Source organism: Streptomyces sp. NPDC104106 (assembly GCF_055584345.1).
In genome coordinates this window covers 168961-225965 of record NZ_JBVJMF010000006.1, presented here as the reverse complement: position 1 = coordinate 225965, position 57005 = coordinate 168961, and the positions used below count along the sequence as shown (strand labels likewise).

The following is a 57005-nucleotide window of genomic DNA, read 5'->3' as shown; positions in this document are numbered from 1 at the left end:
CATGCGTGAGGAGGACATCGGCGATGTACTGGTCGCCTACGACCGCGATCTGTTCGGTGTGCTCACCGACCGCGACCTGGTGGTGCGGATGCTCGCCGAGGGCCTGGATCCGCACGCCACCACCGTCGGCTCGGTGTGCAGCCGGCCACCGGTGGTGACCCTGACACCCGATGACACCACGGACCACGCGGTCGAGCTGATGCGCCGCCACGGCCTGCGCCGGCTCCCCGTGGTGGACCACGGCGGGTGCCCGGTCGGATTCGTCAGCCTCGGCGACCTGGCCGCCGCGGAGGATCCGCACTCGGCGCTCGCGCAGATCAGCACGGCGCGGCCCAACCGCTGAACCGCCGCGCGTGCGGCGAGCCCGGGGGTACCTCGGGTCAGGCGGCCAGACGGTGGCCGATCCCCCGGGCCGTGGCGATGGTCAGCTCGCTGCCGGCCGCGCGCAGCTTGCGCCGCAGCCGGGTCAGGTACTGGTCCAGTGTGTTGTCGCTGACCTGCGCGCCCTCCGGCCAGCCGGCGCGCAGCAGCTCCCGGCGCCGCACGAGGTCCCCGCCCGCGGCCGTGAGCGCCGCCAGCAGCCGGAACTCGGTCGGGGTGAGGTCGACGCGGCTGCCGCGCACGGTCGCGCTGTGCCGTACGGCGTCCAGCACCAGGCCGCCCGAGGCGGCGGGCGGGGCGGAGGGCGCGGCCCGCGGCACGGCCCGGCGCAGGGCGGCGCGCAGCCGGGCGGCCAGCTCGGCCAGGTGGCAGGGCTTGGGGAGATAGTCGTCGCAGCCGGCCGAGAAGGCCGACAGGCGGTCGGAGAGCCCGCGCCGGGCGGTCAGGAAGAGGATCGGATCGAGGAACCCGTTGGCACGCATCGCCTGGCAGACGTCGCGGCCGTCGGCGTCGGGCAGGCCGATGTCCAGCACCACCGCGGACACGTCCGCCGTCGCCAGCCGCAGGGCGGTGGCGCCGTCGCCGGCCGCGACCGTGTCGAAGTCCTCCGCGTGCAGACCCTGGCGCAGCAGGTCACGCAGGGTGTGATCGTCCTCGACGATGAGGATCCTGGGGCGCATGACTCTCCACCGGCCCGTCGGCCGGATCGCTCGGGTGGGGGGTGTCGCCCGGCCCGGGGGCACGGGGGACGCGGCGCGCGGGCAGCCGGCGGGCCAGGACGCCGGTGAACAGGGCGAGCCAGCCCGCGGCGAACAGCCAGCCGCCGACGACATCGGTGAACCAGTGCACGCCCAGGTAGATCCGGGACAGCCCGACGCCGGCCCCCCAGACGGCGACCAGGACGCACAGCGCGGTCCGGCCGCGCGGTGCTCGCAGGGCGAGGGCCAGGACCAGCAGCCCGGCCGTCAGCGCGCTGGTGGTGGTGTGGCCCGAGGGGAACGACCAGCCGGAGGCGTGCGTCTGCCAGTCGTACTGCGGCGGCCGTGCGCGGGCGATCAGGTCCATGACGCCGTAGCGCACCGCCTGGCCCGCGCCGAGGCAGCCCACGGCGAGCAGCGCGCCCGCCAGCCGCTGCCGCGCGGTACGTCCGGCGATCAGCCCGGCCAGCACCGCGAGGGCGTACGGCACGGCACCCGTGCCCGTGGCCGTCAGGCCGCGGGCGAGTGCCACCGCGACCGGCGGGCGGTGGGCGACGGACCACGACAGCAGGCCCTGGTCCGGGTACAGGGGGCCGCCCTGCTCGCTGACCACCACCGCGGCCAGCGCCACGAACGCCATCCAGGCGGCCAGGGCGGCGGTGCCCGCCCGCTCCGTGATCCGGCGGCGGTTCATGACACCAGAAGGGGGCGCAGCCAGGTGCCCGACAGCCGTTCGGCGAGGGCCGCCGGCCACCGGCGCAGGACCGTCATCGCGGCGAAGCCGACCAGGGAGCCGAACGCCGCCCCCGCGAGCACGTCGTGCGGATAGTGCACCCCGACCCACACCCGGGAGGCGGCCATCGCCAGCGCGCACACGGACGCGAGGACGCCGAGGCGCCGCGAGACGAAGAACAGGGCGACCGCGGCGGCGCAGGCGATCGTCGTGTGGTTGCTCGGGAACGACCAGTCGCCCCGCGCGGGACAGGCCTCCAGTGTGCGCACCGCCAGATGCCGGCACGGCCGGTCCTCCGCGACCAGCGGCTTGACCAGACTGGTCACGGCGAACGCGGCCACCACCGCCACCGGCACGGTCAGCGCCGTCAGCGCCGCGGTCGCGTCCGTCCGGCGGGACCGCCACCAGCCGACGAGCATGAGCAGTGCGAACACCGCGAGCCCGTACGCCGACCACACCGCGATCGTGCCGTCCAGCCAGCCGGGGGAGCGGTGGGCGAGGTCCACCACGTCCCTGTAGAGGGGGCCGTCGACCGACGCGGCCGTCAGGGCGAGGTTCATCCGCGGGCCCCCTCCCGGGCGGCCCTGCGCGAGCGCAGCAGTTCGGCGGCGAGCGGGAGCAGCGAGACGACGACGATCAGCGCGATCACCGGCAGCAGGTACTTGTCGATGCTCGGGATCGAGGAGCCCAGCGCGTATCCGGCCAGGGTGAGGCCGAGGCTCCACACGAGGCCGCCGATCGTCTGCCAGAGGGTGAAGGTGCGCGCCGGCACGCCGAGCGCGCCCGCCATCGGGTTCAGCACGGTGCGTACCACCGGGACGAAGCGGGCCAGCACGATCGCCTTGGCGTGGCCGTAGCGCTCCAGCAGTTCCTCGGCGCGTCGCGCGCCCTCGCGCAGCTTCGCCGACCGGGTGCGGGCCAGCAGGGCGCCGCCCGCCCTGCGGCCGATGAGGAATCCGCACTGCGAGCCGGCCAGCGCCCCGACGGCCGCGGCGGCGAGCAGCGGGCCGAGCGAGAGGTGCAGTCCGCGGTCGGAGGTGCCCGTGCAGAGCAGGCCGGCGGTGAACAGCAGCGAGTCTCCCGGCAGGAAGAACCCGATCAGCAGGCCGGTCTCGGCGAAGAGCACCACGCCGACGCCGAGCACGCCGAAGGCGGCGAGCAGCGAGTGGGCGTCGAGCACGTTGACCGCGAGCTGCGATGCCAGGTGTGGGGGAGTGGCCATCGCCGTACGCCCTTCCTTCGGATCTGCGCGACGACGTCGCGCCAAGGTCTGACTACATATTTGTAGACGCTGGACTGGGTGGTAGACGAACCGGGGCGGCCGATCGTTCCCGGCCTTTACTTTCCCATTGCTCTTTCGTGACCGACTGAATACACGGGGGTGGTCATGATGGTCCGCGAAGGTTAGGCATGCCTTCACTAAGTAAGTCTGGGAGGGCCGCAGGTCATGTGGGACGACGCGTTTCCGAGTTTCCTGATCGGACTCAGGGAGGGACTCGAAGCCGGACTCATCGTCTCCATCCTGATCGCCACCCTGGTGCGCGCTGACGCGCGCTCGCGCCTGCCCCAGGTGTGGACCGGCGTCCTGGCCGCCGTCGCCGTGGCCATGAGCTTCGGCGCGGTGCTCACCTTCACCGCCGCCTCGATGCCGCAGACCGCCCAGGAGGCGTTCGGCGGTACCCTCAGCGTGATCGCCGTCGCGTTCGTCACCGCCATGGTGTTCTGGATGCGCCGCTCGGCCCGCAGCCTGTCCGGCGAGCTGAAGGAGAAGATGACCGCCGCGCTCGGCATGGGCGCGGGCGTGCTGATCCTCACCTCCTTCCTCGCCGTCGGCCGGGAGGGCCTGGAGACCGCGCTCTTCCTGTGGACCACCGCCCAGGCGGCCGGGGAGTCCGCGGGCCCGCTGACCGGCGCCGGCATCGGCCTGGTCCTCGCCACGGTCCTCTGCTGGGGTTTGTACCGCCGGGTCCTGAAGATCAACCTGACGAAGTTCTTCACCGCCACCGGCGCCGTGCTGATCGTCATCGCGGCCGGCGTCCTCGGCTACGGCCTGCGCGACCTGCAGGAGGGCGGCGTACTGCCCGGCAAGACCGCCTACGCGGTCGACCTCGCGAGCAGCGTCGACGCCGGCTCCTGGTACAGCACCCTCGTCCAGGGCGTCTTCAACCTCACCCCGACCATGACCTGGCTGCAGGTCGTCGCCTACGTCGCCTACCTGGCCGTCGTCATGACCCTGTTCGTGCGCGGCGTGCGCGCCACGGCCCCGAAGCCGGCGAAGGCGAAGGAGAGCACCGAGCCGCAGCCGAAGGACGAGCGCCCCGCACGGCGCCGTCCGGCCTGGGTGGTGCCGGCCGCCGTCGTCGCCGTACCCGCCGTCGTCGCCGGCCTCGTCGTCACCTTCTCCCGGCCCAAGCCCGCCGGCGACCAGACCGTCGCCGTCTCCGAGACCGAGTGCGGCAAGGGCTTCACCGCGCCCAAGCCGGGCCGGCAGACGTTCCAGATGCACAACACCGGCGGCAAGACCTCCGAGGTGTACCTCGTCGACCCGGCCACCAACGCGGTCTACGGCGAGATCGAGGGCCTCGCCCCGGGCACCACCCGCGACCTCGTCGCCACCGTCGCCGGCGGCACCTACGCCTGGCGCTGCGTGCCCACCGGCGGCAAGGCCGTCACCTCCAAGTCGGTCACCGTCACCGGCGGCGGCGCGGCCAAGCCGGTCGTCCCCGTCTCCGAGCAGGACCTCGCCACGCCCCTGAAGCAGTACAAGGCGTACGTCGGCCAGGGCCTCGCCACCCTGGCCGGCCAGAGCCGGACCCTCGCCGACGACATCAAGGGCGGCCATCTGGACAAGGCCCGTAGCGACTGGCTCACCGCGCACCTGACCTACTCCTCGCTCGGCGCCGCCTATGGCACCTTCGAGGACTTCGACAAGAAGATCAACGGCCGGGCCGACGGACTCGCCGACGGCGTGAACGACAAGGGCTTCACCGGCTTCCACCGCATCGAGTACGGCCTGTGGCACGGCCGGTCCGCAGGGGAGCTGACCGGTCCCGCCCAGCAGCTCGTCGCCGACGTGGCCGGCCTGCAGAAGGCGTTCCCGAGCCAGGACTTCGACCCCGGTGACCTGCCGCTGCGCGCCCACGAGATCCTGGAGAACACCCTCCAGTTCGAGCTGACCGGCGACACCGACGAGGGCAGCGGCACCAACCTCGCGACCGCCGACGCCAACCTCGCCGGCACCCGCGAGCTGCTCACCGTCCTCAGGCCGCTGCTCACCAGCCGCGCCCCGCGGCTGCTGCCCACGGTCGACGCGGACATCGCGCGCGTGCAGAAGCTGCTGGACGCCGCCCACTCCGGCGACCGCTGGACGGCCGTCGACAAGCTCGCCGAGACCGACCGGCAGCGGCTGAACGGCGCCACCGGCCAGCTGCTGGAGGACCTCGCCCCGATCCCGGACCTGCTCGAGATCCGGAAGTCCGCCTGATGACCGACCGAGCCTGCCCCCTGCCGTCCGCGTACCCGCACCCCGAAGGGAACCCCGCGATGCCCACCGCCGACCAGCCGACCTGCCCCGTCGGTCCCGCCCGCCGCTCCTTCGTGCGCAGCGCGCTGGGCGCCGGGGCAGCCGGAGCGGTGCTGGCCGGCGGCGGCTTCGCCCTCGGTCAGAGCGGCGGCACCGCCGAGGCGCAGTCCGCGAACGCCGACGGCACGGCGAAGGTCCCCTTCCACGGCGCCCACCAGGCCGGCATCATCACGCCGGCGCCGGCCGCCGCCACGTTCGTCTCGCTCAATGTCATAGCCGACGACCGCAAAGGTCTCGCCGACCTGCTGAAGACCATCACCGAGCGGGCCCGCTTCCTCACCGCCGGCGGCGCCCCGGCCGACCTCGGCGTCGGCGCGCCGCCCTCGGACAATGGCATCCTCGGCCCGGAGGTCCCCTCCGACGCCCTCACGGTCACCGTCGGCGTCGGCGCCTCCCTCTTCGACGACCGCTACGGCCTCGCCAAGGCCAAGCCCGCCCGGCTCACCCCGATGCGCACGTTCCCCAACGACAACCTGAACGCGGCCGAGTGCCACGGCGACCTGTCGCTGCAGATCTGCGCCCAGAGCCAGGACACCGTGCTGCACGCGCTGCGCGACATCGCCCGGCACACCCGCGGCGCCATGCAGATCAAGTGGCGCGTCGACGGCTTCCAGAACGCCCCGCGCCCCACCGGCGCCCAGCGCAACCTGCTCGGCTTCAAGGACGGCATCGCCAACCCGGACGTCACCTCCGCGCGCGAGACGGACAAGCTGATCTGGGTCGGCGACGGCCAGGGCGAGCCGGCCTGGGCCACGGGCGGCAGCTACCAGGTCATCCGGATCATCCGCATGCTGGTGGAGTTCTGGGACCGGGTCTCGCTGACCGAGCAGGAGAAGATGTTCGGCCGCCGCAAGGACACCGGCGCCCCGCTCGACGGCGCCAAGGAGACCGACATCCCCCAGTACGCCAAGGACCCCAAGGGCAACGCGATCCCGCTGGACGCCCACATCCGGCTCGCCAACCCGCGCACCGCCCAGAGCGACAGCTCCCGCATCCTGCGCCGCGGCTACAACTACGACCGGGGCGTCGACAACGTCGGCAACCTCGACATGGGCCTGGTGTTCTGCTGCTACAACCAGGACGTCAAGCGCCAGTTCGAGGCCGTGCAGACCCGCCTGATCGACGAGCCGCTCGTCGACTACATCTCCCCGACCGGCGGCGGCTACTTCTTCGCGCTGCCCGGCGTCAAGGACAGCGCGGACTGGCTGGGCCGAGGCATGCTCTCCGCCTGAGCATTCCCGCACCGGCTCACCGTTTCCCCAGCTCACGGGCGCTTCCAGAGCAGGCCTTTCCCTTTTCTTTTCCTTTTCCATGGGAAAGGCCTGCCGCGGCCTTTACTGCACATCACTTGCAGGTAGGAGATGATGGCACCCGGCTGCGCGGTGCAGCCCTACCCGTACGAGCGAAGGACAGATCCTCCCGATGACGGCCGCCCCCGGTTCCGCACCGTCCCTCCCCGCCCAGGCCGACGGCAGGCCGTCGCTCTGGCACCGCGTCCGCGGCTCCATGACGCGCCAGGAGTGGACCAGAGTCGGCGGGATGGCGGGCTTCGTGCTCGCGCTGCACGTCATCGGCTGGGGCACCCTCGTCGGCATCATCGCGCCGCAGCACTTCAGCGTGGGCAAGGAGTCCTTCGGTATCGGCATCGGCGTGACCGCCTACACCCTCGGCATGCGGCACGCCTTCGACGCCGACCACATCGCGGCGATCGACAACACCACCCGCAAGCTCATGGGCGAGGGGCAGCGCCCGCTGTCGGTCGGGTTCTGGTTCTCCCTCGGCCACTCCAGCGTCGTCTTCGGCCTCTCCCTGCTGCTCTCGCTCGGCCTGAAGGCCCTGGCCGGCCCGGTCCGCGACGACAACTCGCACCTGCACCAGGTCACCGGCCTGATCGGCACCACGGTCTCCGGCGCCTTCCTCTACCTGATCGCCGGCATCAACCTCGTCATCCTGGCTGGCATCTGGAAGGTGTTCCGCAGGATGCGCTCCGGCCACTACGACGAGGCCGCCCTGGAGACGCAGCTCAACAACCGCGGCTTCATGAACCGCCTGCTCGGCCGGGTCACCGGCACGATCCGCAAGCCCTGGCAGATGTACCCGCTGGGCCTGCTGTTCGGCCTCGGCTTCGACACCGCCACCGAGATCGCCCTGCTCGTCCTCGCCGGCTCCGGAGCCGCCTCGGGCCTGCCCTGGTACGCCATCCTGACGCTGCCCGTGCTGTTCGCGGCAGGCATGTCCCTGTTGGACACCATCGACGGCTCGTTCATGAACTTCGCCTACGAGTGGGCCTTCTCCAAGCCGGTCCGCAAGGTCTACTACAACCTCACCATCACCGGCCTGTCCGTCGCCGTCGCCCTGATCATCGGCACCGTCGAACTCCTCGGCCTCCTCGCCGACAAGATGGGTCTGCACGGCGCCTTCTGGGACTGGATCTCCGGCCTCGACCTCAACACGGTCGGCTTCGTCATCGTCGGCCTGTTCTTCGCGACCTGGGTCGTCGCCCTGCTCGTGTGGAAGGCGGGCCGCATCGAGGAGAAGTGGACGGCCGGACTCGCGCAGCAGTCGGCGGACTGAGCGGACACACCCTCGCAGGGGCGCGGGGCCGCATGGGGCATGCGGCCCCGCCGCACGTCACGCACGGCCCCGCGCGCACCTTCCCGCGGGTCGCCCCCCGTCGACAGGAGTCCCCGGATCCCGGACGCCCTTACGGCAGCAGCCTCTCGACGGCCGCCGGGCCCTCCTTCTCCATCTTGCGGCGCGCCCAGTCGAGATTCTTCTCGTTGACGTCCCTGCCCGCCGCCATCACGTAGTCCTCCGGGGTGACGTCCCGGGAAGGAGCGGAGTGGAGCAGGGCGTCCGGGGTGCAGTGGTCGTCGGACGACCGGGACTCGTCGGGTGTGGTTGTCGACATGATGCCTCCTCCTCGGTCCGGATGACCGCATCCGTGCCGGTGCCGCCGAACGGGGCACACTCTCACCATTGCCCGCAGCGCCTTCCCACGCCACTGGAGAGCACACACTCCTAAGCTGGAAAACACCTCGCACCGCAACCCGGGAGGCCGCCGATGGCCGAGACCCCGTTCGCCGAGGAGATCCGTCCCGCTCCCCGCTACCTGCCCATCGCCGAGCACGGACTCATCGGCGACCTGCGCACGGTCGCCCTGGTCGGCAGCAACGGCACCGTCGACTGGTACTGCTGCCCCTCCTTCGACGCGCCCAGCGTCTTCGCGGCCGTCCTCGACGCCGAGCGCGGCGGCTGCTTCGAACTCGCCGCCGCCGTCCCCGCCCGCACCAAGCAGTTCTACTTCCCCGACACCAACGTCCTGATCACCCGCTTCTTCACCGAGGACGGCGTCGGCGAGGTGCAGGACTTCATGCCGGTGACCTCGCCCGCCGCCGGCGCCGCCGCCACCGGCGAGGCGGGCCGGCACCGGCTGATCCGGCGCGTGGTCTGCGTCCGCGGCACCGTCCCGTTCCGTGCGCTGATCGCGCCCCGCTTCGACTACGGCGCCGCCCCGCACACCCTGCGCACGGCCGGCGGCACCGTCCTGTTCGAGTCCGCCCGGCTCTCCCTGGCACTGACCGCCACGGTCGACGTGGAGTGCGACGACCGGGACGCCCGCGCCGACTTCAAGCTCACCGAGGGCGAGAGCGCCGTGTTCGCCCTCGACCAGGTCGGCGACGCCATCGCCCCCCGCGGCTGCGCCCGCGCCGAGGCCGAGCACGAGTTCAACGCCACGGTCGCCTACTGGCGGCGCTGGCTGCACCAGTCCCGCTACCGGGGCCGCTGGCGCGAGATGGTGCACCGCTCCGCCCTCACCCTGAAACTGCTCACCTACGCCCCCACCGGCGCCATCGTCGCCGCCCCCACCACCAGCCTGCCCGAGCAGCTCGGCGGCGAGCGCAACTGGGACTACCGCTACGTCTGGGTGCGCGACGCCGCCTTCGCCGTCTACGCACTGCTCAGGCTCGGCTTCAGCGGCGAGGCCGAGGCCTTCATGCGCTTCCTGACCACACACGTCAGCCCCTGCGACAGCGGCGACGGCGCCCCGCCGCTGCAGATCATGTACGGCATCGACGGCCGCACCGAGCTGCCCGAGCGCGAGCTGACGCACCTGGCGGGACACCAGGGCTCCGCCCCGGTACGGGTCGGCAACGCCGCCGCCGACCAGCTCCAGCTGGACATCTACGGCGCCCTGATCGACTCGATCTACCTCTACGACAAATGGGCCCAGCCGATCTCCAGCGACCAGTGGGACGACGTGTGCCGGCTGGTCGACTGGGTCTGCGCGCACTGGGACCAGCCCGACGAGGGCGTGTGGGAGACCCGCGGCGGCCGCAAGAACTTCACCTACTCCCGGCTCATGTGCTGGGTGGCGATCGAGCGGGCCATCCGCCTCGCCAACCGGCGCGGACTGCCCGCCGACCTGCCCCGCTGGCGGCAGGCCCGCGACGCCGTCTACCGGCGGATCATGGACCGCGGCTGGTCGGCGCGGCGCGACGCCTTCGTGCAGTACGAGGGCGGCGACGTCCTCGACGCGTCGCTGCTGATGATGCCGCTCGCCAAGTTCGTCGCCCCGACCGACCCCAAGTGGCTGTCCACCCTGGACGCCCTCGGCGAGGACCTGGTCTCCGACTCCCTCGTCTACCGCTACGACCCGCAGGCCAGCCCCGACGGGCTGCGCGGCGACGAGGGCACCTTCTCCATCTGCTCCTTCTGGTACGTCGAGGCCCTGGTCCGGGCCGGCCGGCTCGACGAGGCCCGGCTGGCGTTCGAGAAGATGCTCACCTACGCCAACCATCTCGGCCTGTACGCCGAGGAGATCGGCCGCACCGGCGAGCAGCAGGGCAACTTCCCTCAGGCGTTCACCCACCTCGCCCTGATCAGCGCCGCGTTCAACCTCGACCGCGCGCTGGGCTGACCCGCCCGGGCGGTGTGCCCGCAGGCCGCACGGGTACCCGGAGGGCTCCGCAAGGAGAACGACGCAGGGTCCACAGAAGGAGGAGACCCCGTATGACCAGCAGCACCAGCGAGACCGGTGGCGTCACTGGTACGCGCGACAAGAACTACGACCTGATCTGGTACGTCGAAGCGTGCCTGGACAACGCCCTCCGCCTGGAGACGTACATCCAGGACGCCGAACGTGACCACGACAACGAGCTACTGGACCTGTTCCACAAGGCCCAGGCCGACAGCCGCAAGGGCGCGGAAATGGGGAAGCAGCTCCTGCGCGAGCGGCTGACCGCCTGACCGCCTCGCTGGCTCAGGCGAACCGGGAACTCGGGCCGGGGCCGGCGGGCCGCGCACGCGCCGCCCGCCGCCCCCGGCCGGTCGCTCAGCCGCTCACGGCAGCGGCTGTTCCGCCCAGATGACCTTGCCGTGCGGGGTGTAGCGGGTGCCCCACCGGTCGGCGAGCTGCGCGACCAGGAACAGGCCCCGGCCGCCCTCGTCGGTGCTCGCCGCGTACCGCAGATGCGGGGAGGTCGTGCTGCGGTCGGAGACCTCGCAGATCAGCGAGCGGTCGCGCAGCAGCCGTACCCCGATCGGGCCGCGCCCGTAGCGGATGGCGTTGGTGACCAGCTCGCTCAGGATCAGCTCCGTGGTGAAGTCCAGCTCCGCGAGCCCCCACTCGGCCAGCTGCCGGGTCACCGAGCCGCGCACCTGGGACACCGCCGCCGGATCAGACGGCACCTGCCACTCGGCGACCCGGTCGGCGCCCAGCGCCCGGGTACGGGCGACGATCAGGGCGACGTCGTCGCTCGGCCGGGCCGGCAGCCGGTCCAGCACGGTACGGCAGGTCTCCTCCGGCGAGGCGCCCGGCGCCCGCCGCAGGGCGTCGCTCAGCAGCTCCAGCCCCTCGTCGATGTCCCGGTCGCGGTCCTCCACCAGCCCGTCCGTGTACAGCACCAGCCGGCTGCCCTCGGCCAGCTCCAGCTCCGCCGTCTCGAACGGCAGCCCGCCCACGCCCAGCGGCGGACCGGCCGGCACGTCCGCGAACTCCACACGCCCGTCGGGGTGCACCAGCGCGGGCGGCGGGTGGCCGGCCCGGGCCACGGTGCAGCACCGCGCGACCGGGTCGTAGACCGCGTACAGGCAGGTGGCGCCGGTGATCGCCGACGCGCTGTCGGCCGATACCTCGTCCTGGTCGATCCGGCCCACCAACTCGTCCAGCAGACCGAGGAGTTCGTCGGGCGGCAGATCGAGCGAGGAGAAGTTGTGCACCGCCGTACGCAGCCGGCCCATGGTGGCCGCCGCGTGCAGCCCGTGCCCCACCACGTCGCCCACCACCAGCGCCACCCGGGCCCCGGACAGCGGCAGCACGTCGAACCAGTCCCCGCCCACCCCGGCCTGCGCCGGCAGATAGCGGTAGGCGATCTCCAGCGCGCCCTGCTCGGGCAGCGTGCGCGGCAGCAGACTGCGCTGCAGGGCCACCGCCATGCTGTGCTCGCGGGTGTACCGGCGGGCGTTGTCGATGGACACCGCCGCCCGCGCGACCAGTTCCTCGGCGAGCGCCAGCTCCTCCGCGTCGAACGGCTGCGGCTTCTCCGCGCGCCAGAAGCTCGCCACGCCCAGCACCAGGCTCCCCGCCCGCAGGGGCACGGTGATCAGCGAGTGGATGCCGTACTCCAGCACCTGGTCGGTGCGCTCCAGGTCCTGCGCCCGCCAGCCGGGCGCGTCCCGCAGCCTGGGCACCACGACCGACTGCCCGGTGGTCAGACTGCGTGCCTGCGGCGAGGTGGCCACGAACCGGATGCGCTCGCCGACCGGGTACAGCGGGGCGTCCTTGCGCACCCCGGCGGCGGCCGTGCGGCGCAACGCCGTACCCGGCCGCGGCTCCTCGCCGTGCAGCACCGGGTCGAAGAGGTCCACCGTCGCGAAGTCCGCGAACCGGGGCACCGCCAGCTCGGCCAGCTCCTCCGCGGTACGGGTCACGTCAAGGCTGGTGCCGATGCCCACTCCGGCGTCGTACAGCATGTTCAGCCGCTCGCGCGCCACCTCCGCCCGGCCGGACACCGCCCGCAGCTCGGTCGAGTCGCGCAGCGTGGTCACGCTGCCGGCCGGGCCGCCGCGCAGATCCGTGGGGCGCTGGTTGATCGCCAGCAGCCGGTCCTTGACCAGGTGCACCTCGTCCGTCGCCACCCGCCCGGAGGCCAGCAGCGCCGCCGTGTCGTCGTCCAGGCCCAGCTCCAGCACGCTGCGCCGCTCGGCGTCCTCGGGCAGGTCCAGCAGCCGGTGCGCCTCGTCGTTGGCGAGCAGCAGCCGGGCGTCGTCGCCGACGATCAGCACGCCCTCGCGCACCGCGTGCAGTACCGCGTCATGGTGCTCGTACATCCGGGTCATCTCGTACGGTCCCAGACCGTGCGTCTGGCGCAGCAGCCGTCTGCCGACCAGGGCCGTGCCGCCGAGCGCGAGCGCGAGCGCCGCCGCTGCCGCCCAGAGCAGCAGGGGCAGTTGCTGATCGGCGGTCCCGCCCACGTGCGCCGTGGTGATCCCGGCCGACACCAGGCCCACCACCTTGCCGGCGGAGTCCTTCACCGGCACCACGACCTGCACCAGCGGCCCTATCGTGCCGCTGACATGCTCGGTGACCGTGCCCCCGGCCACCGCCGGCGCGATGGCGCCGACGAACTTCTTGCCGATGCGGTCGGGCCTGGGGTGCGTGTAGCGGACACCGTCGGTGTTCATGACGACGACGAAGTCCACACCGGTCGCCTTGCGCGCGGCCTCGGCCCGCGGCTGGAGGATCTTCGTCGGATCCGGGGTACGCAGCGCGGCCGCGGTGCCCGGCGCGTGGGCGAACGTCTCCGCGACCGCGAGCGAGCGGTTGCGGGCCTCGGTGTCGCTGTCGCGCCGCACCTGGAGCACCTGCGCCACCACGGCCGCGACGACCAGCAGCAGCACGATCACGACCTGCAGGAGGAACACCTGCCCGGCGACGCTGCGCCCCGTCACCGCCGCGCGCAGCATGCCCGGCCGGCCGGCCTCGGTGCCCGGCGCCGGGCCCTTCCGTGCGTGCGAGGACCCGGACCCGAGGGGCGGCCGGGTCGGATTCCGGCCGGGCAGTCGCACCATGTGCCCATGTCTACACTGCCCGGCGCGCTCAGGCGAGACCATGACCGCCGATGACGGCCGCCGTTCGGGGCCACGGCCCGCGGTCACGGGGGAGCCGAACGGCGGGCGGCGAGCAGCAGCGCCACGTCATCGGGGCGGTCGGTGGCGTGCCGGGCGGTGGCGGTCAGCCGGTCGGCGACCCCCGCCAGCGACCGGCCGCCGCGCCGCCCCGCGGCGGCCCCGGCCCTGCCGAGCGCCAGCCGCAGCGCCGTGATGCCGTCGTCGATGTCGGCACCGGGCCGCTCCACCAGCCCGTCCGTGTACAGGGCGAGGATCGCGTCCGGCTCCAGCAGCAGCGAGGCCACCGGGTACCGGGCGTGCGGATCCACCCCGAGGACGACCCCGCCGGGCAGGTCCAGCACCCGGGTCCCGCCGTCGGGGGAGCGCAGCAGCGGCGGCGGATGCCCCGCCCGGGCGACCACGGCCCGGCCGGTGGCCGGGTCCAGGCGCAGGTAGCAGCAGCTGGCGAACTGGCCGGGGTCGAGGTCGATCAGCAGCCGGTTCGTGCCGCTCATCACCTCGTCCGGCGGCCGGTCGCCCAGCGCGAACGCGCGCACGGCACTGCGCAGCTGACCCATCGTGGCCGCCGCCTGCACCCCGTGCCCCTGCACGTCGCCGATCACGAGCGCGATCCCGGCCCCGGCCTCGACCACGTCGTACCAGTCGCCGCCCACGTCCATGCCCTGGGTGCCCGGCAGGTAGCGGCCCGCGGTCTCCACCCGCGGGTGCGCCGACAGCCGGTGCGGCAGCAGGGCCTGCTGCAGGCCGCGGGCGAGGGCCGCCTCGTTCTCGTAGCGCTGTGCCCGCTCCATGGCGTGCGCGATCAGTCCGGCGAGCGCGGTGAGCACCGCCCGCTCCTCGGTGCTGATCCGGCGCGAGCGGTCGAAGCCCAGGATGCACGAGCCGACCGGCCGGCCGGAGGCGATCAGCGGCAGGAAGGCGCGGGCGCCCTCGTCGGCGTCCAGCGGCATGCCCGGATACGCGGACGCCATGTGGTGCATCGACTCGAAGAACAGCGGACGGCCCGTGGTCAGGCACTCCACGCCGGGCACGTGCGCGTCCAGCCCGATCCCCTCGAACGGCGCGAGGAACCCCTGCGGGAAGCCGCTCTCCCAGGCCAGGTACAGATGCCGGTCCTGGAGCAGGTAGAGGGCGAGGCGCCGGCCGCCGAACGCGGGCAGCAGCTCCCGCATCACCACCGCCGACACCTGCCGGGCGGTCACCGCGTCCGTCAGCGCGATGGCCAGCGCGATCGGCCGGTACAGCGGCTCCATCGCCTGCTCCGGCGGGCCCTTCGCCAGCTGCGCCTCGGGCACCGGACCGGCCGGTGTGTCCATGCGGCTGGCCGGTACCAGCGTGCAGGTCAGCAGATCCGCGCCGGGATGCACCGACACGGCGAGCCAGTCGCCGTCGGCGCCCTCCTCGCCGGGACCGGGCGGGCGCCGCGCGTGGAAGTGCACCGGATCCGCGGCGAGCAGCGCGCCGCGCAGATGATCGTCGTACGGCGGTCCCGTCAGCCACGGCATCGCCTCCCACAGCCGCTGCCCGAGCAGCCACCCGCGCTCCCGCCCGGTCAGCCGCGCCGCCGCGTCGTTGACGTACACGATCTGCCCCAGCCGGTCGAGGCAGAACACCCCCTGCGGCAGCAGGTCCGCCGCGCCGTCCGCGGTGGCCGCGGGGCCGGGGTCGAACACGATCCCGCCGACCCGCCCGGCCGCTGCGTCCTCCGCGGCCGGCCACAGGTCCAGCAGCCGGGGCGCGCCGTCCCGCGACCGCAGGCTCATCGGCGCGCCGGGCGGCTTCCCGGCGGCAGTCTGGCGCAGCGCGGTCAGGATCCGGTCCGCGTCGACCGGGGCGACGGCGTCCGCGAGCGCCTGGTCCGTCCCCGCGAACTCGCCCGGACGCAGCCCGAGCAGGGCGTGCAACCGGTCGTCGGCGCGCACCGCGCAGGTGGCCGGGTCCCAGCTGAACCGCCCGACGGCGGCCTGCGTGGCGCGGCTCGCGGGCGGTCGTACGCACAGCGGCTCGGCGTCCCAGACGATCACGCCCGGGTCCCCGGCGGCGAGTCCCAGCAACTCGGCGCCCAGCCCCTCCGCGAGCCGGGCGAGCACCTCCTGGTCCGGAGGCTCGTCAGCGCCGTCCGCCACCGCCGGGCGCAGCACCGTGAGGACGCCGAGCGGCTCACTCCCGCCCGGCACCGGCACGTGCACCGACCCGAAGGGGAAGGGCAGACCCGCGGCGAACTGCGGATACCTGCGCACCGTCTCGGCGGCGTTCGCCAGCACCACCCGCACGCCGAGGCGGTAGGCGTCGGCCACGGGGAAGGGCCGGCCGACGTGCAGCCGCCACCAGGGGCGGAACAGCGGCCCGGGCAGCCCGGTGAGCACCGCGAGCCGCAGCAGGCCCGGCGTGCCGGAGCGCAGGTAGACACCCGCCACCCGGCCGCCCCCCGCGCCGAGCGCGCCGGTCGAGGCGTCGGCCAGCAGTGCGGCCAGCCTGATCCGCGTACCGGCGGCCTGCCCGCCGCCGCTCCCCGCCATCGGTTCTACCTTCGTCCTGTGCGTCTTCTGAGTGGCTGACACAGCAAGAATGCGCCCGCGGGAGCGGGGAACGCACCTGGGCGCGGGCCTCAGCCGTCGGCGGACGGCCGGGCGGTCCCGGGGTGCGCACCGCCGTCGCCGACGCCGGCCACGCCGACCGGGCGCAGCTCCAGCCGCCCGTCCGTGCGGCCGGCCCGCATGGCGAACGGGAAGGTGTCCGCGGCCAGGCACATCGCCACGTCCTCGGGGTGCACGCCCGTCCAGCCGCGCCGTACGCCGTCCGCGAGCCGCGCGGCGGCGTCGGAGTGCCGGGCCCGGTCGAGATACGGACCCGGCTCGGTGCCGCCCGCGCGGACGCGGTCGGCGATGTACTCGGCGCAGGGGAGGTCCTCCTCGGCCCGCCCGCCGTCCCCGGTGACGACGAAGGTCACCGTGCGGGGCCGGGCCCGCCGCAGCAGCTCGGCGGTCGCGCCGGCCACCACGAAGCTCGCGCACAGCAGCAGCCCGGCGTCCGCCACGGCCAGCGCCCCGGCCGTCCCCGCGGTGGTCTTCTGCACGACGGTACGACCGCGCACGTCCAGTGCGCGCAGCCGGGCGGGGGAGTTGGCCAGGTCGAAGCCCGGCACCGGCGCTCCGTCCTGGAACGCCAGCCAGCCGGGGTGGCGGGCCTTCAGTTCCAGGGCCTCCTCCTGGGTGGCGGCGAACACGATCCGCTCGGCGCCGCGCCGAAACGCCCAGGCGGCCACGGTGAACGCGCGCATGACATCGACGACCACGGCCACGTCCGGAGCGGTCGGCGTACGGGGTATGCCGGTGAACTCGCTCTGCATCGCCCCATGATGGGCCACCCGTGCGGTGGGCGGGGCTGTTCCCGCCGGGCCGGCGGGAGCGAGCGCTCAGGGCCCCTCCGGACCCCGGAGCGGGGGCCGGGCGGCGCGCAGGCTGCGCAGCGCGAGGAGCAGGACGGCGATGTCGTCCAGGCAGACCGGACCGGGCAGCAGGTCGGTGGGGAGCAGCAGGTAGGCGATCGCGCCCCAGAACACCCGGCGCGGGCCCGTGGGCAGCCCGGCCCGGCGCAGTGTGTTCCGGGTCCGCACCAGCCGCACCAGCAGGCCGACGGCGACGGCGAACAGGGCCGCCGCGACGCCGGCGCCGAGCGCGAGCAGGGTCGTCGGGGCGTCCACGCTACGAGAGGGCTACGGCCCGGTGGCGGCGGGGTCAGGCCGTGCGGTCGGTGGCGCCGCCCTCGGCCGCGTGACCGGCGGGTGCGTCCGGTGCGCCGTCCGCGGCGGTGCCGGCCGGCGCTCGCGGGGTGGGGGCCTGCTGCCGAGGGCCCTTGGGCGTGAGCCGCAGCCGCTCGAAGGTCCGGGTCAGCTGCTGCAGCGCCCCTGGGGTGCGGGGCGCGGGCCGCGCTTGCGGCAGCGCGGGCGCGGGCACGTCTCGGTAGGCGGCCAGCGCCGCCAGGGCCTGCTCGGCCGCGTCCTTGTACAGGTCCCGGGACTTCGTCATCGCCTCCAGTGCCTCGGCGTACCGGGCGACCAGCTGCCGCTCGCGCTCCAGCTCCTCGCGCAGGGTCATCAGCGTCCAGTTGTCACGCAGGTCGGCCAGCGCCTCCTCCGCCTCCTGGGGCAGCGGGCGTGGCTGGGCGGCGAAGTGCCGCAGCGCGGCGAAGAGTTCGGCCGGCTCCGAGCCGTCCAGGAAGACGCTGCGCACCCGGTGCTCCGCGCCGTCGTACCCCTCGGGCGCGGGGTCCGGCGGCAGCAGCACGGCGCCGCCGCGCGGGACCTCGACGCCGAGGTCCTTCAGCGCGTAGTTGACCGCGCGGAACTGGTGCGGGGCGGCCCGGTGCTCCACCACGCGGTGCCGCAGCCCGGGCGGCAGCAGCCGGGCCAGCGGCAGCCGGCCCTGCTCGTCCGGGGTCATCGCCTCGTGCACGACGACGTTGACGCACCAGCCCTCGCGGGCCGCCTCCCGCAGCCGGCGGCGCATCTCCTTGTCGTCCGGGGGCAGCGGGTTGACCTGCCGCAGGCGTAGGCCGGTGACCGTGGCGTGGTGGTCCCAGCAGCCGTCGTCGCCCTCGGCGGCCCCGCCCTCCGGCCAGAACAGGGTCGCGGGGGAGGGCCACCGCTCGTCCCAGGGACGCTCCGCCTCGGCGAGGAGCCGCCACTCGTGCCCCTGGGGCCGTCCCGCGTGCGGGACGAGAGTGAGCCGGGCCCGCACGGTCACCGTGCCGGCGGCCCGCCAGCGCGCCTCGAAGACGCGTCCGGTCGAGCCCTCGGGCACGGGGGGTTCGGTGAAGTCGTCGATGTCCCCGCTCTCCTTGTGCCGGCGCAGGGCGCGGCGCACGACCTCGTCGGGAGTGGTACCGGTGTGGCGGCCGCGGACCGCCCAGAGGGTCTGCGGGAAGGCGGCGTGGTCGGTGGCGGAGTTCGACATGGGCCAATCTGCTGATGGGGGCGGGTGAGCTTCCCAGTATCACCGCTCGGCCGCGACGTGTGTCGTCCGGGGCCGCAAGGCGGCGCGTGGCGGATCGCGCGCGCCCGGGCGCGCGGGGGTGCGCGCCGTACACACGGGGTGCGCGCGGAACGCGTCGGGTGATCGCCGCACGCCCGTGGTCCAGCCCCGCCAGGGCACCCACAATGGTCCGGCGAGCGGGGCCCGCCCGCCCATCCGCTCAGGGGCGGGCCCCGCTCTCACCACCGGGCATTTCCTCCTTCCCGCGTCCTTGCCCGTGCGCGGGACGAGCCGCCAAGCGCGGCGTCGCCGCGGGCCCCGGCCTGTGGTTCCTGGTCGGCTCACCGGCGGGCGGGACGATCGTCGCGGAGCCGTTGTCCGTCGTCATGCCCGCGCCGCTGGGCCGCCCGCCGGCACCTGCGGCTGACCACCTCGGAGGAGGAACGCGCCGCACTGCGGGCACTGTTGGAGACCTGGCGCGGACAGCCCTTCGCCGCGCCCGGCGGCGCCTGGCGCACCGGCCGGGCACCGCTGGCCGCCCTGGCCGCCGCGCCGGGTGCGGCGGCCGGCCCCGAGCGCGGCGGCCTCGCCCGCTTCGTCCAGCCCGCCACGGACCCCGCCCCCGAGGGCACCGAGGACGAGCGGACGGTCACCGTCACCGGGGACGACGGCGCACGCCTCACCCGCCTACGGGAGCTGACCGACCGGCACGGCCCGCTCCCGCTGACCCCCGAGGCCCTGACCGTCTTCTGCCGGCGCACCGGCGTACGGCGCTGCGTCGCCGCCCTCGTCCTCGGCGCACTCCCGCGCCGGGCGCGGCACGACGAGCACACCAGGATGCTGCGCTCCGCGCCGTACAAGGCGCACAAGGCCGCGGCCGCGGAGTACGACGATTTCTGCCACCGCCTCGGCGAGCGGGGCCGGCGCGCGGTGCTCGCCGCCGGCGTCCCCGAGGACCCGGCCGACCTGTGGAGCCCGCAGGGGCTGAGCCGGGCCGCGCAGCGCATGGCCGAGGTCTGGGCCGGCCTGCTCGGCGCGCGGCCGTACGCCGACGAGGAACTGGCCGACGCCCTGGAGACGGACCTGGGCCTGCCCGCGGACTGGGCCCGCGCCCTGCCCGCCGGGCGGCAGCCCACCGAGGAGACCGGGACCGTGCTGGTGGGCAGCCGCAACGGGGGACTCGTCGCGCGCCCGGTGCTCACCGACGGCTCGCTCGGGGAGTGGACATGGGGCGACCGGGCGCCGTACGTCCAGGCGCTGTCGGTGATCGCGTGGGCGCTGACCGAGCGGCCCGTCGGCGATCCGGCGGCCGAGGGCGCGCTGCGGCTGCACGCGGCGCTGCGGGCCCGGTTCGCCGATCCAGGCACGCTCATCGAGCTGACCGGGCACCGCGCGCTGGCCGAGGTCGTCGCGGCCGACCCGGCGTTCCGGCCGTACGCGGGCACGGTGCTGCCCTGCCCGGATCCGCTGCACGACGGAGTGACCGAGACGGCGGCCGCGGTGGACGACGGCGTGTTCGTGGTGGCGTCCCCGAAGGGCGACAGGTTCCTGCGCCCGGCCGCTCTCGCCCGACCCGAGGGCGTGGCACGGGCCTTGGAGGTGTGCGACCGCACGGGCATACCCTGGCTCCGGCTGGGCGTGGAGCGGTTGCGGGCGGTACTGGACGGGCTGGCCAGGATGGCCGACCGTGCCGCCACCACCCCCGTGCCGGCCGGGAGCTACGAGGCGAATCCCGCGCTCAGCGTGCCGGATCTGGTGGACGCCACCGCGCGCCGGCTGGGCGTCGGCCCCGACGCGGCCGCGCTCCACCTCCAGTTGCGCGCGCTCGCCCGGCCCACCGACCGGGCCGTGCGCCACTGGAACGGCTGGACGGCGGCCCGGCACAAGGCGGCGCAGGCGGAGCTGGTGGCGGTGGGCGCGGTCGAGACCGGTCGCCGGGCCCGGGCGGGGCGCACCGTGTTCCCGCGCGACACCTGGGAGGCCCTGGGAGCACCCCATCTGCCGCTGGAGAGCGGCAAGTTGGCCACCCATCTGGCCTCGGCGGCGGGGAAGTCCGTGCTCGGACCGTTCGTGCGCCTGCTGCCCCCGGTGCCGCTGCACGAGCTGTTCGCACGGGCGGCGGAGGGCTGAGCGAAAGCGACCGGACGCGGCGAGGGGGCCGGCGCTCACGGCGCCGGCCCCCTTGAAGCCGCATGCGTCGCCAGGGTCGCCCGGAGTCCGGCTCGGAGCCGCACGGGTCCCTGGGGCTGCCCGGTCTGCCCGGGGCCCGGGACTTACGCCCCGCTCTCCCGCAGCATGTCCTCACGCTCGACGATCTTCACGCGCTCGCGGCCCTGCGGCTCACCCAGCGCGCGCTCGGCGGCGTCCAGTTTGTACCAGCCCTCCCAGGTGGTGAAGCGGACCTGACGCTCGGCGAGGAAGGCCTCGACGGCCTCCGGCTCCGGCGAGGCCGGGGTGTGCAGACGGCCGTGGGCGTGGTCGTCCAGCAGGTTGGCGACGGTCTCGTTGGCGTCGCCCTTGGTGTGGCCGATCAGGCCGACGGGGCCGCGCCGGATCCAGCCGGTGACGTAGGTGGACTGCAGAGGGGTGCCGCCCTCCTCGATGACGCGGCCGCCCTCGTCCGGGACGGTGCCCGAGTCGATGTCCCAGGGCAGCTTCGGCAGCTTCTCGGAGAGGTAGCCGACGGCGCGGTAGACGGCCGTGACGTCCCAGTCCTTGAACTCGCCCGTGGCCTTGACGTTGCCGGTGCCGTCGAGGGCGGTGCGCTCGGTGCGCAGGCCGACGACCTTGCCGTCCTCGCCGAGGATCTCCGTGGGGGACTCGAAGAAGTGCAGGAACAGCTTGTGCGGTCGGTCGCCGACGTCGCGTATCGCCCAGTTCTCCAGCGTCTTGGCGACCATGTCGGCCTGCTTGTTGCCGCGCCGGGTCTCGATCGAGCCCTCGTCGTAGTCGATGTCCTCGGGGTCGACGATGACCTCGATGTTGGGGGAGTGGTCCAGCTCGCGCAGTTCCATGGGGCTGAACTTCGCCTGGGCCGGGCCCCGGCGGCCGAAGACATGGATCTCCACGGCCTTGTTCGCCTTCAGGCCGTCGTAGACGTTCGGCGGGATCTCGGTCGGCAGCAGTTCGTCCGCGGTCTTGGCGAGGACGCGGGCCACGTCGAGGGCGACGTTGCCGACACCGAGCACGGCGACCTTCTCGGCCTCCAGTGGCCAGGTGCGCGGCACGTCCGGGTGGCCGTCGTACCAGGAGACGAAGTCGGCGGCGCCGTAGGAGCCGTCCAGGTCGATGCCGGGGATCGGCAGTTCGCGGTCGGCCATCGCGCCGGTGGAGAAGATCACCGCGTCGTAGAAGTCGCGCAGGTCGTCCAGGCTGATGTCGGTCGGGTAGTCGACGTTGCCGAACAGCCGGATCTGCGGCTTGTCGAGCACCTGGTGCAGGGCGGTGACGATGCCCTTGATGCGGGGGTGGTCGGGGGCGACGCCGTACCGGATCAGACCGAACGGGGCGGGCATCCGCTCGAAGAGGTCGACGGAGACGCCGGGGCCGGCGGCCACCTCGGACTTGAGCAGGGCGTCGGCGGCGTAGATCCCGGCGGGACCGGCTCCGACGATGGCTACCCGCAGGGGGCGCGGCATGATCAGGTTCCCTTCGAACGTGGACAGTCGGCTCGAATGGGAAGAAGCCTAAACTAAGGCAGACCTAAGTCAGTACAGGGGTCTCGTCTATGACCTCATAAGGTGATCTTATGGCCTGTGCGGGGGTTTCCTTGTGGGCGCGGCCCCGGGATCCTGCCCGGAGGCCGCGGCGACCGGCGCCGGGGCGGTGCGGCGAAGGGGTGAGGCGGCGTGGGCGCACCCGCGGGGGCGACGGTGGCGGTGACCGGCGGCAGCGGCTTCGTCGGCAGTCACCTGGTACGACGCCTGCTGGAACGGGACTACCAGGTGCGCGCGACGGTGCGCAACACCTCCGACGCCCGCAAGGTGCGCCCGCTGTGGGAACTGCAGGAGGCCTTCCCCGGCCGACTCGCCCTCTTCCGGGCCGACCTGCTGGAGGAGGGCTCGTTCGAGGAGGCGTTCGCCGGCTGTGCGACCGTCTTCCACGTGGCTTCGCCGTTCCTGATGCCGGAACGCATCCGCCACGGGCGGCGGGACGTCGTGGAGCCGGCGCTGCTCGGCACCCGCAACGTCCTGGCCGCCGTCGAACGGACCGATGAGGTCCGGACCCTGGTGTTCACCTCGACCGTCGGCGCGATCTTCGGCGACTACGCCGACGTGCTCGCGATGGACGGCCAGGTGCTGTCGGAACGCTACTTCAACACCACCAGCACGCTCGCGAACAACCCCTACCACTACGCCAAGACCCTCGCGGAACGCGCCGCCTGGCAGCGGGCGGCCGCGCAGGACCGCTGGCGCATGGTGTCGGTCAACCCCGGGCTGATCCTCGGCCCCTCGTTCACCCCGGCCTCCGACTCCGGCAGCCTCTTCCTGCTGGACGAGCTGTTCCGGGGCTGTTTCTGCTACGGGGCACCGGACTTCAGCTTCACCACCGCCGACGTCCGGGACGTGGCCGACGCGCACATCGCGGCGGCGGAGAGACCCGCGGCGCACGGCCGTTACATCGTGGCCGCCGAGACCATGGCGTCGTTCCACGAGATCTCCCGCGTCATCCGCGCGCACCATCCCCGCGACCTGCGGCTGCCGCGCACCAGGCTCCCGCACTGGCCCGTCAGGGTCCTGGGCCCCGCCTTCGGCCTCACCCAGGACTACATCAGCAAGCACCTCGGCATCCGCTTCCACGTCGACAACAGCCGCAGCGTCCACGAACTCGGCCTGAGCTACCGGCCGTTGGCGGAGACCCTGCTCGACCACTACGAGAGCCGGCGCGCACACCGGCGCCGGCACGGCTGACCACGTCCCGGCGCGCGCTGCCGGCCCCCGCAGGGCCGCGTCAGGCGGGCCGTACGATCCGGTGAATCGCCGCTTCCCCGGCCCCGTAGATCGACTCCTCGCGGATCGTCGACCCCGGTCCCGGCGCGTGGACCATCATGCCGCCGCCGACGTGCAGACCCACATGCCGGTCGTCGTCGAAGAAGAGGACCAGATCACCGGGTTCGATGTCGGCGAGCGTGACCGGAGTACCGGCGAGCGCCTGTTCGTGCGCGGCCCGCGGCACCGCGACCCCGGCGGCCCGCCAGGCGGCCTGCGTCAGGCTGGAGCAGTCGTACGACCCCGGCCCCATCGCACCCCATACGCACGGTTTTCCGATCTGCGCCCGGGCGAACGCGATGGCCCGTGCGGCCCGGGACGACTCGGGCGTCGGGGCGGGGGCGGCAGCGGCAGGCGCCGCCGTCGGGTACGGGAGGGGGCTGATGCCGGTGGCGGCGGCGGTGCCGGTGGTGGTAGGAGGCGCGGCGGTTGCCGGGGACGGGAAGGAGCCGGTGGTGGCCGAAGCACTGGGGGCCGGCCAGAGGGGTGCGGCGGGTGTCCGTGGGGCCTCCGGCGAGACGGCCGGGGCCGACCACTGCGGCTGTTGCCACTGACCGATTGCCTGGCCGGTCCGGGCGACATCGGCCGGTGCCACCGTGACGGGCGTCTGAGGTACCGCCGTTGCCGCTGTCACGAGGCGGGCGATGTGCCGGGAGAGGATGTCGCTCGCCGCCGCCAGCTTGCGTTGGTTGCTCGCCTTCGACGTGACCGGGGAAGGCCGGCCGGGCACGCCGGCTCCCCGCAGGACCCCGGGTTCCGGGACCGGCGCGGCCGGAGCGGCGGCCTGTCGGACGACGGGCACCACGTCGGTGTCACCGGCAGGCCGGCCCACCGGCACGCTCTGCGCCCCGAGGGGCAGCAGGGCCGTCATCTCCCCCACTCCGGGCACCATCAGCCCCGTGACGCCCGGTGCGCCCGGCGCCATGAGGGCCGCCGCTTCTTGCGTGCCAGGGGGCATGAAGGCTGGGGCATCCTGCGCCCCAGGGGTCATCAGGGCCGCCACGTCTTGCGGATCAGGAGCGAACGTGGCCGCTCCCCGCTGGCCAGCGGGCGCCATCAGGACGGCCGCATCCGGCAGACCTTGAGCCACCAGGGCCGCGGCTCCTTGCGTGCCGGGCGCCATCCATGCTGCGGTCTCCGGCCTGCCCGGTGTCGTGGGGGCGGCGGTTTCTTGCGTGTCGGGTGTCAGCCATGCTGCGGTCTCCGGCCTGCCCGGTGTCGTGGGGGCGGCGGTTCCTTGCGCGCCGGGCGGCATCCACGCCGCCGCGCCCGCCGTGACCGGTGCCGTAGCGGGTGCCGCGCCCTGCTCGAAGGTGGTCGGCAAGGCCGCGGTGTCCTGTGCCTCGGGCACCATGAGGGCCGTGGTCTGCCACGTGCCGGGAGTCGGCAACGGCGTATCCGCGCGCCCACCGGAGGCGGTCGCCGCCGCCGGTCCCTGGGCCCCCCACGGCGGCACGCTCCCGGTCGGCGTGCCAGGAGCCGTTGCCTCGGATGCGCTCCGGCCGCCGGGCTGCCCGGAACCACCGCTCGTTCCGGTCGCAGCACCGAGCCCGCCTGGCAGTTCGGGACGGCGGGGGCTCGTCTGCAGGGCGGTCTGAGGCGCGCCCGGTGAATCCGGGACGGGGCCGCCGGCAGGCAGTTCGGCGAGGGCGCGCCGATCGGTGGGTTCCAGCTCCGGGCGGCGGGCGGACAGGCCCGCGCCCAGCGCGTCACGCGCGAGGGCGGCGTCCCCGGGCCCGTCGCCGAGGCGCGCGGGCGTCGGCGGGAGTCCGGGGAGCCGGTCGGCGGAGAGGGCTGCGGGGACCGTCGGGCCGAGCTTGGCGCGGGCCGCGTCGAACCACTGCCGGGCCATCTCGTCCAGCGCGGGATCCGGCCGGCGCCCCGACCGCTTGGCCAGCGGCACGCCACGCGAACGCGTCACCGACGCCATGGCACGGGTCGCGTTGAAGTTCCCGGTCTCGTTCTCGGCCCGGTCGTAGAGGGAAGCGATCCGCTGCCGAACCTCGTCGCGGCTTTCCGGCGCCATGGAAGACGTGCTCCTTCCTTGCCCCACAGGACAGTTGGGCCGTTTCTCGTCCGGCTGAGCCGGGCGGCCTCGCGTCAACCTAGCCAAGGTGTGTGCCTCGTGTGAAGGTCGGAGTGTGGAATGTCCGATACGTAATTGTGATGTTCGCGATGATGTTCGAGAGGGAAAGGGCAGGGGCCGTGAGCGCGCGGTGAATTCGCGATCCTGTTGAACGCCACGTGGCCATCTTCCGTAAGGGGCAGGGGAGTTTCGTGCCGCCGGTCGGTCGCCCGCGCCGCACCGCTTGTGGGAGCGCTCCCGTGCGGCCCAGGATGGCGGCATGTCCGCTCTCCGAACCACCTCCGTCATCCGGCCGTACACCCCGGCCGACCGGGACGCGGTGGCCGACGTCTGCGTCCGTACGGCGCACAACGGCGGCGACTCCCGGGCCCGCTATCCCGACCCGCGCCTGATGCCGTCGCTCTTCGCCGAGCCGTACTGCCACTTCGACCCGGACCTCGCCTTCGTGCTGGACGACGGCACGGGCCGGGCCGTCGGCTACATCGTCGGCACGGCGGACACCGAGCGCTTCGTCGAGGACTTCCGGCACGGCTGGATCCCCCGGCTCGCCGACCGTTACCCGGAGCCCGATCCCGCTGTCCCGCCCCGCACGCCCACCGAGGAGATGATCCGTCTCCTGCACCGCCCGGAGCGCATGCTCGTACCCGAACTCGCCGCCTACCCCGCCCATCTCCACATCGACCTGTTGCCTCCCTGGCAGGGGCGGGGCCACGGCCGCCAGCTGACGCACACCTTCCTCCAGGCCCTGCGCGGGCAGGGGGTCGAGGCCGTGCACCTCGGCATGGTCACCGTCAACACCGCCGCCCGGGCCTTCTACGACCGGCTCGGTTTCCACGAGATCCCGGTCGCGGACGCCGGGCCACTCACCTACCTGGGCCGGGCCACGTCGGGGGGCTGAGCGAGGTGGCCGGCCGTCAGGACAACTTCAGGGTGCGCTTGGCGAGTTCGTACGCCGGACGCATCGCCTCGTGCTCCTCGGTGTCCATGCCGCCGAGGTGCAGGACGACCGGCCCGTCGGGGGTGCTCACCGCGAGGGCGGTCTCCTTCTTGGTCTCCTCGAGGAGCTTGCTGGTGTAGAGGTACTCCACCTCGACGCCGGAGAGCCCGCCGCCGGTGGTGACCGAACGGTACGTCGCCTCGCTCGTGTTGTCCTCCGCGGCGACGAACTGCCGGAGCACCGCGCCCGCGTCGGCGTTGCCGTGCCTGCCGGTCCACACGCGCAGGAAGCCGATGTGCCCGGCCGGCTTGGCGTCGATCTCACAGGCCATGGTGACCGGCCCCTGGCGCAGGAGGCTGTCGGTGAGGGCTCCGGCCGCGCCGTCGGAGTCCTTCGGTGTCTTCGAGGCCTTCGACGACAACTCCCCGCCGGCGTCGACCGCCTTGGCCTTCCAGTGCCGGGCGACGGAGAAACCGACCGGCAGGGGACAGTCCGAACCGTGCGCGCCGACCGCGCCACCGCTCGCCGCCGCCTCCGTCACGCCACTACCCGCCTCCTTCCCGGAAGCCGAAGCCGGTGCGCCGGCTCCCTTCTTGTCGTCGTCCCCCGACTGCGCGCACCCACCGAGTACCGCCGCCAGCGCCACCGCCACGGCTGCTCGGCCCGGCACGGACCCCACTGCGACCCGCACTGTTCCTCTCCCCTCCTGGGCAGGGGTGCACTGTAACCGAGGCGCACCGAATGAAATCGAACGTATTTACGGTCCAAGTGGGGCGCCGTTTGCGAGGGTGGCGGCCGCACGGCAGGGTGCGGGGTGTGCCTACCTTGCTGATCGTCCATCACACCCCCTCGCCCCACTGCCAGACGCTGTTCGAGGCCGTCGTCTCCGGCGCGACCACTCCGGAGATCGAAGGTGTCCGCGTCGTCCGCCGCGCGGCCCTCGCCGCCACCGCCTCCGACGTGCTGGAAGCCGACGGCTACCTGCTCGGCACCCCGGCGAACCTCGGCTACATGTCCGGCGCGCTGAAGCACTTCTTCGACCAGGTCTACTACCCGTGTCTGGACGAGACCCGGGGCCGGCCGTTCGGCTACTACGTGCACGGAGGTAACGACGTCACCGGCGCCGTTCGCGCCGTCGAGGCCGTCACCACCGGCCTCGGCTGGCGCCGCGCGGCAGACCCGGTGACCGTCACGGGCGAGCCCGGCAAGGCCGACGTGCGGGCGTGCTGGGAGTTGGGCGCGACAGTCGCCGCGGGGCTGATGCCCGACGCCTGAGGGCCGCGTGTCGGCGGCGGGCGGTCGCGTGACGGTGGCGGGGCGGGAGCGCGGCCACCGGGGTGATCTTCGCAGGATTACAGCCGGCGATCGGCGTGGGCCGAACCTCGCCCGTGGAGCGCCCTGTTACTCCTTTTTGTGTGTTCTTAGGATTTTCAGGGAGGTGCTTGCGCGCCCTCGGGCCCCGGCCGGTCGTGGTGCTGCCGCTCCTCGTGGTCGTGACCGCGGCACCGGCCCACCGCGCCGTCGCCGACGCCGCGGTGGGCCACGGGCTCGGCCTGGAGGTCGCCGTCGACACCAGGCCCGGAACCGAGGCGACCAACCCCGGCATCCGCGTCGGCCATCCGCTGGAGAAGGCGTACCTGCTGATCAACCGCACCAGGGCCGAGCTGTACGACGTGCGGGTCAGTGATCCGGGCCTGCCGGGCGTCCCGATCAGCTGCACGGGGGGCGGCGACCACGTGGCGATGCTGCGCAGCCTCGCCTCGGTGACCTGCACGGCCCGGACCGCCGCCCGCGCGGGTATCTGGATCGCCGACGTCACCGCCGTCGGCCGCGTACCCGCCCCGGGCGGGGAATCCCGGGCCGTCGCACCCTCCGGATACGCCGGTGTCAGCGGGCAACTGGCGCTCTCCGAGGCCGCCGTGACCAGGGCCGGGTCCCTGGGCAGGGCCGTCGCCTCCGGCCGGGCCACCGTCTTCTACGACGTGACCAACACCGGCAGCCGCACGCTCTTCGGGCTCCACCTCACCGATCCCGTGCTCGCGCCACCGCGGATCGTCTGCCCGGCGGGCGGCGACACGGTGCCGAGCCTGGAGCCGGGCCGTACGACGCGGTGCGCGGCGACCGTGCTCCGGCCCCCCGGCACCTACTTCAGCGCGGGCGAGGTGACGGGGTCCGACCACGTGTCCACCCTGCTGCCGGACGGCCACCTGGAACCACCCCCGCCGCTGACCGTCCGGGCGACCGCATCCTTCATCCTGCCGGCGGCCACGCCCCCGCCGGTACAGCCCCCGCCTCCGCCCCCCGCCGGTCCCGTGCCGCCTCCGACCATGCCGGCCCCCGCACCGCCCGCACCCCCGGTCCTGCCGGTACCGCCCGGCACGCCCTTCCCGCCGCCCCCACCTCTGCCTCCGGCCGGCTCCGTCATCGCCGCCCGGGCACCGGGAGCGGCCGCCCCCGGCACCACCACCGGAGCGACGGGGATCACCGCGAGAGCCGCGAGCGCGGCGGCCGGAACGACGGCGGGCCCGGGGACCGCGACCGGCGTTGGGACCGCGGCGGGTGCTGGGACCGCGGCGGGTGTTGGGACCGCGGCGGGTGCTGGAACGACTTCCGGCGCGGCCACGGCAGCCGGAGGAGCAGCCGCTGCGGGAGGAGCCGCCGCAGGCGGTGGAACCTCCGCCGGAGGAGCCGCAACCGGAGGTGGCGCCGGAGCCGGCGGAGCAGGGGCCGCCGGCGGGGGAAGCAGCGGGAGCGGGACCACGGCCGGGGAAACGGTCGCCGGCGGAGCCACCGGTGGCCGGTCGACCGGCGGAAGCGCCACCGAAGGCCAGTCCGCCGAAGGCCGAGCCACGGCCGGGGGAACGGTCGCCGGCGGAGCCACCGGTGGCCGGTCGACCGGCGGAAGCGCCACCGAAGGCCAGTCCGCCGAAGGCCGAGCCACGGCCGGCCGGACCACCGCGGGGCGATCCACCGGAGGCCAGACCACCGGAGCCACCACCGGCCGACCCAGTGGCCCGCCCACCGATTCGTCCAGCCCCGCCACTGGTGGCCCGCGGCTGCCGTACACCCCGCCGCCCGGTCGGCCGCGCACCCTCACCCTCATGTCCCGCTTCGTCCGGCCCGGTGGCGGCCCGACCGGGCTCGGGGTGCTCGCCGTCCTCTTCCTGATGCTGATCCCCGCAGCCCTCGCCGCCACCCTGCTCGGATCGCGGCGCATGGGTCCGTGACCCGCCCGCGACGCCACCCCGCGACCGACTACCCCGAGACGTCAGCAGCGTCGCCCTGGTCCGCGGCCTCGCGACGGTGATGGGTCTGACGGCACTCATCACGAACCGGGCGGATCGGGCGCGGAGCGCGGGTGGTTGACAGCGCACCGGAGAGGAGGGGAACCAGCCGCAAGCAGATAGCCGGTGCGCAGCGGCAGGCCGGACGGGACGGTGTCGGGAAGCGGGGCCCGCAGACCCCGGGGCGTTCGGCGGACGTGGTCACGGAGCGTCTCCCGAGAGGCGGCGCGGGGGAGTACCGGAGGGCAGGTGCGGTGATTATGCGGGCGCCATATGCCCGCGGAGTCCGGGCTCGGCGGGCGGCGGGGCACCGGCGGGCATCCTCTGCCTGGACGGATGAAGGTGCGGGCCCGCTGCCCCTGCCCGACGATGGGGAGGGAGGCCGCGACCACCGACGCGGCGGCAACCCGTCACACACCATGCGACGTTGAATGTCGTACGACGCCGGAGCGAGGGAGTCTCGGATGGGAGCGGACGGCCACGCGCCCGGGCGGCCCGCGCCGGACGGTCAGGACGCCGCAGCGGTGCTGCGCCGGTGCGCGCGGGACGTGGCCGACGTCGCCGAGGGCATCCGAGCGGTCTCCGCGCGCACCAGCGGCGCCCTGTTCACGCCGGCCCTGACCGCCTCCGCGCGCCGCCGTCCCCGCACCGGCCTCGTCGCCCAGTGGGCGCTGCTGCGGGCCCTGACGAACAAGCAGGGCCTCGGCGGCGCGGCGATCACAGCCCCGAACGGCGTGGGGCAGGTGCTCGGCGCGGCCGGCGGGGTGCTCGGCCGCGAGAGCCTGGCCGCGCTGGTCGCCGTCACCTCGCTGCGCCTGACGACCGCCGCCGTGCTGGTCGACCACCCCGAGTTCGAACGCGATCCGGGCATGCGCAGGCTGAGGGAGGCCGTCACCGCCGACCGCGACCTGGCGGCCGTACGCGCGCTGCGTGCACTGTTCCGCGACCGAAGGGCCCAGCGCGCCCTGTCCGGCCTCGCCCCGATCATGGCCGAACTCCTCGCCGTCCGCGCCCTGTTGGCCGAGGACCCGAAGAACGACGGGACCGACTGGGCGCTCGCGGCGCGGCGCGGGCTGCACGCCGGCCCGGTGCACGGCGGCAGCGCTTCGCGCCTCGCGCACCCGGACAGGGGCGAGGGTGCCGCCGTGGCCGTCGAACTCACCGACCAGGAACGGCAGTTCATCGCCACCGAGGGCTCCTTCCTCGGCTTCCTGCGCAACATCGAGGTGCTCTCCACGGACGGGCGGATCCTCGTGCAGAACGTGCGCGGCCCGGACGGCGTCGTCCGCTACGTCGTCCAAGCGCCCGGCATGGCGCCCGGCCGGCCCCGCAACGACTCCCCGCAGGACTTCGCCGGCGCCTGGCGCAACCTGTTCATGACCGACTCGCCCTACACCCGCTCGGTGCTGCGCGCCCTGAAGGACTACGGCATCCCGCGCGGCGCCGACCTCGCGCTGATCGGGCACGGCGAGGGCGGGATCGCGCTGATGAACCTCGCCCAGGACCCGGACTTCTGCCGCACCTACAAGGTCACGCACGTCGTCGCCGTCGGCTCCCCGATCGGCAACAACGAACCCGCCGACCCGCACACCTGGGTCGCCACCATCACCAACCAGCACGACATCGTCCCCGTCCTCGACGGCCGCGGCGCCGGCCGCGCGTTCGACCCGCACCCGAACCGGTACGAGGTCGACTACGTGGGCCCCAAGCGCGAGTTCCCGCTGTGCCACATGCTGCACGAGTACATCGAGCACCTGCGCACGGTCGTCCCCGACGCCCGCAAGCGCGTCGACGAGGCACTCACGCCCTACCGGGGCCCCATCGTGCGCACCCGGGCCTACCAGCTGAAGGACCGCGACCACCCGCCCGAGGGCTACCCCTTCCTCACCCTGCCCACCATCTCCCTGGCCACGACGGCCGGGCCGGTCGACGTGCCGGTGCGCTACTACGACTCCTCCGCCGTCCACCTGTGCTACCCCGTCGCCGTCCGTGCGGCGCGCGGCCGGCTGCCCGACGCCGGCTGGCTGACGCCGAGCCGGCTGGGCCGGCGGGCGCTCGCCGTGGTGTCGCTCTACGAGCACCGGTGCAGCACCATCGGCGCGTACACCGAGATCGCGCTGTCCGTCCTCGTGGACGACCTGTGGCGGCCCCGCCCGTACGACGTCGTCGCCGACCTGCTGCGCCGCGTCGACCTGCGCCGCACCGGACGCTGGGTCCTCTCCCTCGCCGTCACCAGCGAGGAGGCCCGGGTGGTCGCCCGGGAGATCTGGGGCCAGCCCGCGATGCGGATGACCGCCGAGGCCGACCTGACGGGCGGCGACGTCACCATGCGCTCGCGGGACATCGGCGTCACCGTCGAGGGCCGGCTGGGCCCGGGCCTGCGCTGCCCGGAGGCCGACTGGATCCTCTACGGCCGCCGGGGCGAGAGCACCGTACGCACCCTGATCCGCGCCCACGGCAGGATGCGGCTGCATCCCGGCACGGACATCCGGCTGCGGCTGGACACGGCCGCGGCCGAACCGCTCGCCGGACAGCTGCGCCGGCTCGGCGTCGACGCCGCCCGGCCCCTGTTCGCGCTCAGCTGCCCCCAGTTCCTGCTGCACCGCAGCGCGGGCGCCGTCCTGGCCCGCTGACCCTCCGCCCGAACCCGAGCCGACTGGGAGCCGCCATGGTGACCGAGTCCACCCGCACGACCACGACCACGACCACGGCACCGGCGGATGAACTCCGGTCCCCTGCAGAGGCGTTGCGGGCCGACGCCGCCCTGATGGAGAGCTACGCCCGCCGGCTGACCGCCACGGCGGCCACGCTCGCCGGCTGCCCGGCGGCAGCCGACCGGAGCCGCCCGGCCCTGACGCGGCAGGCCGGCGCCTGCGTCACCGCTGCGGCACAACTGCGCGCCGCCGCCGACGCGTTGGAGGCACACGCGCGCGCCGGGAACTGAGCCTCGGCGGACGGCCGTCCGGACGTCGGCCACGCTCCGGCCGAGCGCTCGGTGACCTGCACTGGACGGTGCAGGACGGGACCGGGCCCCTCCTCGGGGCGGCGGCGCGGCGGCGGACGATCACTCGGCGACCCGGTCGTGCAGGGCGCGCCCCCGCCGCCACACCGGTCGCGTGGACGTCCGGGTCCCGGTCCTGGTTGATGGCGAACGCCCACTGCACACGGTGGGTGCGGGAGTGGCACGCCCCGGTGCACCGGGTGAGCCGGCGGGCCCCGGACGCGCTGCGGCGCGCCGCCGACGCCCTCCCGGCCGGGCGCGGCGTGCGCCTCCACCCGGAGGGCGGCCTGTCCCGGCACCGCACCCCACGCGCCCGCCCGGCCGGCTGAAGTCCGGTGTCGTGCGGCACGCGGACGCCCACCGGTCTCCTCAGGGGGCCGCGCCAAGCAGCCGGCCGGCTGCTTCACGGCCCCCTTGCGCCGCACCCGCGTCCACGTCCACGTCGGCCCTGCCCTCCGGCTCGACGTCTGAGAACGGCCGCCGGACGAGCCGGAGCGGGCCCTCGCCAAGTCCTGGTCGCGGGCGGCACGGACGCCGGTCACCGGTGCGGACCCGGCCGGGACGGACGGACCGGGCTGACGCGGCGCCGGCGACGTCCGGGCGTCCGGCGGTTCCAGGCAGCCGACTTCCCGGGCAACCGAGTTCGGACAGCCGCGTTGTCAGCCGACCGCGTTGTCCGGCATCCGGGTTTTCAGGCATCCGGGTGGAAGGCCGCCCTCTGTGCGGGCCGAACGAGTCGTGGCGGCCCGCAACCTCCTCGCGCGGCCCGAATAATCACGCTCTATGCAGCTCGTGACAGCACGTGGCCCCGCGCGGCGCGCCCCGGTGGCCGTGACCGGACTGGGACTGGTCACCCCGGCCGGCATCGGTCGGGAAGCGACCTGGGCGGGCCTGACCGCCGGAGTGTCCACCGCCGCCCCCGACGCCACCCTGGACGGGCTGCCCGTCGCCTTCTCGTGCCAGGTGCCGGGCCTCGACGCGGCCGGGCGGCTCGGCCACCGGCTCGCCCGCCGTCTCGACCGGTTCACCACCTTCGCCCTGCTCGCCGCCCGCGAGGCTGTCGCCGACGCGCGCCTTGCCCCGGGTGACTGGGACGCGCCCCGCGTCGGCGTGATCATGGGCGTCGGCACCGGATCCATGCAGAGCTGGCAGGCCGAGTTCGACCGCCTCGCCGGTCACGTCCCCGAACGTGTCTCCCCGCTGGCCCTCCCGCGCAGCGTGCCGAACATGGCCGCCGCCGAGATCGCGCTCGACCTCGGCGCGCAGGGCCCCAACATGGTCGTCAGCACCGCCTGCGCCTCCGGCACCAGCGCGATCGGCCTGGCCCGGGACTGGCTGCTGTCCGGTTTCTGTGACGTCGTACTCGCGGGTGGCAGCGAGTCGGCCCGGCTGCGGATGACCGCCGCCTGCTTCGCCCAGATGCGCGCACTGTCCCGGCGCGCCGACAGCCCCGAGACGGCCTCCCGTCCGTTCGACCGGGACCGCGACGGCTTCGTCCTCGGCGAGGGCGCGGCCGTGCTCGTCCTGGAGCGCACGGCCGACGCCCGCGCCCGGGGCGTACGGCCCGACGCGCTCCTCGCCGGTTTCGGCGCGTCCTGCGACGCCCACCACGTCACCGCCCCGCACCCGGACGGCGACGGCGCCGCCCGAGCCCTCGCAGCCGCCCTCGCCGACGCCGGACTGGCCCCCGAGGACATCGACCACGTCAACGCCCACGGCACGAGCACCCCGCAGGGTGACGCCGCCGAGCACAACGCGCTGCACCAGGTCTTCCGCCGACCGCCGCCCGTCACCGCGGTCAAGGGCACCCTCGGGCACGCCATCGGCGGCGCCGGCGCCATCGAAGCCGCCTGCACCGTGCTCACCCTGCACCACCAGCTGATCCCACCCACGGCCAACCTGGACACGCTCGACGCGGACATGGAGCTGGACGTCGTCACGAAAGTGCCCCGGCCGCAGCGGATGCGGGCCGCCGTCAGCAACTCCTTCGGCTTCGGCGGCCAGAACGCCGTGCTCGCCCTCACCGTCGTCGACTAGCCGCCCCGCGCCCCGGAAGGTGTCCATGTCCTCGCAGTCCACCCCTCTGACCGGCGGCGCCCGGTCCTGGCCCACCGGCGAGCAGCTCATGATCGGCGTCTTCGTCGCCGTACCGTTCCTCGCGCTGCTCGCCGCCGTGCCGCTGGCCTGGCGGCACGGCCTGAGCCCCCTCGACCTCGCACTCGCCGTGGCCTTCTACCTGATCAGCGGACTCGGCATCACCGTCGGCTTCCACCGGCACTTCACCCACGGCTCGTTCAAGGCCCGCCGCCCGCTCAGCATCGCGCTCGCGCTCGCCGGCAGCCTCGCCGTGCAGGGGCCGCTGCTCACCTGGGTCGCCGACCACCGCAAGCACCACAGGTTCTCGGACCGCGAGGGCGATCCGCACTCGCCCTGGCGGTACGGACACTCGCCCCGCGCCGTGGCCAAGGGCATGCTCTACGCCCATCTCGGCTGGCTCTTCGAGACCGAGCACGCCTCGCCCCGCACCTACGCCCCCGACCTCGTGCGCGACCGCGCCCTGATGCTGGTCTCGCGGCGCTTCGGCGTCCTGGTCCTCGCCTCGCTCGCGCTGCCCGCGCTGCTGGGCGGCGCCCTGACCCGCTCCTGGCAGGGCGCGCTCACCGCCCTGTTCTGGGCCGGACTGGTCCGGATCTGCGTGGTCCACCATGTGACCTGGTCGGTCAACTCCGTCTGCCACGCGGCCGGTTCACGCCCGTTCCGCAGCCGGGACCGCTCCGGCAACGTGTGGTGGCTGGCGCCGCTGTCGCTCGGCGAGTCCTGGCACAACCTCCACCACGCCGACCCCACCAGCGCCCGGCACGGTGTCCTGACCGGACAGCTCGACGCCAGCGCCCGCCTCATCCGCTGGTTCGAACGCCTCGGCTGGGCCTACGACGTGCGCTGGCCCGACCGGCGCCGGATCGACGCCCGCACGAAGGAGCAGTCGGGCTGACCGCCCGGTCAGCGCATCCGGTCGGCCGCGCCCCCGCCGCCGCGCGAACGCCTCCTCGCCACGGCCTCCCCGGCGAGCGGCCGCACCGAGAGGCTGACGCCGGCCTCCTCCGCGAACCCGTCGCGGCGCATCAGCTCGGCGGCGGCGGTGACCTCGACCTCGGTCACCGGATGTACGACACGGACGCCATGCGCTGCACCGGCTCGTCGCCGTCGCCGGGCGTCGTGGAAACCTCCTTCTGGGGACGGTATTTCGCGGCAGAGGTCCGCTCCGGCCTCCCACGCGGCCGGTCCCGCGGTCGCGCGCTGCCGCCCGGCCGCCTCCCGCGCCGCCGTCAGGGCTTGCGGGCCACACCCGCGAACACCGGCTGCACCTCGCGCACCCGCATCCCCGGCTCGGGACGCCAGCCGGTGGCCGGCACGACACCGGGCTCGTACAGCTCCAGCCCGTCGAAGAAGCGTGTCACCCCGGCGTGCGAACGCGCCCGGACCGGTGTGCCGCCGGAGCGGTAGACGGCCTCGATCCGCGCCCACACCTCGGGGTCGAACTCGGCGCTCACATGGGACAGCATCAGATGGCTGCCGGACGGCAGCGGCTCCAGCAGGGTCCGGACGACGTGGTAGGCCTCCCGCTCGTCCGGGACGAACGGCAGCAGCGCGATCAGCGACAGACCCACCGGCCGGCCCAGGTCCAGGTGCTCGCGCGCGTACTCCACGATCCGCTCCGGCTCGCGGACGTCGGCGTGCAGACAGGCGGTACGGCCCTCCCGGGCGCCGTGGAGCAGGGCCTCGGCGTGCCGCAGCACGACCGGGTCGTTGTCCGCGTACACGACCCTGGTGCCCGGCTCGACCGCCTGCGCGACCTGGTGCAGATTCGGCTCGGTGGGGATCCCCGTGCCCACGTCCAGGAACTGGGCGACGCCCTGGCGGGCGACGTGCCGCACGGCCCGGTGTATGAACTCGCGGTTGGCCCAGGCCGTGTCCTTCACGCCGGGGAAGACCTCCAGCACGGCGCCGGCGGCCTCGGCGTCGACGGGGTAGTGGTCCTTGCCGTCGAGGAACCAGTCGTACATCCGGGCGGGGTGCGGCGTGCGGGTGGCGATCCGCTCCGGACTGAATCCCATGTCTGTCACGTCGGCTCTCCGTGAGGGTCGGGGGCGGGTGCCTCGTGGTGCCGGCGAACCTACCGGGGCGCGCGAACCGCCGTCCCCCGGCCGGACATTCCGGGACGGTCCCGCCCGCAGGGGCCGGGACCGGACAGGCACCGGGCCGGTATCGTGAGCGCGTGTACGCCACCCGGGTCTCGCGGTACGTGCAGGCGCCCCCGGCGGCCGTGTACCGGGCCCTGACCGATCCCGGCGCGCTCGCCGCCTGGCGGGTACCGGCCGGCATGACCGCCCGCGTCCACCGCTTCGACGCCCGGGAGGGCGGCACCTTCCGGATCTCCCTCACCTACGACGACGCGTCCGCCGCCGGCAAGTCCGGCGGACACACCGACACCTACCACGGCCACTTCGCCCGGCTCGTGCCGGGCGCACTGGTCGTCGAGGTCTTCGCGTTCGAGACCGGTGACGACACGCTGCACGGCACCATGACGATGACGACGACGCTCACCGCGGCGGGCGCCGGCACGCACGTGGAGATCCTGCACGAGGGCGTCCCCGACAGGATCCCCCGCGAGGCGAACGAACAGGGCACCCGGATGGCGCTCGACCACCTCGCCCGGCTGGTCGAGGGCCCCACGGACCCGGGCCGCCCGGTGCGGCGGGACGAGCGAGGGGAAAAGGGCCCGGAACGCGGAACCGGCGTGAGGGAAATACGGTCTTAAGGTGCGCGGACGGCCGGGATCGGGATGGTCGTCCCTTGACGGGGGGTTTGGCCACGCATGTCCGTTCGCAGTCGCACCACCCTGCTCACCGCCGTGGCCCTCACCGGCGGACTCACCCTGGCCGCCGTGACGCCCGCCCTCGCCGGAACCGACGCGAGCCGCACCACCCGCGCCGCCGCCGTGTCCGTCGCCCCGGGCGACCCGCGCAACGCCACCCAGCACGTGGCCGACTTCTACGGCGCCTACACCGACGCCCTGTGGGCCAGCGACGACACGTCAGCCAGCCCCGCCGCCGACGCGCTGCGCCGCTTCTACCTCTCCGCCGCCGCACAGCGGAAAGTCGCCGCCTTCGAGAAGAGGGAGCACGCCGACGGCATTCTGTTCGCCCAGGACGTGCCGGTGAAGTGGAACGTGACCCACACCGGTACCGGCGCGGGCCACGCCACCAGCCGGGTCACCCTCACCTGGCGCGACGCACAGCACCCGGAGGTCAGCCGGATCGACGTCCAGTCCGACCTGAAGACCCTGAAGATCACCGACCTGAAGGCGGTGCGCTGAGGCGGGGGGCGGCGGGGTCCGGCCGACGACAAGCCGGGGCGCGCGGTCCCGCTCCGCCCCACTCGGGGCGGGGCCCGCGCCCTCAACCGTGCCGGTGGGCGTCGCCGGCCGCCACCCGGCCGTGGTGCCGGCGTCGCTCGACCGCCGTACGGTGCAGGGCGATGAGCGCGGCGTCGTCGTCCAGCCGGCCGCCGACATGGGTGAGCAGATCCCGCCGCAGATGGTGCATCAGCGCCTCGGGGCTGTCGTCGGTCCACCGCGCGACCCGCTCGGCGAGCTGGTAGAACCGCCCGCGGGGGTCCCTGGCCTCCACCACCCCGTCGGTGTAGAGCAGCAGGGTGTCGCCCGGTTCGAAGGAGAAGACGTCCAGCGTGTGCTCGACGTCGTCGTGCACACCGAGCGGCGGTGACGGGTGCAGGCTCGGGACCGTGACGGCGTGCCCGGGGCTCAGCAGCAGGGGCGGCGGATGACCGCAGCTGGTCATCCGGGTCACCGGATCTCGGTCCGGGATCTCCACCAGCAGGGCGGTGGCGAACCGCTCGCCCGCCTCCTCGGGCGGGTCCAGGTCCGCCCCGTAGCGCGTGACGCTCTGCTCCAGCACATCAGCCAGGTCCGCGAGCGGCATGTGCCGGTGCGCGCTCTCCCGGAACGCGCCGAGCAGCAGCGCGGCCTCGCCGATGGCCGACAGCCCCTTGCCGCGCACGTCGCCGATCAGGACCCGCACCCCGTGCTCGTACCGGGTCACCGCGTACAGATCGCCGCCGATCTGCGCCTCGTCCTCGGCGGCGAGGTACAGCGAGGCGATCCGCAGCGGGCCGATCTGCTCGGGCAGCGGCCACATCAGCACGTGCTGGGCGGCCTCGGCGACCGTGCGGACCTGGGCCAGCTGGGCCTGCCGACGGTCGCGCAGGGCGCTGTAGGCCACCACCAGCACCACCAGCACCGCGAGCGTGATGATCTGCACGATGTGGTTCAGGGTGCTGATCCCGCCGTGCGTGATCCCGATCAGGATCTGCGCGGCCAGGGCCAGCGCCCCGATCGCCGCCGTGGTCCGGGGCCCGGCGAAGGACGGCGTGAGCGCGGGTGCGATCACCAGCGCCGGACCGAGGTGCACCCCGGCGGGTGTCCGCAGATCCGCCACCGTGATCACCACGATGAGCAGGATCGGGAGCAGCAGCAGCGCGGACGAGGACTGCCACGGCTGGCGTGCGCCCCCGCGTCTGGGCCCGGCGTTCATGCCTCCAGCGTGCTCTCACGCGGGACACGACGCACCTCACGGGGACGCACCTCACGGCGGATCAGCGGTTGACGGAGCGCATCCCCGCCTCGTCGTAGCGCTCGCCCGACACCGGCGGCAGCTCCGCGTCGATGCGGGCCAGGTCGTCCTTGCTCAGCTCGATGTCGACGGCACCCGCGTTCTGCTCCAGGTACGTCCGCCGCTTCGTCCCCGGGATCGGCACCAGGTCCTCGCCCTGGGCCAGCACCCAGGCGATGGCCAGCTGGGCCGGGGTGACGTCCTTCTCGGCCGCGATCTCCTTGACCTTTTCGGCCAGCCGCAGGTTCGCGTCCAGGTGGGCGCCCTCGAACCGCGGGTTGTTGCGCCGGAAGTCGTTCTCGTCCAGCTCCTGCGGCGAGGTGAAGCGGCCCGCGAGGAAGCCGCGGCCGAGCGGGGAGTACGGCACGAAGCCGATGCCCAGCTCCCGGCAGGTGGGCAGCACCTCGGCCTCCACGTCCCGCGTCCACAGCGAGTACTCGCTCTGCACGGCGGTGACGGGGTGCACGGCGTGGGCCCGGCGGATGGTCTGCGCGCTCGCCTCGCTCAGCCCGATGTGGCGCACCTTGCCCTGCTGCACCAGCTCGGCCAGCGCGCCGACCGTCTCCTCGATGGGCACGTTCGGATCGACCCGGTGCTGGTAGTACAGGTCGATGTGGTCGGTGCCCAGCCGCTTCAGCGAGCCGTGCACCGACTCCCGGACGTGCTCGGCGGAACCGTCCTGCCGGCCGATCGTGCTCATGTCGCCCGGCACGGCGTCGTCCATCCGGTAGTTGAACTTCGTCGCGAGCACGTACTCGTCGCGGTGGCCCCGGATCGCCTCGCCGACCAGCGACTCGTTGGTGAGCGGGCCGTAGAGCTGGGCGGTGTCGAGGAAGTCGATCCCCAGCTCCAGGGCGCGCCGGATGGTGGCGACGCCCTCGGCCTGGTCGGTGGAGCCGTAGAAGGCGGACATGCCCATGCATCCGAGACCGATGGCCGACACCTGGAGGTTCCGCAGACTGCGCTTGTGCATGGGGGTCCTTTCCCGCACGATCGGTCGTCATCGCGTACGGCACACCGGTGCGGTCACCCGCGTGCCCCACGTCGGCGACGCTACGAGCTGGAGCGCGCTCCAAGTCAAGCAACGCTCCGCGCCCGGTCAGGAATCCAGCCGTACCGGCAGCTCGTACAGGTCGTTCTGGGTGACCACCGGCTTGTTGCGCAGCTCGCCGGCCGGGACCGCCAGATCCAGGCGCGGGAACCGGGCGTAGAGCGCGGGCAGGGCCACGCCCGCCTCCAGCCGGGACAGGGCGGCACCGGGGCACACGTGCGGACCGTGGCCGAAGGAGATGTGCCGGTTCGCCGGCTCCCGGGTGATGTCGAACTCCCCGGCGCTCGGGCCGTGCGCCCGCTCGTCCCGGCCGATCGCGCCGTACGACACGATCAGCGCGTCCCCGGCCGGAAGCACCGTGTCGCCGACCGGGACGTCCTCGGTCGCGAAGCGGATCAGAACGTGCGAGGTCGGGGTGGAGTAGCGCAGGGTCTCCTCGATCACCGCGGACCAGTCGGCCCCGCCGGACAGCACCAGGGCGCGCTGGTCGGGGTGGGCGGAGAGGTTGACGACGGCGTTCACGATCAGGGAGATCGTCGTCTCGTGGCCCGCCGCGACCATCAGCTGGAGGGTGGAGACGATCTCGTCGTCGGTGAGGTGGTCGCCGTCCTCGGAGGCGAGGACCAGGGCGCTGGTCAGGTCCTCGCCGGGCTCGGCCCGCTTGGCCGCCACCGTCTCGGACATGATCCGCGCCAGCTCGGTCAGCGTCGCGATGACCTCCTCGGGCGGGGTCTGCGTCGAGAAGAACTTCTCGAACAGCACCTTCAGCCGGGGCAGCCGTGCCTCCTCGATGCCCATGAGGTCGGCGATGACGTACATCGGCAGCGGGTAGGCGAACGCCGCCTTGAGGTCGACGACCTCCCCGCCCCCGGGCAGCGCGTCCAGCAGGTCCCGGGCGAGCTTCGCCACGCGCTCGCGCATCCGCTCCACCCGGCGCGGGGTGAGCGCCTGCGCCACCAGGGTGCGCAGCCGGCGGTGGTCGGCGCCGTCCGCGGTGAGCATGGACCGGCCCGGGTTGGCGAGCCCGATCAGCGGCCAGTCCGCGGGGATCTCGCCGCGCTGCCAGGCACCCCACACATTGATGTCCTTCACCAGGCGCGGGTCGGTGAGCAGCGCCTTGGCCTCGGCGTGCCGGGTGACGGCCCACACCGGGACCCCGCCCGGCAGCTCCACGGTGGCGAGCGGGCCGGCCGCGCGCAGCGCCGCGCTCTCGGCGTCCAGGTCGGTGACGAAGGGGTCCAGGGCGATCCGCGGTGCTTCGGTACCGGTCGTCATCGTGACGTGCCTCCCAGGGCGGGGTGAGCAGGGCAGGAGTGCGGCGTGCGGCCGCGGGCGGTACTCAGGGGCGGTACGTGGCGGTACGGGGGCGTCGTGCGCGGGGTCAGAGGGCCGCCGGTACGGGAGTGAACCGGACCGGCAGCTCGGTCAGCCCCCGCAGCCACGGCGAGGGCCGGCGGGTGAGGTCCTCGGCGGGCACCGCCAGGTCGATGTCCGGCAGCCGGTCCAGGACGACCTCGATGCCGGTACGGGCGATCACCTCGGCGATCTCCTGCGCGGGGAACGGACAGCGGTGCTCGCCGTGGCCGAAGGAGAAGTGCGCGTTGTTGCCGCCGGTCAGCTCGGAGGCATCGGTGCGCACCTGCGGGTCGGAGTTGGCGCCCTGGAGTCCCAGCAGCAGCAGATCGCCGGCCCGGACGGGGCGGCCGCCGAGGTGGGTGTCGCGGGAGGCCCAGCGGCCCGCCACGTTCTGCGTGGGCGTGTCCTCCCACAGCACCTCGTTCATCGCCTCGGCGACACTGTGCCGCCCGCCGAACAGCGAGGCCGCGAACCGGTCGTCGGTCAGCATCAGGCGCAGCGAGTTGCCGATCCAGTCGGCGGACGGCTGGTGCCCGGCCGCCATCATCACCATCAGGTCCTGGGTGATCTCCTCGTCGCTGAAGCCGCTGTCGTCGGCCAGCATTCGGGAGACCACGTCCTGCGCCGGCTCCTTCTTCCGGTCGGCGATCAACTGCCCCATGGAAGCGGCCAGATGAGCCTGTCCGGCAAGGGCCCGCTCGCGGCCGTCGATCATGTCGTTGAGGGCGGTTACCAGGCCGGGCCCATCTTCGTCGGGGAAGCCGTAGAGCCGGGCGAGGACGCGCACGGGCAGGAGCATCGCGTACTGGGCCACCAGGTCGGCCGCGCCGGCCGTGCACAGCGCGTCGATCAGCTCGTCCGCGAACCGCTCGGCGTGCCGCCGCAGTTCGAAGGGATCCACCGCCTCCAGGGCGTTGCTGATCATCGCGGCGCGCTGCCGGTGCCGTTCGCCGACGGTGTACAGGATCGACGGCTGCCTGCGGCCGATCATCGGCAGCAGCGGCCAGTCGGCGGGGATGTGCTCCCACTGGTTCCACAGGTCGGAGTCCCGGCTGAACAGCACCGGATCGCCCGTGACCTGGTGCAGTTCGCGATAGCCCAGTACCAGCCAGGCCGGGACGTCACCGTCGAGCAGCACCGGGACGACGGCGCCGTGGTCGCGCCGCATCTCCCGGTACAGGCGGGCGGGTTCGGTCTGGAACCGGGGGCCGCCCAGGGGGACGGCGTCGGGGTGGGTCACACGAACTCCCGTCGGGGCAGGTCCGCCCGGGCGGCCGGGTCGGCGTACCGGTTCTTCACGTGCTGCACCAGCGTGATCAGCGTCTGCTTGCCGGAGGCGCGGGAGCGGGCGTCGCAGTCGACCAGCGGCACCTGCGGGTCGAGGTCGAGGGCCTCGCGCACGTCCTCGCCGGCGCGGACGGGCCCGCCGAAGTCGTTGCAGGCCACGATGAACGGCGTGCCGTGGTGCTCCAGCCGGTCGATGGCGTACCAGGAGTCGTCGATCCGCCGGGTGTCGACGAGCACCACCGCGCCCAGCGTGCCGGAGAACAGCCGGTCCCACAGGAACCAGAACCGCTCCTGGCCCGGCGCGCCGAACAGGTACAGCACGTTGCGGGCGTCGAGGGTGATCCGGCCGAAGTCGAAGGCGACGGTGGTGGCGGACTTCCCGCGCACCTGCCGGGTGTCGTCCACGTACTCGCCGGCCTGGGTCATGGTCTCCTCGGTGCCGAGGGGGCGGATCTCGCTGACCGAGCGGACCAGGGTGGTCTTGCCCACGCCGAAGCCGCCCACGACGACGATCTTGAAGCCGTGGTCGGCGGTGGCACCCAACGGGGTGCGCGCGTCAGAGATTGCGGAGTCCAACGAGCACCTGCTCCAGGATGTCGGGATCGGTAATGGCCGGTCTGCGCGGGTGCCGGGCGCTGACGCGGCCGGCGGCCAGCAGGTCGGACAGCAGCACCTTGGTGATGCCCACGGGCAGCTTCAGCTCGGCGGCGATCTCCACCACCGAGGTGGGGAACTCGGTCATCCGCAGGATCGCCACGTGCTCCGACTGCATCCCGGTCACCGGGCCCGACTCGGCGACCACGAGGGTGACCAGGTCGAAGGGGCTGTCGGGGTCGGTCCGGCTGCGCCCCTGCGTGAGGGTGTACAGCCGGTCGGGCGCGTCGTTTCGGCCCGGACGGTTCATCCCCGTACCGCTGGTCATGAGGTGCGGGGCAGAGCGGTCAGGTGCTCGCCGAGCTGCTCCACGAGTTCGGTCATGTGGTGCCCGACGACGCCCGCGTCCGCGTCCTCCGTGGTGACGACGGCCAGATGGGCGCCGGCGCCCGCCTCCACGATGAACAGCACACCGCCGTAGAACTCGGTCATCGCCGAGCGCACGCCTCCGCTGCCGTCGCCGAACTCGACGGACGCCCCGTGCGACAGCGACTGGATCCCGGCGGCGATCGCGGCGAGCTGATCGGCCTGATCGACGCTCAGTTCCGGGCTGCGGCACAGCTTGAGACCGTCCCGGGACAGCACGAGCGCGTGCCGCGCCCCCGGGGTCCTGTCCAACAGGCCCTCCAGGAGCCAGGTGAGCGTGTCGTCGGCGGTGGTCGGGCCGGTCATGAAGTGGTGTCGCCTTCCGGGTGCGCGTGCGGATGGGAGGGGGCGGCGGGGCCGTCCGTGCCGGGGGTGCCGTGGGCACCACCGGCGTGACCGCCCGGCGTGCCGTCGGGCGGCGCGCCGTCGGTCCGGCTGCCCGACGCGACGCCGTGCGCGGACGGGGCCGGCCCGGCGGTGCGGGTGGCACGGGCGGTGCCCTGCCGGGCGCCGCCCGCGCCCCGCTCCCCAAGCGTCGCGTCGGTGGCGTCGGCTGCGCCTCGCTCCTGAGGCGCAGCCTGCGCGGCGCCGGGCGAGCGGCCGCCGAGGACCTCGTCCTGGGCGTCGTCGTGCCGGGCGTGGCCGACGGGGTGCGGCGCCGGTGTGCCGCCCCGCGATGGCGGGGTCGGACGGGTGCCGTCCGGACCGCTTGGCGCGCTGCCCGCGGCGGCCTCCCGCGACGCACCGTGCTGCGCCGCGGGGGCGGTGGCCTGGTGCGGCGCCGGTGGAGCCGTACCGGGGGGAGAGGGGACGGGAGCGGCCGAGGACGGGGGAGTCGGCCCGGCGGTGGCGGGGCGGGTGGCCGACGGCGGGATGCCGGCGTCGGCCGGGTGGGAGGCCGGGGCGTCCGGTACGTCCGTCGCGGCCGTGGCCGGGCGGACCGCCCGGCGGAAACTGCTGAAGCGGGCGGCGCGCGCCCTGCCCGTGCCGGGGTCGGTGGTCGCGGGCCGGAGGGCGTCGTCGGGGGTGGGAGCGGGTATGGCGCTGTCGGCCGTCGGGCGGGGCGTGTCCGTGCCGGGCGCCGGCCGCGTGGTGTGGGAGCGGGTGCGTTCGGCCTGGGCCAGGGTGTGGCCCCGGCGGCGCTTGGGCAGGCCGGAGGGGCCCGGTTCCGTGGTGGGTGCGGCGGCGGGCTCGTGGACCGGGGCGGCATCGGCAGAGGCGGGTGCCGGTGTCGGGACCCGCTCGCGCGGCGTCGCCGCCGGTGTCCCGGCGGGCACGGAGCTGGTGAGGATGTCCTGCGGGATGAGCATCAGCACACCCGTGCCGCCCCGCGCGGACGGGCGGAACGACACCTTCAGGCCGTGCTTGCGGGCGAGCCGGCCGACCACGGCGAGCCCGAGCCGGGTACCGGTCAGGCCGCCCAGCTCGGAGACGTCACCGGACACCGCCCGCTCGGCGCGGCGCAGCTGCACCTCGCCCATCACCAGACCGCTGTCCTCCACGGACACGATGACCCCGGCCGGCACCTGTTCGACGTAGACGTGCACCTCCGCCGTCGGCGGCGAGAAGTTCGCGGCGTTGTCCAGGAGTTCGGCCAGCGCGTGCATCACGCCCTCGGCGGCGTGCCCGGCCACGGCGGCCTCGCTGACCGAGTGCACCCGCACCCGGCGGTAGCCGGCGATCCGGCCCATCGCGCCGCGCAGGATCGACTCCATCCCGATCGGCCGCGCCCACCGGCGCCCCGAACGCGCTCCGGTCAGCACGGCGACGGAGTCGGCGAGCCGGCCCGCCTGGGCGGTGCGGTGGTCCAGATGGAGGAGGTCGGCGAGGACGTCCTCGTCGGAGTGCCGGTCCTCCATCGCGCGCAGATCGGCCAGCGTGGCGGTGGCGAGCGCCTGCATCCGGCCCGCGGCGCCGGACGTCGCGGCGATCGCCGTGTCCCGCTCGCGCCGGGTCCGCTCCAACTCGGCCGTCAGCCGCGCGTTCTCCCCGCGCAGCCGGTCCGTCTCCCGCCCGCTCTCCCGCTCCAGCCGCGCCCGGTCGGCCTCGAACGTCTCGGTCAACTCCGCCCGCTGCCGGGCGAGTTCGTCGATGAGCCGCTGTTGCTCCTGGCGGGCCTCCTCGGTCGTGCGGGCCTGCTGCTGCAGCAGGCGCCCGAGGTCCCGGGTCACGGTGTCCAGCCGGTGCCGCAGTCCGCGCGTGGTGCGCCGCGCGTGCGCGGCCATGGCGACCGCCGCGCTGAACAGGACCGCCGCCGCGCCCGCACCCCAGGCCAGCGGGGTGCGCACCGAACCGGGAGCCGCCGCCACCGCCGCGAGGACCGCGAGAGCCGACAGCGCACCGGTCACGGCGAGGACGGAGAGGAAGATACGGAGGGAGGGTCGGTCGCCGGCATGCGTGGGCGGGGTCATCGGTCCGGTCTGGTCCTCGCGGCAGAGAACGGGCATGGGGGCTGGCGGAAACGGTCGGATGGTGATACGTGACACACGGTGGTCAAGTGACGGTCACTATACGAGAGTTCGTAATCGAAAAAGAAAGGTTCCGCGTTTGTGCCGTGAAGTGCGCGGTCATTTCCGTGCGTTGGACGCGAACCGGAAGACCGGGGCACTCGGGGTCCATGCGGACGACCGGTGTTGCACAGGGGCCCGCTCGCAAGGACGCAACCGGGGCCCCGCGGGTTGCCTCGCGGACCTGGATTTCCGCGTCGTGGAGCTGTGGGTCTTTTCATACCCCCGCGCTTCCGCAATGGATCTTGACGCCCGCCTCCCGGGTCGCTGAACTGTCACCGACCGGGCCTCACCGCCACAGAGGCCCACACCGGGGGAGGGACCGGGCATGCACGGCGTGACCCGTACCGAGGGGGTAGGCCGACCGGGAGAGATCAGCACATCTATACGATGGCGCCTGAAAAGGGCGGATGTCAGGAAAACGCCTCGCGTGGCGGCGACGCCGGAAGCGCGGCGGAAGGGGCGATGTGCATGACGGGGGAGTCGAAGGCGATGGGCTGCCGTGTCTCATGACGACTGAAGGGCGCATCGAGGCATGCCGCTCCCTGCTCGCCCGCCTCGCGCGGTTCACCGGGCGCACCCTGCGCGGCGAGTGGCACGCGATCGTCATCGAGCCGGTCCAGCGCCTCGCGCGCCGCGGCTTGTCCGGACTGCTGCTGGCGTTCGTCGCCGCGTTCGGCGTGGTCTTCTTCCACGGCGTCGCCCAGCACCCGCTCGGCGCCCTCTGGGTGACCCGGCTCGGCGGCGTCAAGGCCGAACTGCCGCTCTGGCTGGAGCTGCTGCGCACCCCGGTGTCGCTGTACGTGCCGGCGCTCGACCTGCCGGTGTGGGCGGGCATCACCCAGCTGTTCCTCGCCTTCGCCTGGGCGGAACTGACCCTGGGCCGGGCCCGGACGCTGGTGATCGCCTACGCCACCACGCTGGGCGGCACGCTCACCGCCCGCCTGATGATCGCGATGGGCCCCGGCTGGGGCGGTCTCGGGCTGCCACCCGAGACCGCCCATGTGCTGGACACCGGGCCGTCCGCGGCCGTCGTCGGCCTGTTCACGTACCTCGCGGTGATCAAACGCGCTCCGGTGGTGTTCACGCTCACCGGCGGCTCGATGGTCTGGGAGTCCGTCGCCATTCCGAACCTGGCCGGCCGCGAGCATCTGATCGCGGTGGGCACGGCGATCGTGCTCGGGCTGCTGCACGGCCGCCGCGAGCGGCTGTGGGCGCGGCTCCGCTCCCTGCTTCCCGGCCGGCACCGGCTGCTCCCCACCCACGTCCCGCACCCCGCCCCGGCGATCCCCCCGACGCCGCCGGCCCCCGGCCCCACCGCGGCCCCTGGCCCCACCGCTGCGCCCCACCGCACCGAGGACCCCGACCTCGGGGGCTCCGTACCGGAGTCCACCCAGGCCCCTGGGCTCACCCCAGCCCCCACTCCCGCGCAGCCCCGGACGGTGCCCGCGCCCGCGCGGGCCGAGCGGCGCGGGGACGCGGCGATGACGTCCCTGGAGCACTGACCGCACTGACCGGCGGCGTATGTCCACCGGTCCCGCTGTGGCGTCGGACACCCCGGCGGTGTGACGGTTTCCGCACGTCGAGTCCCGGGGAACCCCCTAGGGTTGCCGCGAGATACGGCAGGGCGTGGCTGACACCGTGGTGTTCGTCGCCGGCAGGCAGCTGAAGGGAATCCAGGATGTTCCGCAAGGTGCTGGTCGCCAACCGTGGAGAGATCGCGATCCGCGCGTTCCGGGCGGGCTATGAACTCGGCGCGCGCACCGTCGCCGTGTTCCCGCACGAGGACCGCAACTCGTTGCACCGGCTGAAGGCCGACGAGGCGTACGAGATCGGGCAGCCGGGACATCCGGTGCGGGCCTACCTCTCCGTCGAGGAGATCGTGGCGGCCGCCCGCCGGGCGGGCGCCGACGCCGTCTACCCCGGGTACGGCTTCCTGTCCGAGAACCCCGAGCTGGCCCGCGCCTGCGAGGAGGCGGGCATCACCTTCGTCGGGCCCAGCGCGGCGATCCTGGAGCTGACCGGCAACAAGGCCCGCGCGGTCGCCGCGGCCCGCGCCGCCGGCGTACCCGTGCTCGGCTCCTCGCAGCCCTCCACCGACGTGGACGAACTGGTGCGCGCAGCCGAGGAGATCGGCTTCCCCGTCTTCGTCAAGGCGGTCGCGGGCGGCGGCGGGCGCGGTATGCGGCGGGTGGAGGAGCCCGCTCAGCTGCGCGAGTCGATCGAGGCCGCCTCCCGTGAGGCCGCCTCCGCCTTCGGCGACCCGACCGTCTTCCTGGAGAAGGCCGTCGTGGACCCGCGCCACATCGAGGTGCAGATCCTCGCCGACGGCCAGGGCGACGTCATCCACCTGTACGAGCGCGACTGCTCCCTCCAGCGCCGCCACCAGAAGGTCATCGAGCTGGCGCCCGCGCCCAACCTCGACCCGGAGCTGCGGGAGCGGATCTGCGCCGACGCCGTCCGCTTCGCCCGGGAGATCGGCTACCGCAACGCGGGCACCGTGGAGTTCCTGCTCGACCCCGCCGGCAACCACGTCTTCATCGAGATGAACCCGCGCATCCAGGTCGAGCACACGGTGACCGAGGAGGTCACCGACGTCGACCTGGTCCAGGCCCAGCTGCGCATCGCCGCCGGCGAGACCCTCGCCGACCTCGGCCTCGCCCAGGACACCATCACCCTGCGCGGCGCCGCCCTGCAGTGCCGTATCACCACCGAGGACCCGGCCAACGGCTTCCGCCCGGACACCGGCCGGATCAGCGCCTACCGTTCCCCGGGCGGCTCCGGCATCCGGCTGGACGGCGGCACCACCCACGCCGGTACGGAGATCAGCGCGCACTTCGACTCGATGCTGGTCAAGCTCACCTGCCGGGGCCGGGACTTCCCGGCCGCCGTGGGGCGCGCGCGGCGCGCCGTCGCCGAGTTCCGCATCCGGGGTGTCGCCACCAACATTCCCTTCCTCCAGGCCGTCCTCGACGACCCCGACTTCCAGGCGGGCCGGGTCACCACCTCGTTCATCGAGCAGCGCCCGCATCTGCTCACAGCCCGCACCTCGGCCGACCGCGGCACGAAGCTGCTCACCTATCTCGCCGACGTGACGGTCAACAAGCCGCACGGCGAGCGCCCCGACCTGCTCGACCCGGTCACCAAGCTGCCCGCGCTCCCGGCCGGCGAGCCACCGGCCGGCTCCCGCCAGCTGCTGGCCGACCTCGGCCCAGAGGGCTTCGCCCGCCGGCTGCGCGAATCGCCGACCATCGGCGTCACCGACACCACCTTCCGCGACGCCCACCAGTCCCTGCTCGCCACCCGGGTGCGCACCAAGGACCTCCTCGCGGTCGCCCCGGTCGTCGCCCGCACCCTGCCGCAGCTGCTGTCCCTGGAGTGCTGGGGCGGCGCGACGTACGACGTGGCGCTGCGCTTCCTCGCCGAGGACCCGTGGGAGCGGCTGGCCGCGCTGCGCGAGGCCGTGCCCAACATCTGCCTGCAGATGCTGCTGCGCGGCCGCAACACCGTCGGCTACACCCCGTACCCGACCGAGGTGACCGACGCCTTCGTGCAGGAGGCCGCCGCCACCGGCATCGACATCTTCCGCATCTTCGACGCCCTGAACGACGTCGGCCAGATGCGGCCCGCCATCGACGCCGTCCGCGAGACCGGCACCGCGATCGCCGAGGTCGCCCTGTGCTACACGGCCGACCTCAACGACCCGGGCGAGCGGCTCTACACCCTCGACTACTACCTGCGCCTGGCCGAGCAGATCGTCGAGGCGGGCGCGCACGTCCTCGCGGTCAAGGACATGGCCGGCCTGCTGCGTGCCCCGGCCGCCGCCAAGCTCGTCTCCGCGCTGCGCCGCGAGTTCGACCTGCCCGTGCACCTGCACACCCACGACACGGCCGGCGGCCAGCTCGCCACCTACCTCGCGGCGATCCAGGCCGGCGCCGACGCCGTGGACGGTGCCGTGGCCTCCATGGCCGGGACCACCTCCCAGCCGTCGCTGTCGGCCCTGGTCGCCGCCACCGACCACTCCGAGCGCCCCACCGGCCTGGACCTGCAGGCGGTCGGCGACCTGGAGCCGTACTGGGAGGGCGTGCGCAGGATCTACGCCCCGTTCGAGGCGGGACTCGCCTCCCCGACCGGCCGCGTCTACCACCACGAGATCCCCGGCGGCCAGCTGTCCAACCTGCGCACCCAAGCCGTCGCCCTCGGTCTCGGCGACCGCTTCGAGGACATCGAGGCGATGTACGCCGCCGCCGACCGCATCCTCGGCCGCCTGGTGAAGGTCACCCCGTCGTCCAAGGTGGTCGGCGACCTGGCCCTGCACCTGGTGGGCGCCGGGGTCTCACCGGAGGCGTTCGAGGAGACGCCCGACCGGTTCGACATCCCCGACTCGGTCATCGGCTTCCTGCGCGGTGAGCTGGGCACCCCGCCCGGCGGCTGGCCCGAGCCGTTCCGCACGAAGGCGCTCAAGGGCCGCGGCGCGCCCAAGCCCGCTCCCGAACTGTCCGCCGAGGACCGCGAGGGCCTGGCGAAGGACACCCGGGCGACGCTCAACCGGCTGCTGTTCCCGGGTCCGACGCGGGAGTTCGACGCCCACCGGCAGGCCTTCGGCGACACCAGCGTGCTGGACAGCAAGGCGTTCTTCTACGGCCTGCGGCCGGGCAAGGAGTACGCCGTCGACCTGGAGCCCGGCGTCCGGCTGCTCATCGAGCTGCAGGCGGTCGGCGAGGCCGACGAGCGCGGGATGCGCACGGTGATGTCCTCGCTCAACGGCCAGTTGCGTCCGATCCCGGTCCGCGACCGGGCGGCCGCCTCGGACGTGCCGGTCACCGAGAAGGCCGACCGCGCCAACCCGGGCCATGTGGCGGCGCCGTTCGCCGGTGTGGTGACCCTCGCGGTGGCCGAGGGCGACGAGGTCGCCGCCGGTGCCACCGTCGCCACCATCGAGGCCATGAAGATGGAGGCCACCATCACCGCCCCGAAGGCGGGCCGGGTCTCCCGGCTGGCCATCAACCGCATCCAGCAGGTGGAGGGCGGCGACCTGCTCGCCGAGCTGGCCTGAACCACCCGTGCGCCGTGGCCGGGACCCGGCCGCGGCGCACGCCCCGCCCGCGCGGCTACAGCCGGCCGAGCGGCTCCCGGAGCCGGGCGAGCAGCAGGTTCGGGTCCTTGCGGGTGTAGTACGCGTTGTTCGGTACGTAGACGGTGCGGCCCAGTACGGCCACGGAGGCCGGGTTGGACAGTCCCTCCCGCTGGGTGAGGGCGACCGTGTGCGTGCCGTCACGGTGCACGAGCACGACCTCGTTGGCCTTGTTCAGCGCGGCCACCACCGTGCGGCCGGCGCCGGGGAAGTCGAAGCCGCCGATGCCGTCCAGCCCGCTCGCCAGGGTCTCGGCCGGACCGGCGGAGCCGTCCGGACCGACCGGGATGCGCAGCAGCGTGCCGCGGTCGGTGTTGGACACCCAGACGGCGCCGCGGTGCACCTTGAGGCCGTTGGCGCCGATGCCGCCGGCGGACGACGTGGTCAGCGGCTTCAGCGGCGTCTGCCGGGCCCACGCCGTGGCCGGGCCGCCCTCCTGCGGGACACGCCAGACGGTGCCGAGCACCGAGTCGGCCGCGTACAGCACCTTGCGCCGCTCGTCGAGGGCCAGGCCGTTGGGGTAGCCGTTCTTCGGCAGCCGGGCGATCTGCTCGGGTGCCTCGCCGGGGGCGAGCCGCCAGATGCCGGTCCTGCCGGTGCCCGTCGCGTAGTTGACGTACAGCGTGCCGTCGTGGGCGCGGGCGATGCCGGTCACGACGGCGTGGTGCACGAGCGGGGTGGCGGGCTGGGGGACGGCGGGGAGGGTCGCGCGGATGTGCGTCTGTCCGTCGGGCGTCACATGCGCGATCTGCCGGGCGAGGGCGAGGGTCAGGTCGGCGGAGCCGTCGCGTTCCAGCGCGATGTTCTCGGGCGTCTGCCCGGAGGCCAGGCCGAAGTGGTGGGCGATGCGGGCGTCGGTGACGACGGGCTCGCTGCCGGTGGGGGGCGCCGCCGCGATCAGGCCGAGCGCGAGCAGGGCCGTGGCGGCACCGGCATGGCGGGGGAGTAGGGGCATGTGACCTCTCTCGGGACGGCGCGCGGGCGCCGGTGTGCGGGGTCACACCACCATGCGGCGGCGCCGGCCGGCCCGGGCGGGAGCGGGGCCGCGGGATCGCCCGCGCGGCTCAGCACCCGCCGCCGTACGCGGCGCGCCCGGGTGACGGCCGGTGTGCCGGCCGTCACCCGGGCGTGGGGCCCGCCGGGTCAGTCCCAGAGCGGATAGTTCATGACCTGCTTGAAGGTGTCCGGCCGGGCGCCGGTGTAGCTCAGGCTGATGTTGGCGTAGCGCTCGAAGTGCGGGTGCTTCTTCCACATCTTCTCGCCGCTGAGCCGGATGACGACCGGGTACGCGCGGAAGGTCCCGGCCGCGCAGTACGGCTTGCAGTCGTTGACCATGTTCACGCCGACGGCCCTCGCCCCGTCCGGACCCCACGCGCTCCAGTGCAGTCCGGTCAGCCGGCTGTTGCCGTCGCCGCAGGCCAGGATGAAGTCGTCCGGGCGGACGTTGCGGTGGAAGAAGCAGTCGACGAGCACGGGTTGTCGCGCACGCGGCGTCGACGGTGCCGCCGCGGTCGGCGGACTGGCCGACGCCGTCGTCATCGCCGCTGCCAGCAGGGCACCTGCCGTCAGGGTCACCGCCGTTCCCACCACTGATCCGCGCATGGCCGCTCCCACCGTCGTGCTGTGTCCGACCGTGTCCACTCGACGCTACGACCGTACGGCCGTTTGCACCAGTCGCGCAGGTCGGGCCGCCTGTCAGCCGTGCCTGACGGTCAGGCCGTAGAAGGCGACCCGGGCGCCGGCGGTGGTGCTGTCCGAGGAGGACTGGTTGTAGGAACCGGCCTTGAAGTACTGCTTGTACTGCTGGAACGACGACGGGACGGCGTAGTGGGTGGTGCTGCCGTCGACCGTCAGACCGATCGTGTCGCCGCCGGAGACCGCGATGGTGTAGCTCCAGGTCTTCCCGATCGCAACATGTCCGACGGGGTGCGGGGTCTGGCCGCCGGACGGCGAGTTCTCGGTGCCGAGCACGATGTCGCCGTCTGCCCGGTAGTACAGCTCCAGCAGCGGCTTGGTGGAGGAGCCGCCGCTGCCGAGGTGGATCTGGCCCACGCACACGTTCTTCGTCACGGACACCACGCGCAGGGTCGCGCTCATCCGGTGCGAGCCGGACAACGGCCAGTCGGCGGGGCTGCCGTCGCGGTTCGTCTCGCGCAACTCGGAGCGCGCGTACCGGGAGTTGGGGGTGGTGACGCCCTTCTCCGGTGCCCAGAACGTCATCGCGCCGTCGCGGGTGTCTGTGTAGAAGTACGCGTCCTGGTAGCCGTTCGCGCCCTGGAGCCGGGACGAGGGGATGGTGGTCGGGTGGCCGGGGGAGCCGACGGGCTCCTGGAGTTCCCAGGCGGACAGGTCGAAGTTGCCGCCGGGGGCGACGTGCGGATCGGCGGCGGTCGCACCGGGGCCGCCGAGCAGGAGGAGGGCGAGGGCGAGGCCCGCGGTGGTCGGCACCGCGAGGAGCCGGGATCGGGTCATGGGGGTCCCTTCATCGGACCGGAACGCGATCGGCGTTCAGTATGATGAACGACGATCGCGTATCTGGTCGCCGGTGCCCCGTGAAGCTAGAGGTCTGAACCAAACACGTCAAGAGGTTCAGCAGGCGCCCTCGTCGGCCCACGGACCCCACTGCGAGGCGCCCGGCACCTCGTTCTGGGTCCACCACTTGGCCTTCCAGTTGTGGTTGCCGTACGACACCTCGTCACCCGCCGTGTACACCGACGTCGCACTCCACGCGGTCTTGCAGGAGGTGGGGGTCGGGGTCGGAGTCGGGGTGGGCGTAGTGGTCGGTGGGGTGACACCGGCGAACTGCACGGAGTACTTCGCGAAGTCCCAGTCGTTCTGCGCCACGCTGGAGCACGTCCCGGACGTGCGGCCGCCGTTGTCGGGCGGGGAGCACTGCCGGTCGCGGTTCAGGGACCAGAACGTGAAGCGGTCCATGTTGTGGCTCGTGGCGTAGTCCAGCACGGTCTGGAAGTCCGCCTGGGTGAAGTACTCGCCGGTGTCGCTGCGGCCGTTCATGCCGGAGAAGCCCTCGTGGGCGTACGCGGTCGCCTGGTCCCAGCCGAAGGTCGACTGCAGGATCGAGTTGAAGTTGGTCAGCGCGGCCGTCTGGCTCGCCGCCCCGCTGAAGCCGCCGTCGAACGGCATGATGGAGAAGTTGTTCGGGGTGAAGCCCTGGGACTTGGCCTCCAGGAGCATCTGCTTGCCGAACCAGCCGGTGCCGTCGGCGGTGCCCGCCGTCGTCACGGACACGTACAGCCCCGGGTTGTCCTGCTGGAGGATCTTCGCGGCGCCGATCTCGTTGTGGATGGCCGCGCTGTTCTCGTACTCCGGCTCCTCCAGGTCGAAGTCGATGGCGTGCAGCCCGTACTTGGTGACGACCTGCTGGTACGCCGCCGCCGTGGCGGCCGGGTCCGCGCAGGCCTGGCCGAGCTTCGTACCGCCGTAGCCGCCGATCGAGACGGACACGTCACCGCCCTTGGCGCGGATGGTGTTGATCATCGACTGCACGGCCGTGTCGGAGGAGACGGGTGCGGTGCCGCCCCAGGTCGGTGAGCAGCCGCCGCCGTCGGGTGCGAGGACGAACGCCAACTGGAAGGCCTTCAGTCCGGTCGCGTCCATGATGGCGGACGGGTCCGGCGGGTTGTTGTCCAGCGGCATCAGATAGGGGGCCGCGGCGTACCAGCGGTTGCTCAGCGCGGTCGTCGCGCCCGAGGCGCTGCCCGCGACCAGTGCGGTGGTGCCGGCGGCGGCGAGCGTGACGGCCGCCGCCGCGCCGAGACATGCCCGAAGACGTCTCACTGCGTGCCTCCAGAGGGTGGGGGTGGGGAGGTCCCCGATGCGGGGAGCCCCACCCTCCGGGAGCTGTTGCGGTCACGTCAATGAGTTGGACTAGACCAGCACGGCTCTTTGGACTAGACCATGCGATTCCTTTACCTGTCGTCGACCAGGCGCACGGTGAACCCGCGGTCGAGCGGCAGACTCGGCGTGGTGAGCGTCGTGACGTGCGCGCCGGGGTCGAACGTCCAGGACGAGGCGGGCAGTTGGCGGCCGTCGAGCAGGACTCGCGCGGGCGCGGAGGTGCCGTGCAGGGTCAGCCGGTAGGTCCGGGCGTCCACCTTGCCCGCGTACGCGCCCCTGCTCGGCCCCACCGAGACGGTCGTCCCGCCGCCGCCCGTGTGCAGGCGGACCCGCTGCGTGGCACGGGCGCCCTTGGCGAAGTCGCGGGTCGTCCCGTCGTCCTCGTACAGCGTGTAGCGGCTGGTGCCGCGGGCCGCGGGGTACAGGTCCCAGTCCAGCTCGTGGCGGTCCCGGGTCTGCCAACTCGTGGTGCCTGCGGGCCACATGGGGACGATGGCGCCCTCGCGCACGAACAGCGGCAGCGTGTCGAGCGGGGCGTGGTAGCCGTTGACCGTGGTCGGCCCCCGGTAGGTGCGGCCCGTCCGGTAGTCGGTCCACGTGCCCTTCGGCAGATAGATGCCGTCGCGGGTGTCGGAGTCCTGGTACACCGGGGCGACGAGGAAGTCGGGCCCGGACAGGAACTCGTACCTCGCCTGCTCCGACAGTGTGCGGGGGTCGTCCGGGAACTCCAGCCACAGGGGGCGCACCGCGCCCACCCCGGTCCGCGCCGCCTCGGCGGACAGGGTGTACATGTACGGCAGCAGCCGTTCCTTCAGCTGGAGGTAGGTGCGGTTGATGGAGGTATACGGTTCGCCGTCGAGCCACGGCTGCTGATCGGCGGGCTTCTTGGTCGTGAGGTCCGTCGCCCAGCCGTCCATCGTCATGACGGCCGGCAGGAACGCCTTCCACTGCAGGTCGCGGGTGTACATCTTCGCGTCGTGGCGGTAGATGCTGCCCACGTCGCCGGTGTCGTAGGCGATGCCGGACATCGTCGCCCCCGCGTAGGTCGGGATCTGCCAGCGGATGTAGTCCCAGGACAGCTTCTGGTCGCCGCTCCACAGCACCCCGCAGCGCTGGGCGCCGGCCCAGGACACCGGCAGCCACACGAACCCGCGCGCGTCGCTGTTGTCCTCGATCCCCTTCTTGGCCGCGTCGCAGGCGTCGAGGGCGAACGCGTAGCCGTTGCCGACCCAGGCCACGTCCAGCTTGGCCACCCGCTGGCCGGCCTTGACCTGGTCGGCGAGCTTGCCGATGCCGTCCTGGG

General features: G+C 73.8%; 48 protein-coding genes (2 of these 48 only partly in view). 20 read left to right on the top strand and 28 right to left on the bottom strand.

Annotated elements, in window-relative coordinates; all coding sequences use genetic code 11:
- Positions 1-343: the 3' portion of a CBS domain-containing protein gene (locus tag ACZ60X_RS16855; protein WP_469598845.1), read on the top strand. The gene continues 83 nt to the left of window position 1, outside the view; the window shows 343 of its 426 coding nt (coding positions 84-426); the start codon falls outside the window, past its left edge; it ends in the stop codon at positions 341-343.
- A gap of 37 nt (positions 344-380) precedes the next feature.
- Here the strand turns inward: ACZ60X_RS16855 and ACZ60X_RS16850 are convergent, their stop codons facing one another.
- From ACZ60X_RS16850 to ACZ60X_RS16835, 4 genes are read right to left on the bottom strand one after another with little or no spacing between them, the layout of a single operon-like run.
- Entirely contained in the window at positions 381-1061 is a 681-nt protein-coding gene (locus ACZ60X_RS16850; protein WP_469598843.1) for a response regulator transcription factor, read from the bottom strand.
- The gene (locus tag ACZ60X_RS16845) at positions 1015-1773 is read right to left on the bottom strand and encodes a phosphatase PAP2 family protein (RefSeq protein WP_469598841.1); all 759 of its coding nucleotides are present in this window, start codon (positions 1771-1773) and stop codon (positions 1015-1017) included. The genes ACZ60X_RS16850 and ACZ60X_RS16845 overlap by 47 nt, the downstream gene beginning before the upstream one ends.
- Positions 1770-2372 carry a phosphatase PAP2 family protein gene (locus ACZ60X_RS16840; RefSeq protein WP_469598839.1) on the bottom strand — a complete coding sequence of 201 codons (603 nt, stop codon included), beginning with the start codon at positions 2370-2372 and terminating at the stop codon, positions 1770-1772. Before ACZ60X_RS16840 ends, ACZ60X_RS16845 begins: the two co-directional genes overlap by 4 nt.
- A complete protein-coding gene (locus ACZ60X_RS16835; protein ID WP_469598837.1) occupies positions 2369-3034 on the bottom strand; it encodes a DedA family protein in 666 nt (221 codons plus the stop codon). Before ACZ60X_RS16835 ends, ACZ60X_RS16840 begins: the two co-directional genes overlap by 4 nt.
- Before the next feature lie 225 nt (positions 3035-3259).
- Between ACZ60X_RS16835 and efeU the strand changes: the two genes are divergently transcribed.
- From efeU to nicT, 3 genes are all read left to right on the top strand, one after another.
- Positions 3260-5296 (top strand): iron uptake transporter permease EfeU, encoded by a 2037-nt coding sequence (gene efeU / locus ACZ60X_RS16830; protein ID WP_469598835.1) that lies wholly within the window; start codon positions 3260-3262, stop codon positions 5294-5296.
- A 59-nt stretch (positions 5297-5355) separates the two neighbouring features.
- Positions 5356-6627 carry an iron uptake transporter deferrochelatase/peroxidase subunit gene (gene efeB, locus ACZ60X_RS16825; protein WP_469599234.1) on the top strand — a complete coding sequence of 424 codons (1272 nt, stop codon included), beginning with the start codon at positions 5356-5358 and terminating at the stop codon, positions 6625-6627.
- A gap of 190 nt (positions 6628-6817) precedes the next feature.
- Positions 6818-7969, top strand: a complete 1152-nt coding sequence (nicT, locus tag ACZ60X_RS16820; RefSeq protein WP_469598833.1) for a Nickel transporter NicT — start codon at positions 6818-6820, stop codon at positions 7967-7969.
- A gap of 130 nt (positions 7970-8099) precedes the next feature.
- Here nicT and ACZ60X_RS16815 read toward each other — a convergent pair whose 3' ends face one another.
- Complete coding sequence (locus ACZ60X_RS16815) at positions 8100-8306, bottom strand: hypothetical protein (protein WP_469598831.1); 207 nt, start codon at positions 8304-8306, stop codon at positions 8100-8102.
- Between the two features lie 153 nt (positions 8307-8459).
- Here ACZ60X_RS16815 and ACZ60X_RS16810 point away from each other — a divergent pair, with 153 nt between their 5' ends.
- Positions 8460-10316, top strand: coding sequence for a glycoside hydrolase family 15 protein (locus ACZ60X_RS16810; protein WP_469598829.1), 1857 nt, complete (start codon positions 8460-8462; stop codon positions 10314-10316).
- 92 nt (positions 10317-10408) lie between these two features.
- Positions 10409-10645, top strand: coding sequence for a hypothetical protein (locus tag ACZ60X_RS16805; RefSeq protein ID WP_469598827.1), 237 nt, complete (start codon positions 10409-10411; stop codon positions 10643-10645).
- A 93-nt stretch (positions 10646-10738) separates the two neighbouring features.
- Here ACZ60X_RS16805 and ACZ60X_RS16800 read toward each other — a convergent pair whose 3' ends face one another.
- The 5 genes from ACZ60X_RS16800 to ACZ60X_RS16780 form a co-directional block, all read right to left on the bottom strand.
- Positions 10739-13363 (bottom strand): SpoIIE family protein phosphatase, encoded by a 2625-nt coding sequence (locus ACZ60X_RS16800; RefSeq protein ID WP_469599232.1) that lies wholly within the window; start codon positions 13361-13363, stop codon positions 10739-10741.
- A 188-nt stretch (positions 13364-13551) separates the two neighbouring features.
- Positions 13552-16047: a SpoIIE family protein phosphatase gene (locus tag ACZ60X_RS16795; protein ID WP_469598825.1), complete on the bottom strand. Its 2496-nt coding sequence runs from the start codon at positions 16045-16047 to the stop codon at positions 13552-13554.
- 89 nt (positions 16048-16136) lie between these two features.
- Entirely contained in the window at positions 16137-16877 is a 741-nt protein-coding gene (locus ACZ60X_RS16790; RefSeq protein WP_469598823.1) for a 2-phosphosulfolactate phosphatase, read from the bottom strand.
- A 66-nt stretch (positions 16878-16943) separates the two neighbouring features.
- Positions 16944-17231 (bottom strand): hypothetical protein, encoded by a 288-nt coding sequence (locus ACZ60X_RS16785; RefSeq protein ID WP_469598821.1) that lies wholly within the window; start codon positions 17229-17231, stop codon positions 16944-16946.
- Positions 17232-17265: 34 nt separating this feature from the next.
- Positions 17266-18483, bottom strand: a complete 1218-nt coding sequence (locus tag ACZ60X_RS16780; RefSeq protein ID WP_469598819.1) for a hypothetical protein — start codon at positions 18481-18483, stop codon at positions 17266-17268.
- A gap of 483 nt (positions 18484-18966) precedes the next feature.
- Here ACZ60X_RS16780 and ACZ60X_RS16775 point away from each other — a divergent pair, with 483 nt between their 5' ends.
- A complete protein-coding gene (locus tag ACZ60X_RS16775; RefSeq protein ID WP_469598817.1) occupies positions 18967-20631 on the top strand; it encodes a hypothetical protein in 1665 nt (554 codons plus the stop codon).
- A 143-nt stretch (positions 20632-20774) separates the two neighbouring features.
- Here ACZ60X_RS16775 and ACZ60X_RS16770 read toward each other — a convergent pair whose 3' ends face one another.
- Positions 20775-22139: an FAD-dependent oxidoreductase gene (locus ACZ60X_RS16770; protein ID WP_469598814.1), complete on the bottom strand. Its 1365-nt coding sequence runs from the start codon at positions 22137-22139 to the stop codon at positions 20775-20777.
- A gap of 210 nt (positions 22140-22349) precedes the next feature.
- Between ACZ60X_RS16770 and ACZ60X_RS16765 the strand changes: the two genes are divergently transcribed.
- Positions 22350-23411, top strand: a complete 1062-nt coding sequence (locus ACZ60X_RS16765; protein ID WP_469598812.1) for an NAD-dependent epimerase/dehydratase family protein — start codon at positions 22350-22352, stop codon at positions 23409-23411.
- 40 nt (positions 23412-23451) lie between these two features.
- Here ACZ60X_RS16765 and ACZ60X_RS16760 read toward each other — a convergent pair whose 3' ends face one another.
- Positions 23452-25515, bottom strand: coding sequence for a C40 family peptidase (locus tag ACZ60X_RS16760; RefSeq protein WP_469598810.1), 2064 nt, complete (start codon positions 25513-25515; stop codon positions 23452-23454).
- Between the two features lie 319 nt (positions 25516-25834).
- On the opposite strand from ACZ60X_RS16760, the gene ACZ60X_RS16755 reads away from it, so the two are divergent.
- Entirely contained in the window at positions 25835-26473 is a 639-nt protein-coding gene (locus tag ACZ60X_RS16755; RefSeq protein ID WP_469598808.1) for a GNAT family N-acetyltransferase, read from the top strand.
- A gap of 16 nt (positions 26474-26489) precedes the next feature.
- Here ACZ60X_RS16755 and ACZ60X_RS16750 read toward each other — a convergent pair whose 3' ends face one another.
- Positions 26490-27158, bottom strand: a complete 669-nt coding sequence (locus ACZ60X_RS16750) for a lipoprotein (RefSeq protein ID WP_469599230.1) — start codon at positions 27156-27158, stop codon at positions 26490-26492.
- A 170-nt stretch (positions 27159-27328) separates the two neighbouring features.
- Here ACZ60X_RS16750 and ACZ60X_RS16745 point away from each other — a divergent pair, with 170 nt between their 5' ends.
- From ACZ60X_RS16745 to ACZ60X_RS16715, 7 genes are all read left to right on the top strand, one after another.
- Complete coding sequence (locus tag ACZ60X_RS16745) at positions 27329-27787, top strand: flavodoxin family protein (protein WP_469598805.1); 459 nt, start codon at positions 27329-27331, stop codon at positions 27785-27787.
- Positions 27788-27954: 167 nt separating this feature from the next.
- Positions 27955-29739 carry a hypothetical protein gene (locus tag ACZ60X_RS16740; protein WP_469598803.1) on the top strand — a complete coding sequence of 595 codons (1785 nt, stop codon included), beginning with the start codon at positions 27955-27957 and terminating at the stop codon, positions 29737-29739.
- A 521-nt stretch (positions 29740-30260) separates the two neighbouring features.
- Complete coding sequence (locus tag ACZ60X_RS16735) at positions 30261-32429, top strand: hypothetical protein (RefSeq protein ID WP_469598802.1); 2169 nt, start codon at positions 30261-30263, stop codon at positions 32427-32429.
- A 35-nt stretch (positions 32430-32464) separates the two neighbouring features.
- On the top strand, positions 32465-32740 hold the full coding sequence (locus ACZ60X_RS16730) for a hypothetical protein (RefSeq protein ID WP_469598800.1): 276 nt from the start codon (positions 32465-32467) through the stop codon (positions 32738-32740).
- 200 nt (positions 32741-32940) lie between these two features.
- Positions 32941-33126, top strand: coding sequence for a hypothetical protein (locus tag ACZ60X_RS16725; protein WP_469598797.1), 186 nt, complete (start codon positions 32941-32943; stop codon positions 33124-33126).
- Between the two features lie 454 nt (positions 33127-33580).
- Positions 33581-34834, top strand: coding sequence for a beta-ketoacyl-[acyl-carrier-protein] synthase family protein (locus ACZ60X_RS16720; protein WP_469598795.1), 1254 nt, complete (start codon positions 33581-33583; stop codon positions 34832-34834).
- A gap of 25 nt (positions 34835-34859) precedes the next feature.
- Positions 34860-35789 (top strand): acyl-CoA desaturase, encoded by a 930-nt coding sequence (locus ACZ60X_RS16715; RefSeq protein ID WP_469598793.1) that lies wholly within the window; start codon positions 34860-34862, stop codon positions 35787-35789.
- A gap of 8 nt (positions 35790-35797) precedes the next feature.
- Here the strand turns inward: ACZ60X_RS16715 and ACZ60X_RS16710 are convergent, their stop codons facing one another.
- Together ACZ60X_RS16710 and ACZ60X_RS16705 are read right to left on the bottom strand one after the other, a co-directional pair.
- Positions 35798-35956 (bottom strand): hypothetical protein, encoded by a 159-nt coding sequence (locus ACZ60X_RS16710; protein ID WP_469598791.1) that lies wholly within the window; start codon positions 35954-35956, stop codon positions 35798-35800.
- A 167-nt stretch (positions 35957-36123) separates the two neighbouring features.
- Positions 36124-36921 carry an SAM-dependent methyltransferase gene (locus tag ACZ60X_RS16705; protein ID WP_469598788.1) on the bottom strand — a complete coding sequence of 266 codons (798 nt, stop codon included), beginning with the start codon at positions 36919-36921 and terminating at the stop codon, positions 36124-36126.
- 152 nt (positions 36922-37073) lie between these two features.
- Between ACZ60X_RS16705 and ACZ60X_RS16700 the strand changes: the two genes are divergently transcribed.
- Complete coding sequence (locus ACZ60X_RS16700) at positions 37074-37616, top strand: SRPBCC domain-containing protein (protein WP_469598786.1); 543 nt, start codon at positions 37074-37076, stop codon at positions 37614-37616.
- Between the two features lie 57 nt (positions 37617-37673).
- Entirely contained in the window at positions 37674-38174 is a 501-nt protein-coding gene (locus ACZ60X_RS16695) for a hypothetical protein (RefSeq protein WP_469598784.1), read from the top strand.
- An 82-nt stretch (positions 38175-38256) separates the two neighbouring features.
- Here ACZ60X_RS16695 and ACZ60X_RS16690 read toward each other — a convergent pair whose 3' ends face one another.
- The 8 genes from ACZ60X_RS16690 to ACZ60X_RS16655 all read right to left on the bottom strand — a co-directional run bounded on the left by ACZ60X_RS16690 (position 38257) and on the right by ACZ60X_RS16655 (position 46614).
- The gene (locus ACZ60X_RS16690) at positions 38257-39411 is read right to left on the bottom strand and encodes a PP2C family protein-serine/threonine phosphatase (RefSeq protein ID WP_469598782.1); all 1155 of its coding nucleotides are present in this window, start codon (positions 39409-39411) and stop codon (positions 38257-38259) included.
- A 61-nt stretch (positions 39412-39472) separates the two neighbouring features.
- Complete coding sequence (locus tag ACZ60X_RS16685) at positions 39473-40462, bottom strand: aldo/keto reductase (protein ID WP_469598780.1); 990 nt, start codon at positions 40460-40462, stop codon at positions 39473-39475.
- Between the two features lie 126 nt (positions 40463-40588).
- The gene (locus ACZ60X_RS16680) at positions 40589-41815 is read right to left on the bottom strand and encodes a cytochrome P450 family protein (RefSeq protein ID WP_469598778.1); all 1227 of its coding nucleotides are present in this window, start codon (positions 41813-41815) and stop codon (positions 40589-40591) included.
- A gap of 106 nt (positions 41816-41921) precedes the next feature.
- On the bottom strand, positions 41922-43136 hold the full coding sequence (locus ACZ60X_RS16675; protein WP_469598776.1) for a cytochrome P450: 1215 nt from the start codon (positions 43134-43136) through the stop codon (positions 41922-41924).
- A complete protein-coding gene (locus tag ACZ60X_RS16670) occupies positions 43133-43759 on the bottom strand; it encodes a GTP-binding protein (RefSeq protein ID WP_469598773.1) in 627 nt (208 codons plus the stop codon). The genes ACZ60X_RS16675 and ACZ60X_RS16670 overlap by 4 nt, the downstream gene beginning before the upstream one ends.
- A complete protein-coding gene (locus ACZ60X_RS16665; protein WP_469599228.1) occupies positions 43740-44087 on the bottom strand; it encodes a DUF742 domain-containing protein in 348 nt (115 codons plus the stop codon). The genes ACZ60X_RS16670 and ACZ60X_RS16665 overlap by 20 nt, the downstream gene beginning before the upstream one ends.
- A gap of 14 nt (positions 44088-44101) precedes the next feature.
- Complete coding sequence (locus tag ACZ60X_RS16660; RefSeq protein WP_469598771.1) at positions 44102-44509, bottom strand: roadblock/LC7 domain-containing protein; 408 nt, start codon at positions 44507-44509, stop codon at positions 44102-44104.
- A complete protein-coding gene (locus ACZ60X_RS16655) occupies positions 44506-46614 on the bottom strand; it encodes a sensor histidine kinase (protein ID WP_469599226.1) in 2109 nt (702 codons plus the stop codon). Before ACZ60X_RS16655 ends, ACZ60X_RS16660 begins: the two co-directional genes overlap by 4 nt.
- A gap of 605 nt (positions 46615-47219) precedes the next feature.
- Between ACZ60X_RS16655 and ACZ60X_RS16650 the strand changes: the two genes are divergently transcribed.
- Both ACZ60X_RS16650 and ACZ60X_RS16645 read left to right on the top strand, forming a co-directional pair.
- Entirely contained in the window at positions 47220-48215 is a 996-nt protein-coding gene (locus ACZ60X_RS16650; protein ID WP_469598769.1) for a hypothetical protein, read from the top strand.
- 176 nt (positions 48216-48391) lie between these two features.
- Positions 48392-51766, top strand: a complete 3375-nt coding sequence (locus ACZ60X_RS16645; protein ID WP_469598767.1) for a pyruvate carboxylase — start codon at positions 48392-48394, stop codon at positions 51764-51766.
- A 55-nt stretch (positions 51767-51821) separates the two neighbouring features.
- Here the strand turns inward: ACZ60X_RS16645 and ACZ60X_RS16640 are convergent, their stop codons facing one another.
- From ACZ60X_RS16640 to ACZ60X_RS16620, 5 genes are all read right to left on the bottom strand, one after another.
- A complete protein-coding gene (locus ACZ60X_RS16640; protein WP_469598766.1) occupies positions 51822-52799 on the bottom strand; it encodes a hypothetical protein in 978 nt (325 codons plus the stop codon).
- A 188-nt stretch (positions 52800-52987) separates the two neighbouring features.
- The gene (locus tag ACZ60X_RS16635; protein WP_469598765.1) at positions 52988-53446 is read right to left on the bottom strand and encodes a hypothetical protein; all 459 of its coding nucleotides are present in this window, start codon (positions 53444-53446) and stop codon (positions 52988-52990) included.
- Positions 53447-53539: 93 nt separating this feature from the next.
- Positions 53540-54316 (bottom strand): polysaccharide lyase family 7 protein, encoded by a 777-nt coding sequence (locus ACZ60X_RS16630; protein ID WP_469598764.1) that lies wholly within the window; start codon positions 54314-54316, stop codon positions 53540-53542.
- 117 nt (positions 54317-54433) lie between these two features.
- Entirely contained in the window at positions 54434-55642 is a 1209-nt protein-coding gene (locus tag ACZ60X_RS16625) for a carbohydrate-binding protein (protein ID WP_469598762.1), read from the bottom strand.
- A 131-nt stretch (positions 55643-55773) separates the two neighbouring features.
- Positions 55774-57005, bottom strand: partial view of a glycoside hydrolase family 31 protein gene (locus ACZ60X_RS16620; RefSeq protein WP_469599224.1) — the 3' portion only. Its footprint extends 940 nt past the window's final position; only the last 1232 of its 2172 coding nucleotides appear in the window; the start codon falls outside the window, past its right edge; its stop codon occupies positions 55774-55776.

Excerpts from the sequence above, each read along its gene's own strand:
- ACZ60X_RS16790 (WP_469598823.1), bottom strand. The coding sequence starts at position 16,877 with ATGCAGAGCGAGTTCACCGGCATACCCCGTACGCCGACCGCTCCGGAC.
- ACZ60X_RS16690 (WP_469598782.1), bottom strand. The coding sequence starts at position 39,411 with ATGAACGCCGGGCCCAGACGCGGGGGCGCACGCCAGCCGTGGCAGTCC.
- ACZ60X_RS16795 (WP_469598825.1), bottom strand. The coding sequence starts at position 16,047 with ATGGCGGGGAGCGGCGGCGGGCAGGCCGCCGGTACGCGGATCAGGCTG.
- efeB (WP_469599234.1), top strand. The coding sequence starts at position 5,356 with ATGCCCACCGCCGACCAGCCGACCTGCCCCGTCGGTCCCGCCCGCCGC.
- ACZ60X_RS16800 (WP_469599232.1), bottom strand. The coding sequence starts at position 13,363 with ATGCTGCGCGCGGCGGTGACGGGGCGCAGCGTCGCCGGGCAGGTGTTC.
- ACZ60X_RS16810 (WP_469598829.1), top strand. The coding sequence starts at position 8,460 with ATGGCCGAGACCCCGTTCGCCGAGGAGATCCGTCCCGCTCCCCGCTAC.
- ACZ60X_RS16685 (WP_469598780.1), bottom strand. The coding sequence starts at position 40,462 with ATGCACAAGCGCAGTCTGCGGAACCTCCAGGTGTCGGCCATCGGTCTC.
- ACZ60X_RS16835 (WP_469598837.1), bottom strand. The coding sequence starts at position 3,034 with ATGGCCACTCCCCCACACCTGGCATCGCAGCTCGCGGTCAACGTGCTC.
- ACZ60X_RS16730 (WP_469598800.1), top strand. The coding sequence starts at position 32,465 with ATGGTGACCGAGTCCACCCGCACGACCACGACCACGACCACGGCACCG.
- ACZ60X_RS16665 (WP_469599228.1), bottom strand. The coding sequence starts at position 44,087 with ATGAACCGTCCGGGCCGAAACGACGCGCCCGACCGGCTGTACACCCTC.
- ACZ60X_RS16650 (WP_469598769.1), top strand. The coding sequence starts at position 47,220 with ATGACGACTGAAGGGCGCATCGAGGCATGCCGCTCCCTGCTCGCCCGC.
- ACZ60X_RS16735 (WP_469598802.1), top strand. The coding sequence starts at position 30,261 with ATGGGAGCGGACGGCCACGCGCCCGGGCGGCCCGCGCCGGACGGTCAG.
- nicT (WP_469598833.1), top strand. The coding sequence starts at position 6,818 with ATGACGGCCGCCCCCGGTTCCGCACCGTCCCTCCCCGCCCAGGCCGAC.
- ACZ60X_RS16695 (WP_469598784.1), top strand. The coding sequence starts at position 37,674 with ATGTCCGTTCGCAGTCGCACCACCCTGCTCACCGCCGTGGCCCTCACC.
- efeU (WP_469598835.1), top strand. The coding sequence starts at position 3,260 with ATGTGGGACGACGCGTTTCCGAGTTTCCTGATCGGACTCAGGGAGGGA.
- ACZ60X_RS16780 (WP_469598819.1), bottom strand. The coding sequence starts at position 18,483 with ATGTCGAACTCCGCCACCGACCACGCCGCCTTCCCGCAGACCCTCTGG.
- ACZ60X_RS16755 (WP_469598808.1), top strand. The coding sequence starts at position 25,835 with ATGTCCGCTCTCCGAACCACCTCCGTCATCCGGCCGTACACCCCGGCC.
- ACZ60X_RS16720 (WP_469598795.1), top strand. The coding sequence starts at position 33,581 with ATGCAGCTCGTGACAGCACGTGGCCCCGCGCGGCGCGCCCCGGTGGCC.
- ACZ60X_RS16680 (WP_469598778.1), bottom strand. The coding sequence starts at position 41,815 with ATGACGACCGGTACCGAAGCACCGCGGATCGCCCTGGACCCCTTCGTC.
- ACZ60X_RS16660 (WP_469598771.1), bottom strand. The coding sequence starts at position 44,509 with ATGACCGGCCCGACCACCGCCGACGACACGCTCACCTGGCTCCTGGAG.
- ACZ60X_RS16655 (WP_469599226.1), bottom strand. The coding sequence starts at position 46,614 with ATGACCCCGCCCACGCATGCCGGCGACCGACCCTCCCTCCGTATCTTC.
- ACZ60X_RS16645 (WP_469598767.1), top strand. The coding sequence starts at position 48,392 with ATGTTCCGCAAGGTGCTGGTCGCCAACCGTGGAGAGATCGCGATCCGC.
- ACZ60X_RS16715 (WP_469598793.1), top strand. The coding sequence starts at position 34,860 with ATGTCCTCGCAGTCCACCCCTCTGACCGGCGGCGCCCGGTCCTGGCCC.
- ACZ60X_RS16635 (WP_469598765.1), bottom strand. The coding sequence starts at position 53,446 with ATGCGCGGATCAGTGGTGGGAACGGCGGTGACCCTGACGGCAGGTGCC.
- ACZ60X_RS16725 (WP_469598797.1), top strand. The coding sequence starts at position 32,941 with ATGGCGAACGCCCACTGCACACGGTGGGTGCGGGAGTGGCACGCCCCG.
- ACZ60X_RS16630 (WP_469598764.1), bottom strand. The coding sequence starts at position 54,316 with ATGACCCGATCCCGGCTCCTCGCGGTGCCGACCACCGCGGGCCTCGCC.
- ACZ60X_RS16850 (WP_469598843.1), bottom strand. The coding sequence starts at position 1,061 with ATGCGCCCCAGGATCCTCATCGTCGAGGACGATCACACCCTGCGTGAC.
- ACZ60X_RS16770 (WP_469598814.1), bottom strand. The coding sequence starts at position 22,139 with ATGCCGCGCCCCCTGCGGGTAGCCATCGTCGGAGCCGGTCCCGCCGGG.
- ACZ60X_RS16840 (WP_469598839.1), bottom strand. The coding sequence starts at position 2,372 with ATGAACCTCGCCCTGACGGCCGCGTCGGTCGACGGCCCCCTCTACAGG.
- ACZ60X_RS16640 (WP_469598766.1), bottom strand. The coding sequence starts at position 52,799 with ATGCCCCTACTCCCCCGCCATGCCGGTGCCGCCACGGCCCTGCTCGCG.
- ACZ60X_RS16805 (WP_469598827.1), top strand. The coding sequence starts at position 10,409 with ATGACCAGCAGCACCAGCGAGACCGGTGGCGTCACTGGTACGCGCGAC.
- ACZ60X_RS16845 (WP_469598841.1), bottom strand. The coding sequence starts at position 1,773 with ATGAACCGCCGCCGGATCACGGAGCGGGCGGGCACCGCCGCCCTGGCC.
- ACZ60X_RS16815 (WP_469598831.1), bottom strand. The coding sequence starts at position 8,306 with ATGTCGACAACCACACCCGACGAGTCCCGGTCGTCCGACGACCACTGC.
- ACZ60X_RS16760 (WP_469598810.1), bottom strand. The coding sequence starts at position 25,515 with ATGGCGCCGGAAAGCCGCGACGAGGTTCGGCAGCGGATCGCTTCCCTC.